General features: G+C 71.2%; 49 protein-coding genes, 2 tRNA genes and 1 pseudogene (2 of these 52 running past the window's edge). 25 read left to right on the forward strand and 27 right to left on the reverse strand.

Features of this window, described 5'->3' with window-relative positions; translation table 11 throughout:
* From mreD to ACFVFH_RS03985, 6 genes are all read right to left on the reverse strand, one after another.
* Positions 1-511, reverse strand: partial view of a rod shape-determining protein MreD gene (mreD, locus tag ACFVFH_RS03960; RefSeq protein ID WP_093542577.1) — the 5' portion only. It extends 152 nt beyond the left edge of the window; only the first 511 of its 663 coding nucleotides appear in the window; its start codon is at positions 509-511; its stop codon lies beyond the left edge, outside the window.
* Positions 512-522: 11 nt separating this feature from the next.
* Complete coding sequence (gene mreC / locus ACFVFH_RS03965; protein WP_383762954.1) at positions 523-1,575, reverse strand: rod shape-determining protein MreC; 1,053 nt, start codon at positions 1,573-1,575, stop codon at positions 523-525.
* A gap of 147 nt (positions 1,576-1,722) precedes the next feature.
* Positions 1,723-2,742, reverse strand: coding sequence for a rod shape-determining protein (locus ACFVFH_RS03970; RefSeq protein WP_383762957.1), 1,020 nt, complete (start codon positions 2,740-2,742; stop codon positions 1,723-1,725).
* A gap of 288 nt (positions 2,743-3,030) precedes the next feature.
* Entirely contained in the window at positions 3,031-3,444 is a 414-nt protein-coding gene (gene ndk, locus ACFVFH_RS03975) for a nucleoside-diphosphate kinase (protein ID WP_342283052.1), read from the reverse strand.
* A gap of 96 nt (positions 3,445-3,540) precedes the next feature.
* Entirely contained in the window at positions 3,541-3,900 is a 360-nt protein-coding gene (locus ACFVFH_RS03980; protein WP_383762960.1) for a DUF4233 domain-containing protein, read from the reverse strand.
* Positions 3,901-3,903: 3 nt separating this feature from the next.
* Positions 3,904-5,436 (reverse strand): bifunctional folylpolyglutamate synthase/dihydrofolate synthase, encoded by a 1,533-nt coding sequence (locus ACFVFH_RS03985; protein ID WP_383762963.1) that lies wholly within the window; start codon positions 5,434-5,436, stop codon positions 3,904-3,906.
* Between the two features lie 118 nt (positions 5,437-5,554).
* Here ACFVFH_RS03985 and ACFVFH_RS03990 point away from each other — a divergent pair, with 118 nt between their 5' ends.
* The 3 genes from ACFVFH_RS03990 (at position 5,555) to ACFVFH_RS04000 (ending at position 9,105) form a co-directional block, all read left to right on the forward strand.
* Complete coding sequence (locus ACFVFH_RS03990; RefSeq protein ID WP_383762966.1) at positions 5,555-6,274, forward strand: response regulator transcription factor; 720 nt, start codon at positions 5,555-5,557, stop codon at positions 6,272-6,274.
* A 200-nt stretch (positions 6,275-6,474) separates the two neighbouring features.
* Complete coding sequence (gene wecB / locus ACFVFH_RS03995) at positions 6,475-7,623, forward strand: non-hydrolyzing UDP-N-acetylglucosamine 2-epimerase (RefSeq protein WP_383762969.1); 1,149 nt, start codon at positions 6,475-6,477, stop codon at positions 7,621-7,623.
* Positions 7,624-7,734: 111 nt separating this feature from the next.
* Complete coding sequence (locus tag ACFVFH_RS04000) at positions 7,735-9,105, forward strand: glycosyltransferase (RefSeq protein WP_383762971.1); 1,371 nt, start codon at positions 7,735-7,737, stop codon at positions 9,103-9,105.
* Between the two features lie 89 nt (positions 9,106-9,194).
* Here ACFVFH_RS04000 and ACFVFH_RS04005 read toward each other — a convergent pair whose 3' ends face one another.
* Positions 9,195-11,816, reverse strand: a complete 2,622-nt coding sequence (locus tag ACFVFH_RS04005) for a valine--tRNA ligase (RefSeq protein ID WP_383762974.1) — start codon at positions 11,814-11,816, stop codon at positions 9,195-9,197.
* 153 nt (positions 11,817-11,969) lie between these two features.
* Between ACFVFH_RS04005 and ACFVFH_RS04010 the strand changes: the two genes are divergently transcribed.
* Positions 11,970-13,016: a hypothetical protein gene (locus ACFVFH_RS04010; RefSeq protein ID WP_383763586.1), complete on the forward strand. Its 1,047-nt coding sequence runs from the start codon at positions 11,970-11,972 to the stop codon at positions 13,014-13,016.
* Positions 13,017-13,090: 74 nt separating this feature from the next.
* Here ACFVFH_RS04010 and clpX read toward each other — a convergent pair whose 3' ends face one another.
* The 5 genes from clpX to ACFVFH_RS04035 all read right to left on the reverse strand — a co-directional run bounded on the left by clpX (position 13,091) and on the right by ACFVFH_RS04035 (position 17,858).
* The gene (gene clpX / locus ACFVFH_RS04015; RefSeq protein ID WP_093542560.1) at positions 13,091-14,389 is read right to left on the reverse strand and encodes an ATP-dependent Clp protease ATP-binding subunit ClpX; all 1,299 of its coding nucleotides are present in this window, start codon (positions 14,387-14,389) and stop codon (positions 13,091-13,093) included.
* A 157-nt stretch (positions 14,390-14,546) separates the two neighbouring features.
* Positions 14,547-15,227, reverse strand: a complete 681-nt coding sequence (locus ACFVFH_RS04020; RefSeq protein WP_329198695.1) for an ATP-dependent Clp protease proteolytic subunit — start codon at positions 15,225-15,227, stop codon at positions 14,547-14,549.
* Between the two features lie 79 nt (positions 15,228-15,306).
* Positions 15,307-15,912, reverse strand: a complete 606-nt coding sequence (locus ACFVFH_RS04025; RefSeq protein ID WP_164495234.1) for an ATP-dependent Clp protease proteolytic subunit — start codon at positions 15,910-15,912, stop codon at positions 15,307-15,309.
* Positions 15,913-16,177: 265 nt separating this feature from the next.
* The gene (gene tig / locus ACFVFH_RS04030) at positions 16,178-17,569 is read right to left on the reverse strand and encodes a trigger factor (RefSeq protein WP_383762977.1); all 1,392 of its coding nucleotides are present in this window, start codon (positions 17,567-17,569) and stop codon (positions 16,178-16,180) included.
* A gap of 212 nt (positions 17,570-17,781) precedes the next feature.
* A tRNA-Pro gene (locus ACFVFH_RS04035) sits at positions 17,782-17,858 on the reverse strand.
* A 165-nt stretch (positions 17,859-18,023) separates the two neighbouring features.
* Here ACFVFH_RS04035 and ACFVFH_RS04040 point away from each other — a divergent pair.
* A tRNA-Gly gene (locus ACFVFH_RS04040) sits at positions 18,024-18,097 on the forward strand.
* A gap of 106 nt (positions 18,098-18,203) precedes the next feature.
* Here ACFVFH_RS04040 and ACFVFH_RS04045 read toward each other — a convergent pair.
* Complete coding sequence (locus ACFVFH_RS04045) at positions 18,204-18,398, reverse strand: hypothetical protein (protein ID WP_383762980.1); 195 nt, start codon at positions 18,396-18,398, stop codon at positions 18,204-18,206.
* A gap of 479 nt (positions 18,399-18,877) precedes the next feature.
* Here ACFVFH_RS04045 and ACFVFH_RS04050 point away from each other — a divergent pair, with 479 nt between their 5' ends.
* Complete coding sequence (locus ACFVFH_RS04050) at positions 18,878-20,032, forward strand: acyltransferase family protein (protein WP_383762983.1); 1,155 nt, start codon at positions 18,878-18,880, stop codon at positions 20,030-20,032.
* 31 nt (positions 20,033-20,063) lie between these two features.
* On the opposite strand, the gene ACFVFH_RS04055 is transcribed toward ACFVFH_RS04050, so the two are convergent.
* Genes ACFVFH_RS04055 through ACFVFH_RS04065 form a run of 3 tightly spaced genes read right to left on the reverse strand, consistent with a single transcriptional unit; the run spans position 20,064 to position 23,899 of the window.
* Positions 20,064-20,573, reverse strand: coding sequence for an HD domain-containing protein (locus ACFVFH_RS04055; RefSeq protein ID WP_383762985.1), 510 nt, complete (start codon positions 20,571-20,573; stop codon positions 20,064-20,066).
* 9 nt (positions 20,574-20,582) lie between these two features.
* Positions 20,583-23,057 (reverse strand): ABC transporter permease, encoded by a 2,475-nt coding sequence (locus ACFVFH_RS04060; RefSeq protein WP_383762988.1) that lies wholly within the window; start codon positions 23,055-23,057, stop codon positions 20,583-20,585.
* Entirely contained in the window at positions 23,057-23,899 is an 843-nt protein-coding gene (locus ACFVFH_RS04065) for an ABC transporter ATP-binding protein (protein ID WP_383763589.1), read from the reverse strand. Before ACFVFH_RS04065 ends, ACFVFH_RS04060 begins: the two co-directional genes overlap by 1 nt.
* 285 nt (positions 23,900-24,184) lie before the next feature.
* On the opposite strand from ACFVFH_RS04065, the gene ACFVFH_RS04070 reads away from it, so the two are divergent.
* Complete coding sequence (locus ACFVFH_RS04070) at positions 24,185-25,381, forward strand: cation:proton antiporter (RefSeq protein ID WP_383762991.1); 1,197 nt, start codon at positions 24,185-24,187, stop codon at positions 25,379-25,381.
* A 205-nt stretch (positions 25,382-25,586) separates the two neighbouring features.
* On the opposite strand, the gene ACFVFH_RS04075 is transcribed toward ACFVFH_RS04070, so the two are convergent.
* The gene (locus ACFVFH_RS04075; RefSeq protein ID WP_383762994.1) at positions 25,587-26,732 is read right to left on the reverse strand and encodes a PP2C family protein-serine/threonine phosphatase; all 1,146 of its coding nucleotides are present in this window, start codon (positions 26,730-26,732) and stop codon (positions 25,587-25,589) included.
* Between the two features lie 104 nt (positions 26,733-26,836).
* On the opposite strand from ACFVFH_RS04075, the gene ACFVFH_RS04080 reads away from it, so the two are divergent.
* Positions 26,837-28,069, forward strand: a complete 1,233-nt coding sequence (locus ACFVFH_RS04080; RefSeq protein ID WP_383762997.1) for a GNAT family N-acetyltransferase — start codon at positions 26,837-26,839, stop codon at positions 28,067-28,069.
* 46 nt (positions 28,070-28,115) lie between these two features.
* Here ACFVFH_RS04080 and ACFVFH_RS04085 read toward each other — a convergent pair whose 3' ends face one another.
* Together ACFVFH_RS04085 and ACFVFH_RS04090 are read right to left on the reverse strand one after the other, a co-directional pair.
* Positions 28,116-28,925, reverse strand: a complete 810-nt coding sequence (locus tag ACFVFH_RS04085; protein ID WP_383763000.1) for an Fpg/Nei family DNA glycosylase — start codon at positions 28,923-28,925, stop codon at positions 28,116-28,118.
* A gap of 79 nt (positions 28,926-29,004) precedes the next feature.
* The gene (locus tag ACFVFH_RS04090) at positions 29,005-29,493 is read right to left on the reverse strand and encodes a ribose-5-phosphate isomerase (protein ID WP_383763003.1); all 489 of its coding nucleotides are present in this window, start codon (positions 29,491-29,493) and stop codon (positions 29,005-29,007) included.
* A 270-nt stretch (positions 29,494-29,763) separates the two neighbouring features.
* Between ACFVFH_RS04090 and ACFVFH_RS04095 the strand changes: the two genes are divergently transcribed.
* Positions 29,764-31,245, forward strand: coding sequence for an amino acid permease (locus ACFVFH_RS04095; RefSeq protein ID WP_383763006.1), 1,482 nt, complete (start codon positions 29,764-29,766; stop codon positions 31,243-31,245).
* Positions 31,246-31,343: 98 nt separating this feature from the next.
* A pseudogene (locus ACFVFH_RS04100) lies at positions 31,344-31,577 on the forward strand (FAD-binding protein); the annotation flags it as partial.
* 85 nt (positions 31,578-31,662) lie between these two features.
* Here ACFVFH_RS04100 and ACFVFH_RS04105 read toward each other — a convergent pair.
* On the reverse strand, positions 31,663-32,259 hold the full coding sequence (locus ACFVFH_RS04105) for a biotin transporter BioY (RefSeq protein WP_383763009.1): 597 nt from the start codon (positions 32,257-32,259) through the stop codon (positions 31,663-31,665).
* Between the two features lie 465 nt (positions 32,260-32,724).
* Here ACFVFH_RS04105 and ACFVFH_RS04110 point away from each other — a divergent pair, with 465 nt between their 5' ends.
* A complete protein-coding gene (locus ACFVFH_RS04110) occupies positions 32,725-34,143 on the forward strand; it encodes an amino acid permease (RefSeq protein ID WP_383763012.1) in 1,419 nt (472 codons plus the stop codon).
* Here the strand turns inward: ACFVFH_RS04110 and ACFVFH_RS04115 are convergent.
* Both ACFVFH_RS04115 and ACFVFH_RS04120 read right to left on the reverse strand, forming a co-directional pair.
* Positions 34,133-34,783, reverse strand: a complete 651-nt coding sequence (locus tag ACFVFH_RS04115) for a histidine phosphatase family protein (protein ID WP_383763014.1) — start codon at positions 34,781-34,783, stop codon at positions 34,133-34,135. The two genes, ACFVFH_RS04110 and ACFVFH_RS04115, sit on opposite strands and share 11 nt — an antisense overlap.
* A gap of 69 nt (positions 34,784-34,852) precedes the next feature.
* Complete coding sequence (locus tag ACFVFH_RS04120; RefSeq protein WP_383763592.1) at positions 34,853-36,280, reverse strand: FGGY-family carbohydrate kinase; 1,428 nt, start codon at positions 36,278-36,280, stop codon at positions 34,853-34,855.
* Positions 36,281-36,435: 155 nt separating this feature from the next.
* On the opposite strand from ACFVFH_RS04120, the gene ACFVFH_RS04125 reads away from it, so the two are divergent.
* The 9 genes from ACFVFH_RS04125 (at position 36,436) to ACFVFH_RS04165 (ending at position 46,111) form a co-directional block, all read left to right on the forward strand.
* Positions 36,436-37,854: an ABC transporter substrate-binding protein gene (locus ACFVFH_RS04125; protein ID WP_383763017.1), complete on the forward strand. Its 1,419-nt coding sequence runs from the start codon at positions 36,436-36,438 to the stop codon at positions 37,852-37,854.
* Between the two features lie 3 nt (positions 37,855-37,857).
* Positions 37,858-38,832: a carbohydrate ABC transporter permease gene (locus ACFVFH_RS04130; RefSeq protein ID WP_383763020.1), complete on the forward strand. Its 975-nt coding sequence runs from the start codon at positions 37,858-37,860 to the stop codon at positions 38,830-38,832.
* A gap of 49 nt (positions 38,833-38,881) precedes the next feature.
* Positions 38,882-39,712, forward strand: a complete 831-nt coding sequence (locus tag ACFVFH_RS04135) for a carbohydrate ABC transporter permease (RefSeq protein WP_383763022.1) — start codon at positions 38,882-38,884, stop codon at positions 39,710-39,712.
* The gene (locus ACFVFH_RS04140) at positions 39,709-40,863 is read left to right on the forward strand and encodes an ABC transporter ATP-binding protein (protein WP_383763025.1); all 1,155 of its coding nucleotides are present in this window, start codon (positions 39,709-39,711) and stop codon (positions 40,861-40,863) included. Before ACFVFH_RS04135 ends, ACFVFH_RS04140 begins: the two co-directional genes overlap by 4 nt.
* A complete protein-coding gene (locus ACFVFH_RS04145; RefSeq protein WP_383763028.1) occupies positions 40,860-41,678 on the forward strand; it encodes a DeoR/GlpR family DNA-binding transcription regulator in 819 nt (272 codons plus the stop codon). The genes ACFVFH_RS04140 and ACFVFH_RS04145 overlap by 4 nt, the downstream gene beginning before the upstream one ends.
* A 73-nt stretch (positions 41,679-41,751) precedes the next feature.
* Entirely contained in the window at positions 41,752-42,828 is a 1,077-nt protein-coding gene (locus ACFVFH_RS04150) for an ABC transporter ATP-binding protein (protein ID WP_383763031.1), read from the forward strand.
* The gene (locus tag ACFVFH_RS04155; protein WP_383763034.1) at positions 42,825-43,898 is read left to right on the forward strand and encodes a 2-hydroxyacid dehydrogenase; all 1,074 of its coding nucleotides are present in this window, start codon (positions 42,825-42,827) and stop codon (positions 43,896-43,898) included. The genes ACFVFH_RS04150 and ACFVFH_RS04155 overlap by 4 nt, the downstream gene beginning before the upstream one ends.
* Positions 43,899-43,900: 2 nt before the next feature.
* Complete coding sequence (locus ACFVFH_RS04160; protein WP_383763036.1) at positions 43,901-45,340, forward strand: FGGY family carbohydrate kinase; 1,440 nt, start codon at positions 43,901-43,903, stop codon at positions 45,338-45,340.
* A gap of 129 nt (positions 45,341-45,469) precedes the next feature.
* Positions 45,470-46,111 (forward strand): superoxide dismutase, encoded by a 642-nt coding sequence (locus tag ACFVFH_RS04165; RefSeq protein WP_093542517.1) that lies wholly within the window; start codon positions 45,470-45,472, stop codon positions 46,109-46,111.
* 121 nt (positions 46,112-46,232) lie between these two features.
* Here the strand turns inward: ACFVFH_RS04165 and ACFVFH_RS04170 are convergent, their stop codons facing one another.
* The 4 genes from ACFVFH_RS04170 to ACFVFH_RS04185 form a co-directional block, all read right to left on the reverse strand.
* On the reverse strand, positions 46,233-47,105 hold the full coding sequence (locus tag ACFVFH_RS04170) for an alpha/beta fold hydrolase (protein WP_383763039.1): 873 nt from the start codon (positions 47,103-47,105) through the stop codon (positions 46,233-46,235).
* Between the two features lie 96 nt (positions 47,106-47,201).
* Positions 47,202-48,413 (reverse strand): enoyl-[acyl-carrier-protein] reductase FabV, encoded by a 1,212-nt coding sequence (gene fabV / locus ACFVFH_RS04175; protein WP_383763042.1) that lies wholly within the window; start codon positions 48,411-48,413, stop codon positions 47,202-47,204.
* Positions 48,414-48,775: 362 nt separating this feature from the next.
* A complete protein-coding gene (locus ACFVFH_RS04180) occupies positions 48,776-49,294 on the reverse strand; it encodes a proline dehydrogenase (RefSeq protein ID WP_383763044.1) in 519 nt (172 codons plus the stop codon).
* A 183-nt stretch (positions 49,295-49,477) separates the two neighbouring features.
* Positions 49,478-50,146, reverse strand: coding sequence for an O-methyltransferase (locus ACFVFH_RS04185; RefSeq protein ID WP_383763046.1), 669 nt, complete (start codon positions 50,144-50,146; stop codon positions 49,478-49,480).
* Between the two features lie 74 nt (positions 50,147-50,220).
* On the opposite strand from ACFVFH_RS04185, the gene ACFVFH_RS04190 reads away from it, so the two are divergent.
* From ACFVFH_RS04190 to ACFVFH_RS04210, 5 genes are all read left to right on the forward strand, one after another.
* On the forward strand, positions 50,221-50,871 hold the full coding sequence (locus ACFVFH_RS04190) for a CatB-related O-acetyltransferase (protein ID WP_383763049.1): 651 nt from the start codon (positions 50,221-50,223) through the stop codon (positions 50,869-50,871).
* Entirely contained in the window at positions 50,868-51,707 is an 840-nt protein-coding gene (locus tag ACFVFH_RS04195) for an MOSC domain-containing protein (protein WP_383763051.1), read from the forward strand. Before ACFVFH_RS04190 ends, ACFVFH_RS04195 begins: the two co-directional genes overlap by 4 nt.
* Before the next feature lie 416 nt (positions 51,708-52,123).
* Positions 52,124-52,549: a DUF6507 family protein gene (locus tag ACFVFH_RS04200; protein ID WP_383763054.1), complete on the forward strand. Its 426-nt coding sequence runs from the start codon at positions 52,124-52,126 to the stop codon at positions 52,547-52,549.
* Positions 52,546-54,873, forward strand: coding sequence for a hypothetical protein (locus ACFVFH_RS04205; RefSeq protein ID WP_383763056.1), 2,328 nt, complete (start codon positions 52,546-52,548; stop codon positions 54,871-54,873). The genes ACFVFH_RS04200 and ACFVFH_RS04205 overlap by 4 nt, the downstream gene beginning before the upstream one ends.
* Positions 54,870-55,850: a hypothetical protein gene (locus tag ACFVFH_RS04210; RefSeq protein ID WP_383763059.1), complete on the forward strand. Its 981-nt coding sequence runs from the start codon at positions 54,870-54,872 to the stop codon at positions 55,848-55,850. The genes ACFVFH_RS04205 and ACFVFH_RS04210 overlap by 4 nt, the downstream gene beginning before the upstream one ends.
* A gap of 98 nt (positions 55,851-55,948) precedes the next feature.
* Here ACFVFH_RS04210 and ACFVFH_RS04215 read toward each other — a convergent pair whose 3' ends face one another.
* Positions 55,949-56,026, reverse strand: the end of a protein-coding gene (locus ACFVFH_RS04215; protein WP_383763062.1) for an ArsR/SmtB family transcription factor. The gene runs 900 nt beyond the window's last position; the window shows 78 of its 978 coding nt (coding positions 901-978); the start codon falls outside the window, past its right edge — the gene reads right to left on this strand; its stop codon occupies positions 55,949-55,951.

Raw genomic sequence — 56,026 nt, forward strand, 5'->3', positions numbered from 1 at the left:
CGAGCGGATCGTTCACGGTGCGTCTGGCGACGGCCATGACCAGGGGAACCACGAAGGGCGCGAGGAGCAGGTCGTAGACGGCGGCGGTGAACAGCAGGCTGCCGAGGCCGACATGACGGGCCGCCGTGTCCCCGACGAGGGCGCCGACCAGCGCGTACAGCAGCGTCGAGCCGATCGCCGCGGCGACCACCCCCAGCATCGGGACCATCGCCGACTTCAGCTGCCCGTTCTCGGGCTTCGCCAGCCCGGCGAGGTAGCCGATGACGCAGAGGACCAGCGCGTAGCGGCCGGCCGCGTGGTCGGCGGGGGGTGCCAGGTCGGCGAGGAGTCCCGCGCCGAAGCCGATGAGGGCGCCGCTGACGTGCCCGTACACGAAGGCGAGGGAGAGGACCACCAGGAGCAGCAGGTCGGGCACGGCGCCGGGGAGCTGGAGGCGGGCGAGCACGGAGACCTGGACGACGAGGGCGACGACGACCAGGACCACGGAGAGCAGAATCCGGTTCAGACGCATGGGAATCAGCTCTACCTCTGCTCGTTGACCGCGGTGCCGGTGTCCGGTGTGGAGTCCGCGGTGCCGTTCGGGTCGGGGCTGTTGCCGGTGTCCGGGCTCTCGTGGACGTTCCCGACGACATTGCCCTCGGTGTCGACGATGTCGCCATTGGGCGAGATCGTGACGGTGACGGTGGGGGTGGGCTTCGGCTTGGCGGGCTTGGCCGGCGGCTTCGGCAGGACCATGTCGCGGGGGTCCTCGCGCGGGGCCTGGACCACGACGCCGACGATGTCGAGCTTGGTGAAGCCGACGTACGGACGGACGTAGACGGTGCGGGTCAGGCCGCCGCCGGACGGGTCGACCCGGACGACCTCGCCGACCGGGACGCCCGGCACGAAGGGCTTGTCCTTGCTGGAGCCGAAGGTGACGAGCCGGTCGCCCTTCTTCACCTTGGCCTTGCCGTTGAGGAACTGGACGGACAGCGGCCGGGAGCCCTGGCCGGTGGCGAAGCCGAGTTCGTCGGTCTTCTCCATCCGGGTCCCGACGGTGAAGTCGGGGTCGTTGGCCAGGAGCACCGTGGAGGTGTCCGGGCCGACGGTGGTGACCCGGCCGACCAGTCCGTCGCCGTTGATGACGGTCATGTCGCGCTTGATTCCGTCGTGGGAACCCGCGTCGATGGTGACCGTCCAGGAGAAGCCCTGGGCCGCTCCTATGGCGATGACCTCGGCGCCCTTGATGCCGTACTGTCCGGCGGCCGACTTCTTCAGCATCCGGTCGAGGTCACGGACCCGGTTGCGGTTGCGGTCGTCGCTGCCGAGCTTCGTCTTGAGCGCGGCGTTCTGCTGTTCCAGCTCGGCGATCCGGTCGTGCCGTGACCCGGAGTCGCGGACCGCCCCTATGGCGTTGCCCACCGGGTCGACGGCTGCCGCGACGCCGTTCTCCACCGGCCCGAAGGCCGCTGCGGCGGCCTGCCGGGCGCCGTCCACCGGTGACTCCTCGCCTCCGCGGATGTCCACCGTGATCAAAGCGAACGCGATGGCGATCAGCAGCACCAGGAGCAGCCGGCTCTCTCGTGTGTCCCTCACGTGCGGCGGCCGTGCCTTCCTCGTCGGAATGTTCGTGCCTGTATATCAACGATCGGCGGTACGGAGCGGCAGCGTTCCGTACAGCAGACCGCCGGGTTGTCCACCCGCGGGAACACTCACCCGCGGGGCCGTCCACCCGCGGGTGGGTCACCTGCGGGGCTGGGCGTCCAGCACCTGCTGGAGTGCCTCGAACTCCTCGACGCACTTGCCGGATCCGAGGGCCACCGAGTCCAGCGGGTCCTCCGCGATGTGGATCGGCATGCCGGTCTCGCGGCGCAGCCGCTCGTCCAGCCCGCGCAGCAGCGCGCCGCCGCCGGTGAGGACGATGCCGCGGTCCATGACGTCGCCGGAGAGCTCCGGCGGGCACTTGTCGAGCGTGGTCTTCACCGCGTCGACGATCGCGTTGACCGGTTCCTCGATGGCCTTGCGGACCTCGGCGGCCGAGATGACCACGGTCTTGGGCAGTCCGGAGACCAGGTCGCGGCCACGGATCTCGGTGTGCTCGTCCTTGTCCATGTCGTACGCCGAACCGATCGTGATCTTGATCTGTTCGGCGGTGCGCTCGCCGAGGAGGAGCGAGTACTCCTTCTTGACGTGCTGGATGATCGCGTTGTCCAGCTCGTCCCCGGCGGTCCGGATCGACTGGGCAGTGACGATTCCGCCCAGCGAGATGACCGCGACCTCGGTGGTGCCGCCACCGATGTCGACGACCATGTTGCCGGTGGCCTCGTGGACCGGCAGCCCGGAACCGATGGCCGCCGCCATGGGCTCCTCGATGATGTGCACCTGGCGTGCGCCGGCCTGCGTCGACGCCTCGATGACGGCGCGTCGCTCGACCCCGGTGATACCGGAGGGCACGCAGACGACGACCCGCGGGCGGGCCAGGTAGCGGCGCTTGTGGATCTTCAGGATGAAATAGCGGAGCATTCGCTCGGTGATCTCGAAGTCGGCGATCACGCCGTCCTTCAGGGGCCGTACGGCAACGATGTTGCCCGGTGTACGCCCGATCATCTTCTTGGCTTCCGAGCCGACCGCCAGGATGCCGCCGGTGTTGGTGTTGATGGCCACGACGGACGGCTCGTTCAGAACGATGCCGCGCCCCCTGACGTACACCAGCGTGTTGGCAGTCCCGAGGTCGATAGCCATGTCACGGCCGATGAACGACATTGAGTTCCCCTTGTTCCCCATGAGGATGTGTCGGGCCTTCCGAGAAAGCGATATGGCTTGTTCTGGTCGGCGAGGTGAGCGCGGCGGGCGTGGAAGATTCCATCGTAGTGCTGCAATGACGGACACCGCGCGAGGGTCCTTCGCCATTGTGGGCGGAACGGGTGGCCGTTCCACTCATGGTGACGTTGCGTCGGAGGGATGCGTTCCCGCGTTCCCGGACCCTATACCGAAGGGCGACCGAATTAATTCGGTCGCCCCAGGGCTGAGCGCTGTTCGGCCGATCGCGAATCAGACGATTCCGGGGAAGAAGAGCTTCAGTTCCCGCTCCGCGGACTCCTCGGAGTCCGAGGCGTGGATGAGGTTCTCCCGGGTGATCGTGCCGAAGTCACCTCGGATGGAGCCCGGCGCGGCGGCGATCGGGTCGGTGGGGCCGGCCAGCGTACGGATGCCCTCGATGACCCGCTCGCCCTCGGCGACCAGCGCCACGATCGGGCCGGACTGCATGAACTCGACGAGCGGCTCGTAGAACGGGCGGCCGACGTGTTCGGCGTAGTGCTGCTCCAGCGTGGCGCGGTCGAGGGTACGCAGCTCCAGTGCGGTGATCCGCCAGCCGGCCTTCCGCTCGATCCGCCCGACGATCTCGCCGACCAGTCCGCGCCGGACAGCGTCGGGCTTGAGGAGAACGAGGGTGCGCTGGGTCATGGTGTGCGGCTCCTTGCAGGCATGCGGGTGCGGTGAACCGAGGCTACAGGGGCACGGACCCGGCGCGGCGCCCGGGTTTGGCCACCGGGCGCCGGGTCAGCTCGCGGCCGGTGCCTCGGCCGCCTCCTGCGCCGCCGCCCAGCGGGCCTTCGCCTCGTCGATCTTGCGGCCGTAGTGCACCGAGGCCCACCACAGACCGGCGAAGACCACGCCGAGGATGAACATCATCGGGACCACGAAGCCGCTCAGCACCAGGGCGATCTGGAGCACCCAGCCGAGCTGTATCCCGCCGGGCCGGGTGATCATCCCGCAGAGCAGCACGGAGAGCAGCATGCCGATGCCGCAGACCGTCCAGACCGTGGCATGGGTCAGGTCGTCGGACTTCATCGCGACGAGTCCGGCGAAGCCGATCACGAAGAACTCGCCGATCAGCGTGGATGCACAGAGCGTACGCATGGGTCAGCGCCTTCCCAGAAGCAGCCGGGCCTCGCCGACCGTGATCACGGAACCGGTCACCAGGACCCCGGCGCCCGCGTACTCGTCCTCCTCCTCGGCGAGGGTGATCGCCGCCTCCAGGGCGTCGTCCAGCCGCGGCTCCACCTGGACGCGGTCCTCGCCGAAGACCTCGACCGCGAGGGCGGCCAGCTCGTCGACGTCCATCGCGCGGGGGGTGGAGTTCTGGGTGACGACGATCTCGGCGAAGATCGGCTCGAAGGCTTCGAGGAGTCCCTTGACGTCCTTGTCGGCGCTGGTGCCGACCACTCCGATCAGCCGGGAGAAGCCGAAAGCCTCGGAGATCCCGTCGGCGGTGGCGCGGGCGCCCGCCGGATTGTGCGCCGCGTCCAGGACGACGGTGGGGCTGGAGCGGACGACTTCGAGGCGGCCCGGGGAGATCACCGAGGCGAAGGCCCGGCGGACCGTGTCGGCGTCGAGCGAGCCGGGCTGCTCGGCGCCGATCCCGAAGAACGCCTCGACCGCGGCGAGCGCCACCGCCGCGTTGTGCGCCTGATGGGCGCCGTACAGCGGGAGGAAGACCTCGGTGTACTCGGTGGCAGCGCCGCCGAGGCCGCGCAGCGTCAGCAGCTGGCCGCCGACCGCGATCTCGCGCGAGACGACGCCGAACTCCATGCCCTCCCGGGCCACCGTGGCGTCGACCTCGACGGCCTTCTTCAGCATGACCTGGGCCGCGTCCACCGGCTGCTGGGCCAGGACGACCGTGGCGCCCTGCTTGATGATCCCGGCCTTCTCCCCGGCGATCTCGGCGGGCGTGGTGCCGAGGCGGTCGGTGTGGTCCAGCGAGATGGGGGTGACGACGGCGACCGAGCCGTCGATGACGTTGGTCGCGTCCCAGCTGCCGCCCATGCCGACCTCGACGACCGCGACGTCGACCGGCGTGTCGGCGAAGGCCGCGTAGGCCATGCCCGTCAGCACCTCGAAGAAGGAGAGCCGGTACGGCTGCTGGGCGTCGACCATCTCCACGTACGGCTTGATGTCCTCGTACGCCTCGATGAAGCGCTCGGGGGCGATCGGGGAGCCGTCCAGGCTGATCCGCTCGGTGATCGACTGGACGTGCGGCGAGGTGTACCGGCCGGTGCGCAGGTCGAAGGCGCCGAGCAGCGCCTCGATCATGCGGGCCGTGCTCGTCTTGCCGTTGGTCCCGGTGATGTGGATCGAGGGGTAGGCGCGCTGCGGATCACCGAGCACGTCCATCAGCGCGGCGATCCGCGCGACGGAGGGCTCCAGCTTGGTCTCGCCCCAGCGGCCGGCGAGCTCCTGCTCCACCGCGCGCAGCGCCTTGTCCACCTCGGGATCGGCGGGGCGGGCCGGGACCTCTTCGCCCTGCGGCGGCCCGGAGCGGGTGCGCAGCGTGCGGCTCCCGGCCTCGATCACCGCCAGGTCGGGGTCGCGCTGGGTCTCTTCGTCGACGATCTCCGCGAAGGCGTCGTCGGAATCGGAGTTGTCGTGCCGGTCGGAAGGGCGGGGCTCACTCACGGGGCCAGTCTACGGATGGGCACCGACATCGCACGCAGCGCCCGGTGACGGGGGCGCATCGCCCCGGCTCCGGGGCCGCCGTCGGCGGGCCGCGCCAATCGGGCGCATGGTGGGAGGTGTGCCCTCCCGTCCGCTGCTCCTGATCGCCGCGCCCGACGGCCTGCACCCGGCACTCGCCCGGCTGGCCGCCGGCCCGCAGTACCGGACGGTGGTCGTCCACTCGGGCGAGAAGGTGCTGCGCGCCCTGTACGAGTACCGTCCGGACGGCCTGGTCCTCAGCCTCCGGCTGCCCGGACTCGATCCGTGGGAGGTGCTGAGCCGGGTGCGTGACATGAGCGATCTGCCGATCGCGGTGGTGGACCTGACGTACCGGGTGGCGGACGCCGCCCGCGCCCTGGAGGCCGGGGCCGACGACTATCTGACGGCCGAGCTGCCGGACCGGCTGCACCTGCCGCTGCTGCGGGCCCGGCTGCGGCGCGCCGCCGGGACCCCGCCCGGACCCGCGCCCCTCGTCGAGGACGGGCTGCTGACCCTGGACCTGGGCACCCATGAGGCCGTCCTCGCGGGACATCCGCTCGACCTCACCCCGATCGAGTTCGACCTGCTGCTGGCGTTCGCCCGCCACCCCGGGCAGGTGCTCTCCGCTGACCGGCTGCTCCGGACGGTGTGGGACGTACCGGCGGGCAGCGACGCCTCCCGGGTGAAGTACGCCGTGCTGCGGCTGCGCCGGAAGATCGCCCGCGCGACCGGTGCGCCGGCGCCCATCGAGACCGTACGGGGCGTGGGGTACCGCTACCCGCCGGCCGGCGGCTCCGCGCGGCGGCCCGGTCAGGACTGAGGTCCGGCCCGGACCCGGGCAGGAGGACCCTGTGTGCGGCGCCCCTGCGGGTACAAGGTCCCGGACGCAGGTCCCCTCCGGCGCCGGGCGGGCGCGCCGCACCCCGGCTGCAACCGGCGTACACCCGTTCCGCCACCGCCGTCGTCCAGTCTGAGCCTCCCCACCAGTCCGGGAACGGCGAGAAGGAACAGAGAACACCCATGCACAGCGCACTGCCCGCCCGTTCCGTCGCCGTGGTCCTGGGCACCCGGCCCGAGCTGGTGAAGCTGGCGCCCGTCGTCCACCGGCTCGGCGACGCCACCCGGCTGATCCACACCGGCCAGCACTGGGACGACGCCATGTCGGGCCGGTTCCTCCAGGAGCTGGGGCTCCCCCGCCCCGAGGTGCTCGCCGAGGTCGGCGGCGCCTCGCGGGCCGTCCAGATCGGCCGTTCGCTGGAGCAGCTGGACGCGCTGTTCGCCCGGGACCGGCCCGCCGCCGTCGTCGTCCAGGGCGACACCAACGCCACCCTGGCGGGCGCCCTCGCCGCCAACGCGCGGGCCGTCCCGCTCGTCCACGTCGAGGCCGGACTGCGCAGCCACGACCCGGCGATGCCGGAGGAACACAACCGCGTCCTGGTCGACGCGGTCTCCGACGTGCTCTGCGCGGCGACCCCCGAGAACCGGGCGAACCTGCTCGCCGAGGGCGTCGCCGCCGACCGGATCTCCGTCACCGGCAACACCGTCGTCGAGGCCGTCCGGGCCCATCTGCCCGGCGACGGGCGGCGCTCCGCGCTGCTGGCCCGCCACGGGCTCGTCCCCGACCGCTACGTACTGGCCACCGTGCACCGCCCGGAGAACACCGACGGCCCGCAGACGCTGCGCGCCGTCCTCACCGAGCTGGCCGCCCTCGCCGCCGACGGGACCCCCGTCCTGTTCCCCCTCCACCCGCGCACCCGCGCCCGGGTCGAGGCGGAGCGGCTGGGCGGGCTGCTGGCCGGGATCCGGGTGCTGGAGCCGCTCGGCTACGGGGACTTCCTGGCCCTGGCCCGCCACGCCGCCCTGCTGGTCTCCGACTCGGGCGGCATCCAGGAGGAGTGCACGGTGCTGGGCCGCCCGCTGATCGTGGTCCGCCGCTCCACCGAGCGCCCCGAGGCGATGGCCCGCTTCGCCGCCCTCGTGTCCCCCGGCCCGGAGCTCGGCAGGCTGGCGCGGCTGCGGCTCGCGGAGGGCGACCGCGGGCTGCGCCGGCTGGCCGGGCTGCCCAGCCCGTACGGCGACGGCCGGGCCGCCGAACGGATCGCGCGGCTCGTCGCCGCGGCCGCCGGGGAGGCCGGGGCCGCCGGGTCCCCCACGGCGCTCGCCGCCTGAACCCGCCCTCCCGCCGCCGTGCCCGTCGCACTCCCTGCCGTCGTACTCCCCGCCGCCGTACTTTCCGTCGTCGTGCCGTCGTACTTTCCGCCGTCGTAAGGACGCAGCCCCATGCCCGTCCCGTCCCTCTCCGTGGCCGTCTATCCCTTCGTCCTCCTCGCGGGCTTCCTGCTCTACTGGGCCGGGGCCCGCTGGGCGTACCTGCGGCGCCCCCCGGTCGTGCCGGGCGACGCCGCCCTGTTCGACTGGCACTTCTTCGTGCCCTGCCGGGACGAGGAGGCGGTCGTCGGCACCACCGTGGCCCGGCTCCGGGCCGACTTCCCGGCGGCGGCCGTCTGGGTGATCGACGACGACAGCGAGGACCGCACGGGCGCCGTGGTCGCGGCGCTCGCCGCCGACGACCCCCGGGTGCATCTGGTCCGGCGCCGCCGCCCGGACGCCAGGACCGGGAAGGGTGCCGCGCTCAACGCCGCGTACGACCGCCTCGGGGCGTTGCTGCCGGAGGGCACCGACCGTTCGAGGGTCGTCGTCTGTGTCGTGGACGCGGACGGGCAGCTCGACCCGCGCGCCCTGGAGCTGGTGTCGGGCCCGGCCGCCTTCGGTGATCCGGACGTCGGCGGGGTGCAGATCGGGGTGCGGATGCGCAATGCGGCGGACCGGCGCCCCTTCCCGGAGCGCGGGCGCCTGGTGAACGCCGCGGCCCGGGTCCTGGTGCGGGTGCAGGACATGGAGTTCGCGGTCTCCAACGCCGGGATGCAGCTGCTGCGCAACCGCACGGGCTCCACCGGCCTCGGCGGCAACGGCCAGTTCACCCGGCTCGGCGCGCTGGACCGGATCGGCGAGGCCGAACGCCGCCCGTGGCGGCAGGGGGCCCTCCTGGAGGACTACGAGCTGGGCCTCCACATGCTGCTGGCCGGCTACCGCACCACGCACGTCGCCGACACCTGGGTCTCCCAGGAGGCGCTGCCCAGCGCCCGTCGGCTGCTGACCCAGCGCACCCGCTGGGCGCAGGGCAACCTCCAGTGCGTGCGCTACACGCCCCGGATCGTCTCGTCCCGGCACATCCCGGGCCGCGGGGTGCTGGAGACCCTGTACACCTTCGTCCAGCCGCTGGCCCATCTGGTGACGCTGGCGCTGACCGTGGTGCTCCTCGGCGCGCTCGCCGTCGGCGCGGTCCGGGGACAGGGCGCCGACGGGGCGGCGGCCGCGCTGCTGGACCACTGGCCGCTGATACTCGCGCTGGCCGTGGTGTCGATCGCGCCGTTCGTGCTGTGGGGTCCGGTCTACCGCCGGGACCACGCCCCCGACGCCTCGTTCGGGCGCTCGCTGCTGTGGGGGCTGGCGCTCTGGCTGTACGCGTACCACCTGTTCATCGTCTCGGCGCGGGCCTTCGCGCGCATGCTGCGCGGGCGCAACGGCTGGGCGAAGACCCGGCGCAACGCGGAGCCGGTGACCGCGGGCCCGGTGGCGCTGGAGTCCTGACCGTGGGCGGGTCCTGCCCTTGCGTGGAAACGGGCGGAGCCCCCGCGCCCCTGGTCGGTCAGGGGTGCGGGGGCTCCGTGCTCAGGTGATCAGCTCTGCGGCAGGTTCGCCAGCTGACCGGAGATCCGCTCGATGTCGGCCTCGGCCTTGGCGAGGCGGCCGCGGATCTTGTCGACCACGTTGTCCGGGGCCTTGCCGAGGAACGCCTCGTTGGAGAGCTTGCCGAGGGCCTGGGCCTTCTCCTTCTCGGCGGCGCCCAGGTCCTTCGTCAGGCGCTTGCGCTCGGCCTCGACGTCGATGGTGCCGGAGAGGTCGAGGGCGACCGTGGCCCCCGCGACGGGCAGCGACGCGGTGGCGTGGAAGCCCTCCTCGGCGGGCTGGAGCCGCAGCAGCTGGCGGATGGCCGCCTCGTGCGGGGCCAGCGGCGTGCCGGTCAGGGTGAGCTCGGCCGGAACCTTCTGGCCGGGCTGGAGACCCTGGTCGGAGCGGAACCGGCGGACCTCGGTGACGACCTGCTGGACGAGCTCGATCTCCCGCTCGGCCGCGTCGTCGCGGAAGCCCGAGTCGGTGGGCCAGTCGGCGATGACGACGGACTCCCGGCCGGTGAGGGCCGTCCAGAGCGTCTCCGTGACGAACGGGACGACCGGGTGGAGCAGCCGCAGCATCACGTCGAGGACCTCGCCCAGGACCCGGCCCGAGACCTCGGCCGGACGGCCACCGCCGAAGAACGTGGTCTTGGACAGCTCGACGTACCAGTCGAAGACCTCGTCCCAGGCGAAGTGCCGCAGCGCCTCGCTGAGCTTGGAGAACTGGAAGTCGTCGTAGTACGCGTCGACTTCGGCGACGGTCTTGTTGAGGCGGGACAGGATCCAGCGGTCCGTCACCGACATCTCGTCGGCGGACGGCAGCTCGCCCTCGATCGTGGCGCCGTTCATCAGGGCGAAGCGGGTGGCGTTCCAGATCTTGTTCGAGAACTTGGCGGAACCCTGGACCCACTCCTCGCCGATCGGGACGTCGACGCCGGGGTTGGCACCGCGCGCCAGGGTGAAGCGGAGCGCGTCGGAGCCGTACTTGTCCATCCAGTCCAGCGGGTTGACCACGTTGCCGAAGGACTTCGACATCTTCTTGCCGTGCTCGTCGCGGACCATGCCGTGCAGGACGATCGTCTCGAACGGCGGGACGCCGTCGTTGACGTACAGGCCGAACATCATCATCCGGGCGACCCAGAAGAAGAGGATGTCGTAGCCGGTGACCAGGACGGAGTTCGGGTAGAACTTCGCGAGGCTGTCGGTCCGTTCGGGCCAGCCGAGCGTGGAGAACGGCCACAGGCCGGAGGAGAACCAGGTGTCCAGGACATCGCTGTCCTGGGTCCAGCCCTCGCCCGTGGGCGGCTCCTCGTCCGGTCCGACGCAGACCATCTCGCCGTCGGGGCCGTGCCAGACGGGGATGCGGTGGCCCCACCAGAGCTGGCGCGAGATGCACCAGTCGTGGAGGTTGTCGACCCAGTCGAAGTACCGCTTCTCCATCTCCTGCGGGTGGATCTTGACCTTGCCGTCGCGGACGGCGTCACCGGCCGCCTCGGCGAGCGGGGCGACCTTGACCCACCACTGCATGGACAGCCGGGGCTCGACGGTGGTCTTGCAGCGCGAGCAGTGCCCGACGGAGTGGACGTACGGCCGCTTCTCGGCGACGATCCGGCCCTCGGCGCGCAGGGCCGCGACGATCGCGGAGCGGGCCTCCAGCCGGTCCAGGCCCTGGAACGGGCCGGGGACGGTGATGACCGCGCGCTCGTCGAGGACGGTGAGGAACGGCAGGTCGTGGCGCAGCCCGATCTCGAAGTCGTTCGGGTCGTGGGCGGGCGTGACCTTGACGGCACCGGTGCCGAACGAGGGGTCGACGTGGTGGTCCGCGACGACCGGGATCGTACGGTCGGTCAGCGGCAGCTTGATCTGCTTGCCGACCAGGTGCCGGTAGCGCTCGTCGTCGGGGTGGACGGCGACGGCGGTGTCACCGAGCATCGTCTCGGCACGGGTCGTCGCGACGACGATCGTCTCGTCGCCCTCGCCGTACGTCATGGAGACGAGCTCGCCGTCGTCCTCCTGGTACTCGACCTCGATGTCCGAGATCGCGGTGAGACAGCGCGGGCACCAGTTGACGATGCGCTCACGGCGGTAGATGAGCTCCTCGTCGTACATCCGCTTGAAGATCGTCTGGACGGCCTTGGACAGGCCCTCGTCCATGGTGAAGCGCTCACGGGACCAGGCGACGCCCTCGCCGAGGCGGCGCATCTGGCCGGAGATCTGGCCGCCGGACTCGTTCTTCCACTTCCAGACGCGCTCGACGAAGGCCTCCCGGCCCAGGTCGTGGCGGGACTTGCCCTCCTTGCCGAGCTCGCGCTCGACGACGTTCTGGGTGGCGATGCCGGCGTGGTCCATGCCCGGCTGGTAGAGCGCCTCGAAGCCCTGCATGCGCTTGCGGCGGACCAGGGCGTCGATCAGCGTGTGCTCGAAGGCGTGCCCGAGGTGCAGGCTGCCCGTGACGTTCGGCGGCGGGATGACGATGGAGTACGGCGGCTTCTCGCTGTGCTCGTCGGCTTCGAAGTAACCCCGCTCTACCCAGCGCTCATACAGCTTCCCCTCTACCTCGGCCGGTGTGTACTGGGTCGGCAGTTCGGGGTTGCTGGCTGGCGTCTGCTGAGTGTTCTCGGTCACGGGGGACAGTTTAGGGCCGTCACAGTCGTGCACTGAAACGGGATTGTTCAGTAACGGTGTGCCTCCCGGTGCTCCACACGGGTGGAGCTTCCGTCAGGATGTTCGGAACGCATAAGCATTCCGATGAGCATTTCCGAACAGGGGACACCGCAGATGAGCTACAACCAGCCGGGCCCGTACGGCGGCCAGCCGCCCCAGGGCCAGGGTCCGTACGGCGGCCAGCCCCCGCAGGGCCAGCCCGGCCCGTACGGCCAGCAGCCGCAGGGCCAGCCGGGTCCCTACGGCCAGCAGCCGGGTCCGTACGGCGGCCAGCCGCCCCAGGGCCAGCCCGGCTACGGCTACCCCCAGCAGGCGCCCCAGGGCGTCCCGCCGCAGCAGCAGCCCCAGCCGGGTTACGGCTACCCCCAGGCCCAGCAGCCCGGCCCGTACGGCCAGCAGCCCCCCACTCCCCCGTACGGCGGCCAGCAGCCCTACGGCGCGATGCCGCCGGCGGAGCCGAAGAAGAAGACCGGCCTGATCATCGGCGGCGTCATCGTGGCGCTGGCGGTCATCGGGGGCGGGGTGTACTTCCTGACCTCGGGCGGTGCCAGCAACAGCGACGTGGCGGACTCCACCAAGGGGTACAAGCTGACGCCGGCGGCGTCGTTGGACGGCTACAAGAAGAGCAGCACCGCGGCGCAGGAGCCGTCCGGTCCGGCGACCGGCTCGCAGAAGACGCAGTTCGAAGCGCTCGGCTTCAAGAACCCCCAGCAGACGGGGGCTTCTTACACGTCGGGTTCCCAGGAGAACCAGCTCAGCATGAAGACCGTGACGCTCCGGGGCTTCTGGGGCGAGGTCACCGATCCCGCGAAGATCATCGACAACTCCTTCTCGGACACCGAGAAGAGCATGAAGAAGTCCAACGAGGGCGTGGAGTACTCCCTCGTCGGGAGCCCCAAGGCGGTGAAGCCGGCCGGGTTCGACGGAGCACTGATGAAGTGCCAGGACCTGAAGGCCGTGAACAGCAAGGGCGACGGAAACGTGCAGGGGGCGGGGCCCAAGGAGTTCACCGCGCCCATCTGCGTGTGGGCCGACTACAGCACGGTCGGTGTGGTCATCGGTATCGACCTCGGGCAGGCCATGGCCGGCAAGGGCATGGCCCAGGACGATGCGGCCGCCCTGGCCGCCAAGCTCTACAACACGTCGCGCACCAAGATCTGACCGCACCGCAGCACGGAAGGGGCGCCCGCCAGTTCACCTGGCCGGGCGCCCCTTCCGTCTGTCTGCGGCTGCCGCTACGCGGACTTCTCGTGCCGTCCGCCGTCGCCCTTGCCGATCGTCCGCGGCTCGCGCGGGACCAGCGTGGGGTTGACGTTGTTGCGGACGACGTCCGCCGTGATGACGACGCGGGCGACGTCCTTGCGGGACGGCACCTCGTACATCACGGACTGGAGGACCTCTTCCATGATGGCCCGCAGGCCACGCGCGCCGGTGCCGCGCAGGATCGCCTGGTCGGCGATGGCCTCCAGGGCCGGGCGGTCGAAGTCCAGCTCGACACCGTCGAGTTCGAACAGGCGCTGGTACTGCTTCACCAGCGCGTTGCGCGGCTCGATGAGGATCTGGAGCAGAGCCTCGCGGTCCAGGTTGTGGACCGAGGTCAGGACGGGGAGGCGGCCGATGAACTCCGGGATCATCCCGAACTTCACCAGGTCCTCCGGCATGACCTCCTGGAACTGGTCGCTCGCCTCGATCTCCCGCTTGGAACGGATCGTGGCGCCGAAGCCGATGCCCTTGGCACCCGCCCGGGACTCGATGATCCGCTCCAGACCGGAGAAGGCACCGCCCACGATGAACAGCACGTTCGTCGTGTCGATCTGGATGAACTCCTGGTGCGGGTGCTTCCGGCCGCCCTGCGGCGGTACGGAGGCGGTGGTGCCCTCCAGGATCTTCAGCAGGGCCTGCTGGACGCCCTCGCCGGAGACATCGCGGGTGATCGACGGGTTCTCGCTCTTGCGGGCGACCTTGTCGATCTCGTCGATGTAGATGATCCCGGTCTCGGCCTTCTTGACGTCGTAGTCCGCGGCCTGGATCAGCTTCAGCAGGATGTTCTCGACGTCCTCGCCGACATAGCCGGCCTCCGTCAGCGCCGTCGCGTCGGCGATGGCGAACGGGACGTTGAGCATGCGGGCCAGTGTCTGCGCGAGCAGGGTCTTGCCGGAGCCCGTGGGGCCCAGCAGCAGGATGTTGGACTTGGCCAGCTCGATGGCGTCGTCCCGGCCCTGGGCGCCGCCGTTCTCACCCGCCTGGACCCGCTTGTAGTGGTTGTACACAGCGACCGAGAGGGCCTTCTTCGCGGGCTCCTGCCCGACGACGTACCCCTCGAGGAACTCGTAGATCTCGCGCGGCTTGGGGAGTTCCTCCCACCGCACCTCGGAGGTCTCCGCGAGCTCTTCCTCGATGATCTCGTTGCAGAGATCGATGCACTCGTCGCAGATGTACACACCGGGACCCGCGATGAGCTTCTTCACCTGCTTCTGGCTCTTTCCGCAGAACGAGCACTTGAGCAGGTCGCCGCCATCACCGATGCGTGCCACGAGGTGCTTCCCCTTCGCCTGGGAGCAGCTTGGTTCAGCGGCTCCTGGTGCCTCTATCCGACGGTACCTTGCCTTGGCCCCCGTTCGGGCCCCCCTTGGCACGGTTCACACCGCGGATGCGGTGCGAACCCGCCGTGCCAAGGGGCGAAGGCCGACGTCAGACGGCCGTGGCCGCCTGCTTGCGGGTCGACACGATCTGGTCGACAAGACCGTAGGCGAGGGCGTCCTCGGCGGTCAGGATCTTGTCGCGCTCGATGTCGTCGCGGATCTTCTCGATCGGCGTGGTGGAGTGCTTGGCCAGCATCTCCTCCAGCTGGGTGCGCATCCGCAGGATCTCGTTGGCCGCGATCTCCAGGTCGGAGAGCTGCTCGCGGCCGGTCTGCGAGGACGGCTGGTGGATGAGCACCCGGGCGTTGGGCAGCGCCATCCGCTTGCCGGGGGTGCCCGCGGCGAGCAGCACGGCCGCGGCGGAGGCCGCCTGGCCCATGCAGACCGTCTGGATGTCCGGCTTCACGAACTGCATCGTGTCGTAGATCGCGGTGAGCGCGGTGAACGAGCCGCCGGGGCTGTTGATGTAGATCGAGATGTCCCGGTCCGGGTCCATCGACTCCAGGCACAGCAGCTGCGCCATGACGTCGTTGGCGGAGGCGTCGTCGATCTGCACGCCGAGGAAGATCACGCGCTCCTCGAAGAGCTTCGCGTACGGGTCGTACTCACGCACGCCCTGCGAGGTGCGCTCCACGAAGCGCGGCACGATGTAGCGGTTGTCCACCTGCGGGCCGGTGTAGAGGCCGCTCGCGGAGGCGCCGGAGAAGTTGTTCATGTGGGTGTTCACCATCCTGGTGGCGTTCTGTGGCTGGGTGTCTCGGCGTACGAGAGGTGCGCGGGGCGGTGGGCCCGGTCCGGTCGGTGCCGGATCAGGCGCCGGTGCCGCCGCCGCCCGGAACGCCCGATGCGATCGTGATGATCTCGTCGATGAGGCCGTACTCCTTGGCCTCCTCCGCGGTGTACCAGCGGTCGCGGTCGCCGTCGCGGATGATCGTCTCGACGGTCTGGCCGGAGTGGCGGGCGGTGATCTCCGCCATCCGCTGCTTGGTGCGCAGCAGGTACTGGGCCTGGATCTTGATGTCCGAGGCCGTACCGCCGATGCCGGCCGAGCCCTGGTGCATGAGGATGTCGGTGTTCGGGAGCGCGAAGCGCTTGCCCGCGGTGCCGCCGGTGAGCAGGAACTGGCCCATCGAGGCCGCCATGCCCATACCGATGGTGACCACGTCGTTCGGGATGTACTGCATGGTGTCGTAGACCGCCATGCCGGCCGTCACCGAGCCGCCGGGGCTGTTGATGTAGAGGTAGATGTCCTTCTCGGGCTCCGCGGCGAGAAGAAGCAGCTGCGCGGTGATCTTGTTGGCGATGTCATCGTCGACCTGCTGGCCGAGGAAGATGATGCGCTCGCCGAGCAGCCGGCTGTAGACCTGGTCACCGAGGCCTCCACCGAGGGACGGCTCTCCGGCGGCGTAGGGCATCAGATTCGTCACGTATCCACCTGCTCGTCTCTGACGGCTCCGGCCGTCTCAGCGTCTTCGTACCGGGTGGGCGGGGGCTCCCCTGCCCTTCCTCTTCATGGACCCTAACGCGCAGGTAGGACAACGCCATCCCGCTTCCGCAACTGTTCGCTGGGAGCGCAAGCTCCGCAGTCCGCACAAGGGTTGTGGGGCACCGTACGCCATACGACGACGGGCTCCGGACGCAGCGGCGTCCGGAGCCCGTCGTTCGGGTTCAGCGCGAGGCTCAGGCCTCGTTCTCCTCGGTGGCCTCGGCGGCGTCGGCGGTGCCCTCGGCAGCCTCGACGGCCTCCTCGGCCGCTTCCTCCTCGTCCTCCAGCTCGACGACCTCACCCTTGGTGTCGACGACCTTGGCGGCCTCGACGACCACGGCCAGCGCCTTGCCCCGGGCGACCTCGCCGACGAGCATCGGCACCTGGCCGCCCTCGACGACGGCCTGGGCGAACTGGTCGGGGCTCATGCCGGAGGAAGCGGCACGCCTCATGAGGTGCTCGGTGAGCTCCTCCTGGTTGACGTTCAGCTTCTCCTTGTTGACGATCTCGTCCAGGATGAACTGGGTCTTGATGCCCTTGATCGCCTGCTCGGACGTCTCGGCGTCGAACTCCTCGGCCGTCTTGCCCTGGATCTCCAGGTACTTGTCGAGGGTCAGGCCCATCTGGCCGAGCTGGTGGTGCTCCAGGTTGTGCTTGCGGGTCTGGACCTCGTCCGCCAGCAGCTTCTCCGGGATCGGGACCTCGGCGAGCTTGAGCAGCTCGTCCAGGACACGCTCCTGGGCCTGGGTGGCCTGGTCGTACTGCTTGGTGTTCTCCAGGCGCTTGCGGCTGTCCGCCTTCAGCTCGTCGAGGGTGTCGAACTCGCTCGCCATCTGGGCGAACTCGTCGTCCAGCTCGGGGAGCTCGCGGGCGGCGACGGTGGCGACCTTGACGGTGACCTCCGCGTCCTTGCCCTCGGCGGAGCCGCCCTTCAGCTGGGAGGTGAAGGTGGCCTCGCCACCCGCCTCCAGGCCGGTGACGGCGGCGTCGATGCCGTCGAGGAGCTCACCGGAACCGATGGTGTACGAGACACCCTCGGCCACGCCGTCCTCCAGGACCTCGCCGTCGACCTTGGCCTCCAGGTCGATCGTCACGACGTCGCCCTCGGCGGCGGCGCGCTCGACCGGGTTGGTGGAGGCGAAGCGCTCGCGGAGCTGCTCCACGGCCTTCTCGACGTCCTCGTCGCTGACCTCGAGGGCGTCGACGGTGACCTCGATGCCGGAGTAGTCCGGAATCTCGATCTCGGGGCGTACGTCAACCTCGGCGGTGAAGGCCAGCAGTTCGCCGTCCTTCAGCTCGGTGATGTCGACCTCGGGCTGACCGAGGACATTGAGCTCACCCTCGTTGACGGCCTCGGTGTAGAACTTCGGGAGGGCGTCGTTGACGGCCTCCTCCAGCACCGCACCGCGGCCGAAGCGCTGGTCGATGACCCGGGCAGGGATCTTGCCCTTGCGGAAGCCCTTCACCGTGACCTGCTGGTTGATCTTCTTGTACGCCGCGTCGAGGCTGTCCTTGAGCTCCTCGAAGGGCACCTCGACAGTGAGCCGAACCCGGGTCGGGTTCAGGGTCTCCACGGCGCTCTTCACGGTTCGGTCTCCTTGTGGCTGACTTCTTGGGGTTCTGCTCCGCCGCACGGGAGGCGGCTTCGCGGACCGAGCCCGGTACATCAGACACACGGGCACGCATTTTGCATAGTAACGGCAAGGAGTCGGACTCCCACAATGCGATCTTGCCCGTGGTCTGCGATCTTGCGGGTGGTCCCGGGATCCTGCCTTGCGATGATCCCTGATCTTGCCGGTGGTCGGGGTGGCCGGATTCGAACCGACGACCTTCCGCTCCCAAAGCGGACGCGCTACCAAGCTGCGCCACACCCCGTCGGTGCGACACGTAGGGTACATGCCGTCAGGCGGTGCATCGGCCGCTTTGCGCGGGCGGCACCGAACGCGACACCGGTGGCCGCGATCGGGTGTGCGGGCAGCGCCCGCGACCCGCTACGATGCTTCACGTGCCGCCGGTCCCCCGGACCTGCGGTGCAGCTGTGCGGGCGTAGCTCAATGGTAGAGCCCTAGTCTTCCAAACTAGCTACGCGGGTTCGATTCCCGTCGCCCGCTCCATGCGTGGGCCCGGTCCGGCGAATTGCTCGCCGGACCGGGCCTTTTGCGTGCCGCCCAGGTGGTGCCGGGCCACCCGCGCCATGGCGGGCGGCCGGACCCGACCGGGTCAGAAAGAGATCTGGTTGATGGTCTCGGCTATCGAGTTCATGAATCTGTTGATCGCCGGCGCCATGCCGGTCGATGCCAGGAAGAAGCCGAAGAGCGCCGCGACGATCGCCGGTCCGGGCTTGATGGAACCACCCCGGATCAGGACCACCAGGATGATCGCCAACATCAGCACCACAGACAGTGAAATGGCCACGACTGATTCACACCCTTGGTCGGTCCGCCTTGCCGGCCCGGAGAGGTGCGGCCGAGCACGTCTCCGTCCCATCCATGGTGCCACCAACTCCCCTGTGGTCGCTGCCAGGTGACGGATCGAACTGACGGGATCGCGCCATCCTTGCGCCCCGCGCGCGCCAGGGGCGCACAGCCGCACAGGGGGTCGCACACTGCCCCACCGGCACCCCGCGCATCTGTGAGCCGCCTGTGAATCATGAGTCCGCAATGAATGTGCCAATGTGATGGTTTCCATATCCCCACACTTCATTCACATGCAATTCCAAGGTTAAGTGCGATGAAATTCACGTCGCATGACACCCTTCCGATATGCCCTATTTAAGGGGGATGAATCGGTGCATAGTGGGCGGTTGACGGTGGTTTCACTTTCGATTGGGCGGGAACACGCGATATCCCCGAGCCGTTTTACGAATTCCAATCGAGGCGTCTAAGGTGCATAAGATGTTCCACGCTCCGAACGTATTTCAGAGGGCCCCGATCCCCGCGGCGACCCGGGAGTCGGAGCCCAGACCCCGAGGGACCACGACCACCACCGCGGCACCCCCCACGACGGTGGTGAACCAGCCTCCGGCGGCCGCACCGGCGAAGCGGCGGGACGCCTACTTCGACAACGTCAAATACCTGGCCATCGTGCTGGTCGCGGTGGCGCACTCGTGGGAACCGGTGATGGACGGCAGCCGGACCGCCCGCGCGCTGTACATGGTGGCGTACACCTTCCACATGCCGGCGTTCATCATCGTCTCCGGCTACTTCTCCCGCTCGTTCGACATGTCCGCCGCCAAGGTGAAGCGCCTGATCACCGGCGTCGCCGTGCCCTACATCGTGTTCGAAACGGCGTATTCGCTGTTCAATCGGTTCGCGGGCGACTCGGCCGACACCTCGATCAGCCTGCTCGACCCCTGGTACCTCACCTGGTTCCTGGTCGCGCTGTTCATCTGGCGGATCACCACGCCGGTGTGGCAGTCGCTGCGCCACCCCCTGCCGGTCGCGCTCGTCATCGCCGTGCTCGCCTCCCTCTCCCCGTCGATCGGCGACGATCTCGATCTCCAGCGTGTTCTGCAGTTCCTGCCGTTCTTCGTGCTGGGCCTCCGGCTGAAGCCCGAACACTTCCAGCTGGTGCGCCGGCGCGAGGTGCGGATGCTCGCGCTCCCGCTGTTCGCCGGGGCCCTGGCCTTCGCCTACTGGGTGGCGCCCCGGATGCAGCTGGGCTGGTTCTACCGCAGCAACAGCGCGCAGGAGATGGGCGCCCCGTGGTGGTCCGGGGCCGTGATGACCCTGGCGATGTTCGGCTGCGCGCTGCTGCTCACCATCGGGTTCCTGTCCTGGGTGCCGCGTCGCCCCATGTGGTTCACGGTCCTCGGCGCCGGGACGATCTGCGGCTATCTGCTGCACGGCTTCCTGATCAAGGGGGCCGGATACGCCGGGGTGTTCGACGCCTACGACTGGCTCGCGGCGCCCGCCGGGCTGGTCCTCGTCTCCGTGGTCGCGGCCGCCGCGGTGACGCTGCTGTGCACGCCGCCGGTGCGCCGGGTGCTGCGCCCGGTGACGGAGCCGGACATGGCCTGGGCGTTCCGGCGGGACTCGGCCCGGCTCTGAGGCCGGGCGCGTGGCCGGGTGCGCGGCCCGGTCAGTCCTCCGCCGTGTTGGCTTGAACCGATTGCTCGACGGGCGATTCGCCCGGGGCGAGCCCCAGCAACGTCCGTACCAGCGCATACTTCTCGGTCAGCCGGGTACGGGTGGCCGGTTCCAGCACGGCGAGGCGGGCCGGGTCCGCGTTGTGCGCCAGGTCGGACTCCTTGATCAGCAGGGCGCCCGGGGTGTCCAGGATGCGCCGGGTGTACGCCCGCAGGTCCTCGCCCTCACGTTTCGTGACGGCGAGGACCATGTCCTTCACCTGCTGCGGCAGCGCGGCGCCGGCCAGCCACCGGGCCGACAGCGCGTCGTCCTCGATCGCGTCGTGCAGCCAGGCCGCGGCGATCTGTTCGTCGCTGCCGCCCCTGGCCCGTACGCCCTCGGCGACGGCGGCGAGGTGCTCGGTGTAGGGGCGCCCGGCCTTGTCGCGCTGCTCCGCGTGGGCGGCGCGGGCCGTCGCCTCCACCTCGGCCAGGGTCAGATGTGCGTGCTGGGGTGCGGTCATGGACCGACTCTACGGACGGGCGGCCGCCGTGCGCAGGGCCGCGCGGGCGGGGAGCGCCGCGGCGAGGAGGCCGAGCCCGATGGTCCCGGCGACGAAGGTGCCGTACAGGAGCGGCGGGATGTACGGCGACTCGCCCGTCAGCCCCCGCATCATCGGGAAGAGCGTGGCCAGGGCGATGCCGCTGCCGAGCGCGGCGCCGGCCACCGTGACCAGCAGCGCCTCCCAGCGGATCATGCCCATGACCTGGCGGCGGGTGGAGCCGACCAGGCGGAGCATGGTCAGTTCGCGGCGGCGGTCGAGGACGCTCATCACCAGGGTGTTGACGGCGGCGATCGCGGCGAATCCGCCGAGTACCGCGGCCATGACGGTGTTGGCCCAGGCGCTGAGTTCGCGGTCCTCGTCCTGCGCCGCGGCGTAGGACGAGGCGTCGGTGACGGTGCCCAGCGCGGTGAGCTTCCGGGCGGCGGCGGGGGTGGCCCGTACCAGCAGCTCGGTGGCGTACGGCGAGGTCATCCGGGTCTTCAGGTCGGCCGCGGGGAGGGTGACCAGGCTGGTGCCGAGGCCCCGCCCGTAGACCGCGACGACCTTCGGGGCGGCCCGGGTGCCGTCCGGCAGCCGCAGGGGGAGCCGGTCGCCCGTGCGCAGGTCCGCCGTGGCGGCGAGCGTGGTGTCGACGGCGACGGTCCCGGGCCGCAGGCCGTCGAGGGAGCCGGTCCTGACGTCGAGGTCCTGGACCCTGGCGAGTTCCGCGCCGGAGCCGATGACGCCCTGCGCGGAGGCGTTCCGCGGCACCGGGCCGTCGCCGCCGGGCACCAGGACGGAGGTGCGGAGGAGCCCGACCGCGGTGGAGACGCCGGGGGTGGCCGCGGCCCGTTCGGTCGCGTCGGAGCCGAGTCCCGCCGGGGCGGTGACGATGTGGTCGGCGGTGATCGCGTCGCGCTGCTGGTGTGCGGTCACCCGTTCCTCGCTGGTCTGCATGAAGACCAGCGTCGAGGCGAAGGCCATGGCGAGCACGATCGGGGTGATCGCGGAGGCCAGCCGCCGTGAGTTGGTGAGGGAGTTGGCGGCGGCCAGCGAGCCGGACGCGCCGGCGGCGCGCAGCGGGAGTCCGAGGACGGCGGCGCAGATCCGGGCGATCACCGGGCCGAGCAGCCCGACCGCGAACATGAAGAGCATGACGACGCCCAGGGCCGCGTTCGCGGAGTCCTCGCCGGAGGTGGATGCGGCGACGCCCGCGAGGGCCCCGCCGCCGACGAGTGCGGCGATGCCGAGCGGGGTGCGGATCACGCCGAACGGGGGCCGTTCCACGGCCGTCTGGGCGAGGGCGAGCCCCGGCTTCAGCTTGGCGGGGCGGCGCGCGGCGAGGTAGCCCGCGCCCAGCGCGGTGAGCATGGTGGTGGCGACCGCGATGGCCGGCGGCAGCCAGGAGAAGTGCAGGGCGACGGAGTCGAGGACGGCTCCCCGGTCCCGGAGCTGACCGGACCACCACAGGGCCAGCGCCGCGCCGGGCAGGCAGCCGAGGACTCCGGCGAGCGGGGCGACGAGCAGCGACTCCGTGGCGATGGTGCGGCGCAGCTGGCGCGGGGTGGCGCCGATGGCGCGCAGCAGGGCGAACTCGCGGCTGCGCTGCCCCACGGAGAGGGCGACCGTACCGGCGGCGGTGAAGACGGCGACCATGGTGGCGACGCCGCCGAAGGAGACGCCGAGGCCGAAGAAGATCTCCTTGGTGCTCGCGAGGGCGGGGGTCTCGACGGCGCCCCGGTCATCGCCGGTGTGGACCTGGGCGGTGGCGGTGTGGCCGACGGCCTCGCGGACCTGGCGGGCGAGGGTGTCGGTGGCGGTGCCGTCCGCGGCGAGCACCGCGATGGCGTCGATCCGGCCGGGGTGGCCCGAGAGCTGTACGGCCTGCCGGTCGGTGAACCAGACGGTGGCGGCGGTGGCGGTGGTGCCGGACACCCGGAACTCCCGGACGCCCGCGGGTGTGTCGAGGGCGACCCGGTCGCCGGTCCGGTTTCCGTCGCCCTCGGGGACGACGACTTCGCCGGTCCCGGGTGCGTGGCCGGTGACCAGCCGGGTGCCGGTGAGGGCGGTGGAGCCCCAGCCGTGTGCGGTGAGGGGGTCGCCGTCGCGCCGTACGGAGTAGGTGACGTCCCCGATCGCGGTGGCCACGCCGGGGGCGGAGGCGGCCCTGGCCACCAGGGACGCGGGCAGCCGCACGGTGTCCGGGAGGAGTACGGCGGTCTCCTCGGTGCTGTCGCCGCTGCCGGTCCTCAGATGGATCTGCTGGTCCGCGGCGACCACCACGGGGGCCTTCGCGTAGCGGTCCGGGGCCACCGAGGCGCGCAGGCTGGTCTCCGTCAGGATGCCGCAGGCGGAGACGATGGCCGCGGCCATGAGGAGCGCGACGAAGGTCCCGATGAACGAGGAGGGTTTGAAGCGGACGGCCGCGCGGGCGAGGCCGTTGGGGGCGTGCGGGACGAACATCAGGCTGCCGCTCCCGCGTGGGCGGGGGTGGTCCGCGCGGTCAGTGCGGTCATCCGGGCGGCGATCCGCGCGGCGCCGGCGTGCGGCAGGCGGTCCGCGATCGCGCCGTCGGCGAGGAAGAGCACCTGGTCGGCATAGGCGGCGGCCGCCGGGTCGTGGGTGACCATGACGACGGTGGCGCCGAGGCCGTCCACGGCGTTGCGAAGCAGGGCGAGGATCTCGGCCGCGGTGGTGGTGTCGAGGGCGCCGGTCGGCTCGTCGGCGAAGATCACGTCGGGGCGGGTGACCAGGGCGCGGGCGACGGCGACGCGCTGCTGCTGGCCGCCGGAGAGCTGGCCGGGGCGGCGGTCGCCCTTGTCGCCGAGGCCGACCCGGGTGAGCATCTCGGTGGCCTCGCGGCGGCTGCGGGCGGAGCCGGTGCGCTGTCCGGCCAGGCGCAGGGGCAGGACGACGTTCTGTTCGACCGTCAGGGACGGCAGCAGGTTGAAGGCCTGGAAGACGAAGCCGAGGCGGGTGCGGCGCAGTTCGGTGAGCCGGTTCTCGCTCATGCCGGTGATCTCGGTGCCGCCGAGGCGTACGGAGCCCTCGGTGGGGCGGTCGAGTCCGGCGGCGCACTGGAGGAAGGTCGACTTGCCGGAGCCGGAGGGTCCCATGACGGCGGTGAAGCCGGCGCGCGGGAGGGCGAGGTCGATGCCCCGCAGCGCGTGGACGGCGGAGCCGCCCCGGCCGTACTGCCTGCGGACGCCGCGCAGTTCGACGGCGAGGTTCGAGGGCCCGGACCCCTGACGGGTGTCCGTGTACCGCTCGTCCCGCGCGCGCTGCCTGGTGCGTCGCAGCCCCATGATGTCCGCCTTCCGTCGCTCATCGGCCGCTTCTTCGACCACGGCTCGAACCTACGGATCGGTGGCCGGGCCGAACATGGCGGCTGCTGGCGGATCGGGGGTGGGGAAAACCCCAGGTCGCGCCGGGGGAAGACGGGCGGGGCGCCGACGTTCTCCCGGGCGTTTTCCCCCGAGGGAACAGTTGCAACGTCAATCGTTCGGTAAACTAATTACTGACGATTTTTTGACGCTCTCTTGACCTAGTGAAGGACCGGGCTCATCGGACACGCAGACACGCTCATCGCCATGGGCGGCGCCTTCCTGGCCGCCGCCGTTCTCGCCCGCGTCGGCAGCCGCATCGGACTGCCGACCATCCCCCTGTTCATCCTGGCCGGAATTCTGCTCGGCCCGCACACGCCCGGCATCGTGCTCGTCGCGGACCCGCACGAGTTGGAGATGCTCTCCGCGCTCGGCCTGGTGCTGCTGCTCTTCTACCTCGGCCTGGAATTCCACCTCGACGACCTCAAGACCGGCGGCCGCAAGATGGCGATCGCCGGCGGCACCTACCTCGCCCTGAACGTCGGCGCCGGGCTCGGCTTCGGCTTCGCGCTCGGCTGGGGCACCTCCGAGGCGCTGGTACTCGCCGGTGTGCTCGGCATCTCCTCGTCGGCCATCGTCACCAAGGTCCTGGTCGACCTGGGCCGGATCGGCAACCCGGAGACCAAGCCGATCCTCGGCATCATCGTGGTCGAGGACGTCTTCCTCGCGCTCTACCTGGCCGCGCTCCAGCCCATCCTCTCGGGCGCCGACAGCCTCTCCGCCGCGGCGGTCGACGGCGGCAAGGCCTTCGGGTTCCTGCTGCTGCTCGCGCTGGCCGCCCGGTTCGGCACCAGGGTCATCGGCAGGCTGATCAACACCCGTGACGACGAACTCCTCGTCATCTCCTTCCTCGGCGCCGCGGTGTTCGTCGCGGGCGTCTCGGAGTGGTTCGGGGTCGCGGACGCGATCGGCGCGTTCATGGTCGGCCTGATGCTCGGCAGCACGACCTCCGGCGAACGCATCCTCAAGCTGGTCCACCCGCTGCGGGACGCCTTCGGCGCGATCTTCTTCTTCGCCTTCGGGCTCTCCATCGACCCGGGCGACCTGCCGACCGTGCTGTGGCCGGTGCTGGCCGCCGTCGCCGTGACGCTGGCCATGAACGTCCTCGCCGGGATCGCCGCCGCGAAGGTGTACGCGTTCGGCCCGCAGGCCACGGCGAACATCTCCACCACGCTGGTGGCGCGCGGCGAATTCGCCCTGATCCTCGCCACGATGGCGGCGGCCGCGGGGCTGGACGAGCGGCTCTCCCCGTTCATCGCGGGCTATGTGCTGCTCCTCGCGGTCCTCGCACCGCTGGCGGCCGGGCGCTCGCACTGGCTGGCCCGCGTCCTGCCCGGCGGACGGGGCCGGGGCGGGAGCAGCGGCAGCGAGGACGGCGCCGGGAAGCTCTCGCTCCCGGTCTGAGCCGGCCCCGCGGTGCTCCGGGTACGGGGGAACGGGCCGCACCGGCCCCCGTACCCGGCAAGTCCGGTACACGCTGTCCACGTTCCGGTGAGGAACCGGCCGCTGTTGACCCACGCCCGGTTCGGCCCGTTCGCGTACGGCTCGGGCCGTGCGTGGCAGCAGCGGCGTACGGCCCGGACTCCGGCCGTCACCGGCCGCGTACGGCTCAGGCCGTGCGCGACAGGAGCAGCAGCGCCCGGTCGTCGTTGACGTCCTTGGCGCATGCCTCGATCAGGTGCCAGGCCGCGCCCTCGAAACCGGTGGCGACATAGCGGTCGGCCTCACCGGTCAGCCGGTCGATGCCGTCCGCGATGTCGCGGTCCGACGCCTCGACCAGGCCGTCCGTGAACAGCATCAGTACGTCGCCGGGGGCCAGCGAGCCCTTCACGGCGTCGAACTGCGCCCCGTCGTAGACCCCCAGCAGCGGCCCCTCGGCCGCCTTCTCCTCCCACTGGCCGCTGCCCGAGTGGAGCTGGAGGGCGGGCGGGTGCCCGGCCGACAGGAGTTCGTAGTCGCCCGATTCGAGGTCCAGGACCAGATGGATCGAGGTGGCGAACCCCTCGTCCCAGTCCTGGCGCAGCAGATAGCCGTTGGCCGCCGGGAGGAAGCCGTGCGGGGGCAGCGAGCCGAGCAGGCCGCCGAAGGCCCCGGACAGCAGGAGGGCGCGGGAGCCCGCGTCCATGCCCTTGCCGGAGACGTCGGTGAGCACGGCCTCCAGGGTCCGTCCGCCGTTGGTGCGGGCGGCGACGACGAAGTCCCCGGAGAAGGACTGCCCGCCCGCCGGGCGCAGCGCCATCTCGCGGTGCCAGCCCTGCGGCAGCCGGGGCAGGGCGCTCTGTACCCGGATGCGTTCGCGCAGGTCGAAGAGCATGGTGCCGCCACGCCGCCACGGCACGCCGACCCTGGCCCGGAACTGCGCGAGGACCAGCCCGAAGAAGCCGCAGGCCGCGACGGTCAGGACGATGCCGGGGGTCACCCGGGCCGGGCCGTCGACGTACGGGCCCAGTCCGACCGACTCCACGATCAGGGCCGTGGCGGCGGTCGCGTACAGGCCCAGCAGGCTGGCCGGGCGCAGCAGCAGGCCGCCCGCGACGATCGGCAGGACGAGCGCGGCCGGTGAGCACCAGGTCGGATCGAAGAGTGTGGCGGCGGTGATGGCGGGAATGGTCAGCAGCAGGCCGACCAGCGCGATCCAGTCCGAGCCGTCGCCGCGGAAGTAGTCGACCCCGGACTTGCGCAGCGCGATGCGTGCCCGGTGCGCCGATTTCCGCAATCGGGCCGGGTACGTGTCTGCTCCTGCGCGACGGGCCATTGCCGGGACCCTACCTACCCGGCCGCCCGAGGTGGAGGGGGACCCCGTGACAATGCGTTCGAAATCGGTTCGCTCCGGCGCCGCGCCCCTGGTAGGCATGGCCCATGACTACTGAGCTTCGTGTACTGCGTCCGTCCGAATGGAACCAATGGTTCGGCTGTCTTGAACTGGCATTCGGCGGCGACCCGGAGACCCCCGAGGAACGCGAGCTCTTCGAGCAACTGACCGAGCACGAGCGGTCGCTCGGGGTCTGGGACGGCGACGACGTGGTCGGTACGGCGGGGGCGTTCAGCTTCCGGGTCGCCGTGCCGGGCGGCGCCCTGGTGCCCGCCGCCGGGATCACGATGGTGAGCGTCGCCTCCACGCACCGCAGGCGCGGGCTCCTGACCTCGATGATGCGCCGCCAGCTGGACGACATCCGGGCGCTGGGCGAGCCGTTCGCCGTGCTGACGGCCTCCGAGCCGGTGATCTACGGCCGGTACGGCTACGGCGCCGCCTCGAAGCAGATGTCCCTGACGATCGAGAAGGACCGCGTCCGGCTGGACGTGCCGCCGGGCACCGACGAGGTGCGGCTGCGCCGTGCCCGGCCGGACGAGGCGGTGGCGGCGTGCGAGAGCGTGTACGAGCGGCTGGTCCCCGGCCGGCCCGGTGTCCCGGCGCACGGGCCCGGCTGGGAGCGCAAGCCGATGGTCGACCCCGTCTCCGCCCGGCAGGGCTCCTCGGCCCAGCAGTGCGTGCTGGCGGAGCGTGACGGGGAGCTCCTCGGTTATGTGACCTATCGCATGAAGCCGGAGTGGGAGCCGTCCGGTCCCAAGGGCACCGTCGTGGTCAACGACCTGGCGGCGCTGGACCCGGCGGCGTACGCGGCGCTGTGGCGGTTCGTCTTCGAGATCGACCTGATGACGACGGTCGTGGCCCTCAACCGGCCGGTCGACGACGCGGTGCTGCACCTGGTGTCGGACGTGCGGCGGTGCAACATCCGGGTCCGTGACTGCCTCCATGTGCGTCTGGTGGATCTGGGGGCGGCGCTGGAGGCACGGACGTACCGGGGCCCGCTGGACGTGGTGTTCGACGTCGAGGACGCGTTCTGCCCCTGGAACGAGGGGCGCTGGCGGCTCACCGCGGACGACAAGGGCGTCGCGGCGTGCCGGCGCACCGACGGCCCGGCCGATCTCGCGCTCACGGTGCGGGAGCTGGGTTCGGCCTATCTGGGCGGCGAGTCGCTGAGCTCGCTCGGCCTGGCCGGGCGGGTGCGGGAGCTGCGGGCGGGCGCGCTGGCCCAGGCGTCGGCGGCGTTCCTGTCGGACACCGCCCCGTGGCTGCCCCGGGGGTTCTAGGGCGTCGGTCGACGGCCGTCCCGCGGCTTCCCCCGCGGGACGGCCGTCAGGTCTGCTGGCACCCCGGGCACCAGAAGAGGTTGCGGGCGGCGAGGTCGGCGGTGCGGATCTCGCCGCCGCAGATGTGGCAGGCCTGGCGGGCCCGGCGGTAGACGTACACCTCGCCGCCGTGGTCGTCGACGCGCGGCGGGCGTCCCATCGCCTCGGGCAGGTGCTCGGGGCGGACGGTGTCGATCCGGTTGTTCCGTACGCCCTCGCGCATCAGCGCCGCGAGGTCCGCCCAGATCGCGTCCCATTCGCCGCGCGTGAGGTCCCTGCCGAGGCGGTACGGGTCGATCCCGTGCCGGAACAGCACCTCCGCGCGGTAGACGTTGCCGACCCCGGAGACGACCTTCTGGTCCATCAGCAGGGCCGCGACGGTGATCCGGCTGCGCGAGATCCGCAGCCAGGCCCGCTCGCCGTCCTCGTCGGTGCGCAGCGGGTCCGGTCCGAGGCGGTCGTGTATCGCGCGCTTCTCCGGATCGGTGATCAGCGCGCAGGCCGTCGGGCCGCGCAGATCCGCGTGGTGCGCGTCGTTGAGCAGGCGCAGCCGGACCGTGTCGGTGGGCGGCGGGGCCGGGACCGTACCGAATCCGAGCTTGCCGAACAGGCCCAGGTGGATGTGGACCCAGCCGGCGCCCCCGAAGCCGAGGAAGAGGTGCTTGCCGTGGGCGTCCACCTCGTCGAGCACCCGGCCGTCCAGCAGGGCGGCGCTGTCGGAGAACTTCCCCTGCGGGCTGCTCACGCGCACGGGGTGTCCGGCGAACCGGTCCCGGTGATCGGCCGCGAGGCGGTGGATGGTGTGTCCCTCGGGCACGGCGGCGGCTCTCCTCGGGGCGTACGGGGCGGGCATGGCTGTGCCGCCGGGGGTACCGGCGGCACGGGAGCGGGAGCGGTCAGCCCTGCTGCGGGTGGTGGGCCGGGATCGGGGGGAGTTCGCCGGTCGTCTCGTAGGCCGTCAGCATCTCGATGCGACGGGTGTGACGCTCCTCGTTGGAGTACGGGGTGGCGAGGAAGATCTCGACGAACTTGGTGGACTGCTCCACCGAGTGCATCCGGCCGCCGATGGCGACCACGTTGGCGTTGTTGTGCTCGCGGCCCAGGGCGGCGGTCTGCTCGCTCCAGGCCAGCGCGGCGCGGACGCCCTTGACCTTGTTGGCGGCGATCTGCTCGCCGTTGCCCGAGCCGCCGATCACGATGCCGAGGCTGTCCGGGTCCGCGGCCGTCCGCTCGGCGGCACGCAGGCAGAACGGCGGGTAGTCGTCCTGGGCGTCGTAGATGTGGGGGCCGCAGTCGACGGCCTCGTGGCCCTGGGCCGTGAGCCACTCGACGAGGTGGTTCTTGAGTTCATAGCCGGCATGGTCCGAGCCGAGGTACACGCGCATGCCTCCGAGTGTGGCACGTGCGACGCGGGGTAGCCGCCATCGGGGTCGGAACGGTCCGGCCGGTCCGCCGGAAGCCGCGGCGGACCTCGTGTGATCACGATGTGCGGGTCGTGTGTGAGCAGGGCCACTCCGGCAACGATCCGGTCAACGATCCGGAGGAAAGGGTTCCGTTTTTGCGGTCCGGCGGGCTTCAATGCATCACTCGCTGCCGCACCCCACTGCCGCGGCCGGGCACGCATCGCGTGATCCGAGAACGTAAGGATTCGATCCATGACGTCGCAGACGACTACGGCCGGTCCGGGCCACCGGCCCGGTGAGCCGGACCGGTCGAACGGGCCGGACACTCCGGATTCCCCCCACTCCTCCGACGGCCTCCAGGCGGGACTCAAGAACCGTCACCTCTCGATGATCGCCATCGGCGGGGTGATCGGCGCGGGCCTCTTCGTGGGCTCCGGCGCCGGTATCGCCGCCGCGGGACCGGCCATCCTGCTGTCCTACGCCCTGGTCGGCCTGATGGTCGTCTTCGTGATGCGGATGCTCGGCGAGATGGCCGCGGCCCGCCCCAGCTCGGGCTCCTTCTCCGCCTACGCCGATCAGGCGCTGGGCCGCTGGGCCGGTTTCTCGATCGGCTGGCTGTACTGGTTCTTCTGGGTCGTGGTGCTCGCCGTCGAGGCCACGGCGGGCGCCAAGATCCTGGAGGGCTGGGTGCCGGGCGTCCCGCAGTGGGCGTGGGCGCTGATCGTGATGGTGGTGCTGACCGCCACGAACCTGGTCTCGGTCGGTTCGTACGGCGAGTTCGAGTTCTGGTTCGCCGGGATCAAGGTCGTGGCGATCGGCGCCTTCGTGGTCGTCGGACTGCTCGCCGTCTTCGGGGTGCTGCCCGGCTCGGACAACCCCGGCGCGGGGTTCGCGCACCTCACCGACACCGGCGGGTTCTTCCCCGAGGGGCCGGGCGCGATCCTCACCGGTGTGCTGATGGTCGTCTTCTCCTTCATGGGCAGCGAGATCGTCACCCTCGCCGCCGGTGAGTCCGAGAACCCGCAGCGCGCCGTCCAGAAGGCCACCAACAGCGTGATCTGGCGGATAGCGGTGTTCTACCTGGGCTCGATCTTCGTCGTGCTCACCCTGCTGCCGTGGAACGACGCGTCGATCGTGAAGGACGGCAGCTATGTCGCCGCCCTGAACTCCATCGGCATCCCGCACGCCGGCCAGGTCATGAACGTCATCGTCCTCACCGCCGTGCTGTCGTGCCTGAACTCCGGCCTCTACACCGCCTCGCGGATGGCCTTCTCGCTCGGCGGCCGCGGGGACGCGCCGAAGGCGTTCGCCCGGACGAACAAGCGGGGCGTGCCGCAGGCCGCCATCCTGTCCTCGGTGGTCTTCGGCTTCGTCGCGGTGTTCTTCAACTACCAGTGGCCCGACACCGTCTTCCAGTTCCTGCTGAACTCCTCCGGCGCGGTCGCGCTGTTCGTCTGGCTGGTCATCTGCTTCACCCAGCTGCGGATGCGCGGGATGATCCTGCGCGAGTCGCCGGAGAAGCTGGTCGTACGGATGTGGCTCTTCCCGTATCTGACCTGGGCGACCATCGCAATGATCTCGTTCGTCCTGGTCTACATGCTCACCGACGACAGCGGGCGCGAGCAGGTGCTCCTCTCGCTGCTGGTCGCAGCGGTGGTGGTGGCGGTCTCGCTGGTCCGCGAGGCCAGGAACCGCAGGAACGGCACGGCAGCGAAGACGCCCACCCGTACCTGACGGCCGCTGTCGGGCTCACCGGAGAGGCCCTCCCCGCCACGCCACCGAGCGAGCGGCCGGAGGGCCTCTCCCATGACCACCGCCCCCGCCCCTGCCCGGTGATCGGGGCCGCCGCACCGCACGGGCTCGCCCCGCTCAACGGCTCGTCCCCTTCGGCCGGCGCGGTCCCTCCCACCCTCGGCGGCGGGCCGGGGGTGCCGGCCAGGACATTCGGCCACACGGCCGACCAGGTGCGCGCGCTCGACGCGGTGACCGCCGACGGGGTGCTGCGCCGGGCGGCCCCCGGCCGCTCGCCGCGCTTCTCTCTCGGCGGCGGGGGCCGCGCCGCGGGCTTCCATGACACGCGGACACGACGGAGGCCCGCCGGTCTGGTGTCGTGTCACGACCCGGCGAGCCTCTTCGGGGAGAGCTACGGCGTCAGCCCCGGCGGCCGACGAGCTTCCAGGCCGCGGGCAGCGCGCCCATGGCCAGCGCCGCCTTCAGCGCGTCACCGAACAGGAACGGCACCAGGCCGGCCGCGATCGCGGCGCTCGCCGACATGCCGGTGGCCAGCGCCAGGTACGGGACGCCGACCGCGTAGATGATCGCGGAGCCCAGCACCATGGTGCCCGCGGTGCGGAGCATGGAACGGTCGCCGCCGCGCCGGGCGAGGCCGCCGACCACGGAGGCGGCGAGCAGCATGCCGAGGACGTAGCCGAACGAGGGGAAGCCCATTCCCGAGGCGCCCTCGGAGAACCACGGCATGCCCGCCATGCCCACCAGCGCGTACACCGCGAGGGAGAGGAAGCCGCGGCGCGCGCCGAGCGCGGTGCCGACGAGGAGCGCGGCGAAGGTCTGGCCGGTGACCGGGACCGGGGAGCCGGGGACCGGCACGGCGATCTGGGCGGCGAGGCCGGTGAGCGCGGCGCCACCGAGGACCAGGGCCGTGTCCACGGCGTAACGGTGCCTGGCGGCGGGCAGCAGGTCGGCGAGGACCGCTCCGGTGCGGGCAGGGGCGGCGGCAGCAGTGCTCATCGGGACTCCGCGGGGTGAGGGCAGGTGGGGGTCGGACTGGGCCCGACGTTAGCCCACGGGTCAACGCCCGATCACCATCCGTGGCCCACAAAGCGATGACCGGGCCCTTGGTGGGGTTCGCACAAAGGGCGGTACGCAATCATATGACGGCGTGAGACTCGTCACTGAGGTGGGGGCGGAACGGCCCGGATGCGGCGGTGAGCCGATACCCGGAGGGAACTGTAGGGTCCCACCAATTCCACCCGGCCCGTCGTGGGCCCGGGGCCGTCACCGTCCCGGATCGGCCGGCGGCGGGGCCCGGGTGTCCGGGTGCACACCGTGTGTGAGCATCGTGCTCGTATAGCGGACAACGGTTCCCCGTCGCCGGGGCGCGTGCCCAGACTGTCCGCACACGTCCCCCGCGTGCCCCACGTCCCCCACTCCCCCGCGTCCCCCCACGTCTCGTCTACCGAACAGAGCTTGTTCATGTCTCGGAACTCCGTGTCTCCCCCCACCGGCTCCCCGGCCACCGTCTCCGCGGCCGGGGCCGATTCGGCTCTCACCCACGGGCTCAAACAGCGCCATCTGTCGATGATCGCCCTCGGCGGTGTCATCGGGGCCGGGCTCTTCGTCGGCTCGGGCGCGGGAATCGCCGCCGCCGGACCGTCGATCATCGTCGCGTACGCCGTCTCCGGACTGCTGGTCATGCTCGTGATGCGCATGCTCGGCGAGATGTCGGCGGCGAACCCGGCCTCCGGTTCCTTCTCCGTGCACGCGGAGCGGGCGATCGGGCCATGGGCGGGATTCACCGCGGGCTGGGCGTTCTGGGTGCTGCTCTGCGTCGCCGTCGGGCTGGAGGGCATCGGCGCCGCGAAGATCGTCACCGGCTGGCTGCCCGGCACCCCGGAGTGGGCCTGGGTCGCGCTGTTCATGGTGGTCTTCCTGGGCACCAACCTGGCCTCGGTGACGAAGTTCGGTGAATTCGAGTTCTGGTTCGCCACCCTCAAGGTCGTGGCGATCACGCTCTTCCTCGTCCTCGGCGTACTGGCGATCCTGGGCGTGCTGCCCGGTACGGACGCCCCCGGCACCGCCAACCTCAGCGGCGAGGGCGGCTTCCTGCCGAACGGCTCCGAGGGCCTGGTGATCGGACTGCTCGCCTCCGTCTTCGCGTACGGCGGTCTGGAGACCGTCACCATCGCCGCGGCCGAGTCCGAGAACCCGGTGCGGGGTGTCGCCAGGGCCGTGCGGACGGCGATGTGGCGGATCGCGCTCTTCTACGTGGGCTCGATGGCGGTCGTCGTCACCCTCGTCCCGTGGGACGACCCGAAGGTCGTGGAGGTCGGCCCGTTCTACGCGGCCCTGGACCACCTCGGCATCGGCGGCGCGGCCGAGATCATGAACGTGGTCATCCTGGTGGCCCTGCTCTCCGCGATGAACGCCAACATCTACGGCGCCTCGCGCATGGCCTGTTCGCTGGTCGGCCGCGGCCAGGGGCCGAAGCGGCTCGGCCGGATCTCCTCGGGCGTCCCGCGCACCGCGGTCCTGGTCTCGTCCGTGTTCGGCTTCCTGTGCGTGCTGCTCAGCTACTGGCGTCCCGACGACGTGTTCCCGTGGCTGCTCAACATGATCGGCGCGGTGATCCTGGTCGTCTGGATCTTCATCGCCGTCTCCCATCTGATCCTGCGCACCCGGCTGGAGCGCGAGGCGCCCGAGCTGCTGGTGGTGCGGATGTGGTTCTTCCCGTTCCTGACCGTGGTGGCGCTCCTCGCCATGGCCGGCATCTTCTTCCTGATGCTCCGCCAGCCGGACACCCGTGACCAGCTGCTGGCGACCGGTGCGATGACCCTGGTGCTCTGCGTCATCGGTGCCGTACGGCAGCGGCGGGCGGCTGCCGTCAGGGGCTGACACCGGGCGCGCCGGGGGCCTTCGGCGCGCAGGGCACGTTGAGGGAGAGCAGCGCACCGCCCTGCTCCCCGATCCTCAGCTCGCTCACCGCCGCGTTCAGCAGCCGGGGGAGGACCCGGCGGTAGGAACCCAGCGGGATCGACAGCAGTTCGCACAGGACCAGCCGCAGCAGGGTGTTGTGCGCGACGACCAGCACCCGCTGCCCCGGGTGCCCCGCCGCGATCCGGCGCAGCGCCGTCGCGCCCCGGGCCGCCGCCGCCCGGGGGTCCTCGGCCCCGGGAAAGGGGTGGGCCACCGGGTCGGCGCGGTACTCCCGGGCCTGCTCGGGCCGCTCGGCCGCGAACTCCGCCAGGGTGCGCCCCTCCACCTCGCCGAAATCGCATTCGCGCAGCTCGTGCGCGCGCCGGGGGGTGAGGTCGAGCGCCTCGCACGCGGGGCGTGCGGTCTCGATCGCGCGGCTGAGCGTGGACGTCCAGATCGCGTCGACCCCGTTACGGGCGGCCCAGTCGCCCAGCTGCCGGGCCTGGCGGCGGCCCTCGTCGGTGAGGGCGATGTCACTGACCCCGGCGTAGCGGTTCTCCGCGTGCCAGACGGTCTGCCCGTGGCGGGCGAGCAGCAGGGTGGCCGGGCTCCCGGTCATGGCGTCTCCGTTCGGGTTCTGGTCGGGGAGGTCATGGCTGCTCCGTCCGGGTCCGGTGGTCGCGCGAGGTCATGACCGCTCCGTCCGGGTCCGGGCGTGGGCGGCGACCCGGCCGGGGAGCCAGCCGCGCCGCTCCAGTTCGTCCACCAGGGTGAGGTAGGGCTCGGTGTACCACGCCGTACGCACCGGGTGCGGGTGCAGCACATGGCGCAGCCGGACCATCGCGCCCGCCGTCCTGATCAGGCTGGTTCCGTTCCCCGCACCGTAGGCGGCGAGGATCGCCATGCCCAGGGCGGGCTCGCTGTACTGCGGGATGTACACGGGCCGGCCCAGGATGTCGGCGCGCAGCCTGCTCCAGTAGCCGCTGCGGGCCGCGCCGCCGGTGAGGGTGAGCGAGCCGTAGTTCTGGGCGCCGAGCAGGTCGAGGTAGTCGAAGCAGAGCCGTTCGACCAGACCGACCCCCGTCAGCAGGGCCAGCCAGTGCTCGGCCTCGGAGGCGGGCTCGCCGAGCAGGAACCCGGTGGCCTCCGGCGCCGCGAAGGGGAACCGCTCCCCCGTCGCCACCAGCGGATACGCCACCACCCGTGCCGGTTCGTGGGGGCGGGCCAGCGCGTCCATGCGGATCGGGTCCACCGCCGGGAAGGCGGCCTTCAGGACCCCGCCGCCGACCCCGGAGGCCCCGCCCGGCAGCCAGCTCCCGTCCGGCGCGCGGTGGTTGTAGACGACCCCGGCCCGGTCCTGGACCGGGGACGAGGTGACCCCCTTGAGGACCAGCGTCGTACCGAGCACCGCGTTCCAGGAGCCGATGGTGAGCGAGCCGGAGGCGAGCTGTGCCGCACAGCCGTCCGTCATCCCGGCCACGAGGGGTGTGCCCGCCGGGATGCCTGTCTCCTCGGCCGCCGCCCGCCCCACCTCACCGATCCTCGTGCCCGGCCGCACCACCTCCGGGAACAGCCCGTCGGGCAGGCCCAGCTTGCCGAACCTGCGGCGCGGCCAGTCGTCCCGCGCCAGGTCGTAGCCGGTCTTCAGGGCGTGGCTGGAATCGGTGGGCAGCGGTGTGCCGGCGAGCCGGGCCAGGACCAGATCGGCCTGGTGCATCACCCGTACGGCGTCGCCCGCCCCGCCCCCGTACTCCTTCAGCAGCCACATCACTTTGGGCAGCGCCCAGCTCGGCGGGGACTTGGCCCTGGCCGCCTCGGCGACGGCCCGTCCGTCGTCGTACATCACCCCGGGGGTGAGCGGTCTGCCCTCCCGGTCGCCGAGCAGCACGGTGCCGGAGGTGGCGCAGACGGCGAGCGCGCGCGGGGCGGGGCCGTCCCGCAGCGCCTGCCGGGCGGCCGCGCACACGGCCGTCCACCAGTCGGCGGGCCGCTGTTCGTGTCGTACGCCCTCACGCCTGCCCGTGAGCGGGGCCGAGCCGCTGCCGAGGATCTCGCCACGGTCTCCTGCCACCACCGCCCGGACGCTCTGCGTGCCGAGATCGATGCCCATCCACATATCGGTCTCCTCTGTGAAGTTCTCACTCTGCACCGAGAATTTCCGTTGCGCGAGGGATTGACGGCCAACTTCCGTTGTTCCAAGCTCTGTTAACCAGTCGATTCGACGTGTGAACAGCCCCCCACATCTCTCCGCCCGGACCGTGGAGGTCATGGATGGACATGCACGCGCACGACCGGCGACGGTTCCTCGCCCTCGGTGCGGCCGCCTCCGCCGCCCCGCTGCTCACCGCCTGCGGTACGGGCTTCGGCGGCGGGGCGAGGAGCGACGGCTCCGCCGCCGACGACGTGACCGGCGCCTTCGACTGGAAACGGGCCAAGGGCCGGAAGGTCAAGGCGCTGCTCAACAAGCACCCGTACACCGACGCGCTGATCGCCGACCTGAAGGCGTTCACCACGAAGACCGGGATCGAGGTCGAGTACGACGTCTTCCCCGAGGACAACTACTTCGACAAGCTCACCGTCGACCTCTCCAGCGGACGCGCCTCCTACGACGTGTTCATGCTCGGCGCGTACATGGTGTGGCAGTACGGGCCGCCGGGCTGGCTGGAGGATCTCGGCCCGTGGATGCGCAATTCCTCGGCCACCGGGCCCGACTGGGACCAGGAGGACTTCTTCCCCAGTCTCCTCGCGGCCGACCAGTGGTCGCTGAAGGCGGGCGCGCCGCTCGGGCGGGGCGGGCAGTACGCGCTGCCGTGGGGGTGGGAGACCAATGTCGTCGCGTACAACACCGAGGTGTTCCGGAAGCTGGGCCTGAAGCCCGCCGAGACCTTCGACGAGCTGCGCGAGATCGCCGGGGCGATCACCCGCCGGGCGCCGGGGGCGGGCTTCGACGGGATGTACGGGGTCGCGGTGCGCGGCTCGCGCAGCTGGGCGACGATCCACCCCGGCTTCATGACGATGTACGCCCGCAACGGCCTGAAGGACTTCACGGTCGAGGGCGGGAAGGTGAAGCCCGCGATGAACTCCCCGGAGGCGATCGCGTTCACCCGGGACTGGGCGGAGATGGTACGCAAGGGCGGGCCGCCGTCCTGGACCTCGTACACCTGGTACCAGTGCTCCAGCGATCTCGGGGCGAAGAAGGCGGGGATGCTCTTCGACGCGGACACGGCCGCCTACTTCCAGGCGGTGAAGGGGGCCTCCCCGGCCTCCGGGAAGATCGCCTTCCACCCCGGCCCGAAGGGTCCCGGCGGCTCGCTCGACACCAATATGTGGATCTGGTCGCTCGGCATGAACGCCCGCAGCCGCGACAAGTCCGCCGCCTGGCTGTTCCTCCAGTGGGCGACCGGCAAGGAGCATCTGCGCAAGGGGGCGGTCGAGTACGGCCACATCGACCCGGTGCGGAAATCGATCGGCCAGGACGCCGCGTACAAGGACAAGATGCGGGGCATCCCGGGGTTCATCGAGACCTTCGAGGCGGTCGTCGACCGGACGCGGATCCAGTTCACCCCGCAGGAGCAGTTCTTCGACGCGACGACCAGCTGGGCCGCCGCGCTCCAGGAGATCTACGGCGGGAAGAACGCCTCGTCGGTGCTGAACGCCCTGGCCGGCGATCTGGCGTCGAAGGTCGGCTGACCGGTGCCGGGACGCACGGCCCCCGCGCCGGTCGCCGACGACCCCGGGGCGGCCCCGGGAAAGGCCGCCGGGAGGCAGAGGGTACGGGCGGTGCCGGGGTGGCGCCGCTCGCTGCGGCCGTATCTGCTGATCGTGCCCGCGCTGCTGCTGACCGGCGGCATCCTCTACCCGTTCGGGCTCGGCCTCTACTACACGCTGTTCGACTTCGCGGCGAGCAAGCCGCAGCCGGACCTGGTGGGCCTCGGGAACTACCGGCACATCCTCACCCAGCCCGCGTTCTGGGACTCGGCGCGGGTGACGGTGGCCTACGCGGTCGGCGCGGCGGCGGTCGAGACGGTGCTCGGGGTGGCCGTGGCGCTGCTGCTGCACCGGTCGAGCCGGGTCGGGCGGGTGCTGGAGAAGATCCTGATCCTGCCGCTGATGATCGCGCCGGTGATCGCCGCGATCATGTGGAAGCTGATGCTCCAGCCGTCGGTCGGGGTCGTCAACCACCTGCTGGAGCCGTTCGGCCTCGGCGGGGTGCAGTGGACGGACACCCCGACCGGCGCGCTGCTCTCGTCGATCACCGTGGACATGTGGGTCTACACCCCGTTCGTCGCGATCCTGGCGCTGGCCGGTCTGCGCTCGCTGCCCGCCTCGCCGTTCGAGGCGGCGGCGGTCGACGGGGCGGGCTGGTGGTTCACCTTCCGGCGCCTGACCCTGCCGATGCTCTGGCCGTACGTGCTGGTGGCCGTGATCTTCCGGTTCATGGACTCGCTGAAGGTCTTCGACATCATCTACGCGCTGACCGAGGGCGGCCCCGGCGACTCGACGATGGTGCTCCAGATCCGGGCCTATCTGGAGGCGATCCGCTTCCAGCGCTACTCGTTCGGGATCAGCTACATGATCGTGCTGTGGGCCGTGGTCTACCTGGTCACGATGGTGCTGGTGCGCTATCTGGGCCGCGTCCAGAACCGGGCGGCGGAGGTGCCCCGATGAACCGCGAACCGCTCCGCGCCGGCGCGGCGGACCACGAGGAGGCGGCCCGATGAGGCGCAAGCTGCTCTCCGCCGCCGCCGACCTGGCGCTGATCGCCTATTTCGTCTTCGCGCTGTTCCCGGTCGTCTGGATGGTGATCCTTTCGCTGAAGCCGACGAACGAGCTGTTCAGCACGTACTTCTCGTTCACCCCGACCCTCGACTCGTACCGCACGGTCCTGGGCGCCGGGGGCGACCAGGGGGTGCCGTTCGTCCGGTTCTTCGTGAACAGCCTCGTGGTGTCGCTGGGGGCCGTCGCGCTGTCGCTGGTGATCGGGCTGCCCGCCGCGTACGCCGCCGCGCGGTGGCGGTTCCGCGGCTCGGAGAACCTGATGTTCACCCTGCTCTCGTTCCGCTTCGCCCCCGAACTGACCGTGATCATCCCGCTGTTCGTGCTCTACCAGAAGCTCGGGCTCTTCGACACGTACGTCGGCGTGGTGTGGGTGCTGCAACTGGTGACGCTCCCGCTGATCGTCTGGATCATGCGGTCGTACTTCTCCGACCTCTCCCCGGAGCTGGAGCAGGCGGCGCTGCTGGACGGCTACACCCGCAAGCAGGCCTTCTTCCGGGTCGCGCTGCCGCTGGTGAAACCGGGGATCGCGGCCGTCTCGCTGCTGGCGTTCATCTTCGCCTGGAACAACTTCGTCTTCCCGCTGATCCTCACCTCGTCGCACGCGCAGACGGTGACGGTCGGCGCGCTGTCCTTCCTCGGCGGCGACCGGCCCAAGTACAACCTGACGGCCGCGGCGGCCCTGGTCTCGGTGGTCCCGCCGCTGCTGCTGGCGCTCACCATCCAGCGGTATCTGGTGCGCGGCCTGTCGTTCGGGGCGGTGAAGTCATGACCGGCCCGGCGGCCATCGCGCTGCGCGGGGTGCGGAAGCGGTTCGGGAGGAACACCGCGCTGGACGGCCTGGACCTGGAGGTGGCCGAGGGCGAGTTCTTCTGTCTGCTCGGACCCTCCGGCGCCGGGAAGACGACCACGCTCAAGACGATCGCGGGCCTGGAACAGCCGCAGTCCGGGACGGTCGAGCTGGGCGGCGCGGACATGGCGGGCGTGGAGCCCTACGACCGGGGCGTGGCCATGTGTTTCGAGTCGTACGCGCTCTACCCGCACCGCACCGCGTACGACAACCTCGCCTCCCCGCTCCGCTCGCCGCGCCACCGCCTCCCCGCGCACGAGGCGCGCGAGCGGATCGGGGAGGTCGCCGAGCTGCTGGGCATCGGCGCCCTGCTGGACCGTCAGGTGGGCCGGCTCTCCAACGGGCAGCGCCAGCGGGTGGCGCTCGGCCGGGTGCTGGTGCGGCCGGCCAGGGCGTTCCTGCTGGACGAGCCGCTGTCGCACCTGGACGCCAAGCTGCGCCAGGCGATGCGCGCGGAGCTGCGGGCGATCGGCGCGGTCCGGCGCACGACCACGCTGTACGTCACCCACGACTCGGTGGAGGCGCTGGCGCTCGGCGACCGGATCGGGGTGATCCGGGAGGGCCGGATGGTGCAGACCGGGACCCGGGAGGAGCTGTGGCACCGCCCGTACGACACCTTCGTCGCCCGGTCCTTCGGGCGGCCGCGGATCAATCTGCTGCCGGGCACGGTGACGCCCGAGGGGCGCTTCCGGTCGCCGGACGGGGCGTACGAGCTGCCGCTGGCGGTGCCCGCGCCGCCCGGCACCTCCGTCCAACTGGGCGTACGCCCGCGGGACATCGGGATCGCGGGGCCGGGGCGTACCGGCGGCGGGCCTCCCGGGCGGGAACGTACCGGTGGCGGCGGGGCCCGCGCCCTGGAGCTGACCGGCACCGTCCATGTCACCGAGCTGCTGGGCCGGGCCACCGAGGTCACCGTCCGGATCGGCGGGCAGCAGCTGTCCCTGGTCGCCCCGCGTGCCGAGGCGGCCGGGCTCAGGCCCGACCATCCGGTACGGCTCTCGTTGCGGCCTGAGAGTCTGCTGCTGTTCGAGGCCGACCGGCCGGCACGTCCAGGACGAAGGATCAGCACGTGAGCAACGTTCCGCAGCGGGGCCCCGCCCCGCGCCAGGCATCCATAGCCGAGTACGTCCTCGCCCAGGGCGAGGTGAGCGCCGCAGAGCTGGCGGAGCGCTTCGACGTCAGCCTGATGACCATCCACCGCGATCTGGACGAGCTGGAACGGCAGGGCATCGTCCGCAAGTTCCGCGGCGGCGTCACCGCCCAGCCGTCCGGTGTCTTCGAGTCGAACGTCTCCTACCGGCTGAAGACGATGCGGGCCGAGAAGGCGGCCGTCGCCGAACGGGCCCTGCGGCTCATAGAGCCGGGGATGGCGGTGATGCTCGACGACTCGACGTCCACGCTGGAGATAGCGCGCCGGCTGCGCTCCATCACCCCGCTGACCGTCGTCACCAACTTCCTGGAGGCGATCAATCTGCTGTCGCAGGAACGCGGCATCCATCTGATGGGTCTGGGCGGGGACTTCGACCCGCTGCACTCCTCCTTCCTCGGCGTCTCGTGCGTGGAGGCGGTGCAGTCGCTCCAGGTCGACATCTGCTTCACCTCGACCTCCGCCGTGTCCGGCGGCTTCGCCTACCACCAGGAGCAGCACATCGTCTCCGTGAAGCGGGCGATGCTCGACTCGGCGAGCCGCAACGTGCTGCTCCTGGACCACTCCAAGCTGGGCCGGGTCGCTCTGCACCGGCTCGCCCCGCTCTCCCGCTTCGATCTGCTGCTGGTCGACGACGGGGCGTCCCCGCGGGCACTGCGCGAGCTCGACGAACACAAGGTGCCGTACGAGGTGTGCGGCACGGGCCGGGAGTCCGGAGCGGAGGACCGCGATGACGGGTGAACACGATGACGGGTGAGCGCGGGGCGGCGACGGGTGAGTCCCGGGGCGGACGGGCGCGAGGCGGCGGTCGCGGATGACCGAACTGGCCCTGCGCGCCCTGCGCAAGACCTACACCGGGCGGGGCCGGGCCGCCGTCGAGGCCGTCCGGTCCATCGATGTCGAGCTGCGCTCCGGCGAGCTGCTGGGGCTGCTCGGCCCGTCCGGCTGCGGGAAGTCCACGACCCTGCGGATGATCGCCGGGCTGGAGACGGTGACCGGCGGCGACATCCTGATCGGCGGTTCGTCGGTGGTGGCGCTCCCGGCCCGGCGGCGCAACATCGGAGTGGCGTTCGAGAACTACGCGCTGTACCCGCCGCTGACGGTCGCGGAGAACCTCGGCTTCGGACTCGCCGCCCGGGGCGGGTGCGGCCGGGCCGAGATCCGCCGCCGGGTCGCCCGGATGGCCGAACGCATGGGGATCGCCGATCTCCTGGACGCCCGCCCGGCCGGGCTCTCCAGCGGCCAGAAGCAGCGGGTCGCCCTGGCCCGCGCCCTGATCCGCTCCCCCGACGTCCTCCTCCTCGACGAGCCGCTCTCCCATCTGGACGCCGCCCAGCGGGACACCACCCGGCGCGAGCTGAAACGCATCCAGCGCGACAGCGGGCACACCGCGATCCTCGTCACCCACGACCAGGAGGAGGCGCTGTCGCTCGCCGACCGGATCGCGGTGATGCGGGACGGCGAGATCCAGCAGCTCGGCACGCCCGAGGAGATCTACGACGCCCCGGCCAACCTGTTCGTCGCCGACTTCGTCGGGGAACCGGCCATCAACCTGCTGCCCGGCACGGCCGACGCGGCGGGCGCGGTGCGCCTCTCGGACTCCGTACGCATCCCCGTACCGCACCGGATCGCGGCGGGACGCGCGGCGGTGCTCGGGGTCCGCCCGGAGGACCTCCGCCTGGACGACACTGGTGCACGGGCCCGGGTCGCCGCCCATGAACCCCTGCTGGAATCCGGCATCGCCACGCTGTCGCTCGACGGGGTGGCGGAGCCGCTGGTCGTCGTGACCGGTCCGGAGGTACGGCTCGACCGGGACGACACCGTACGCATCACCGCCGATCCCCGGCACATCCATGTCTTCGACGCCCAGACAGGAGACGCTCTGCGATGACCCGCCCCGAGACGGTCCGGCCCGAGAGCAACCGCCCCGCGCCGAGGATTCTGCTCGCCGGTGACCACTTCGTCCGCAACTCGCTGCTCGCCGACGCCCTGCACCGGGCCCTGGGGCCGCTCGGCACGGAGCCCCGGCTCGGCGAACTCACCCTGCCCTGGCCCCTGGAACCCTTCGGCAAGGTCGCCGAGGTCGACGAGGCGAGCGATGTCGAGGACGCGCTGATCGCCGCGCTGGACGGGGTGGAGGTGTGCGTGACGCAGATGGGCCCGTTCACGGAGCGGGTGCTGGCGGCCGCCCCGGACCTGCGGCTGATCGTGGTCTGCCGGGGCGGCCCGGTCAATGTGAACGCCGCGGCGGCACACGCCCGGGGCGTACGGGTGTGCTTCGCGCCGGGGCGGAACGCGGCGGCCACCGCGGAGTTCACCGTCGGGCTGATCCTCTCCGCGCTGCGCCGCATCCCCGAGGCGCACCACTCCCTCGCCGTCGACGGCCGCTGGGACGCCTCCCACTACACCTACGAGAACTGCGGCCTGGAGCTGGAGGACACCCCGGTCGGGCTGATCGGCTACGGAGCGGTGGGCAGCCGGGTGGCCCGGGTGCTCTCCGCGTTCGGCGCCGAGGTCGAGGTGTACGACCCGTATGTGCGCGGCGACGTCCACGGCATGCGGGCCGGTTCGCTGGAGGCGCTGCTGGCCCGCTCGCGCGTCCTCACCCTGCACGCCCGACTCACCCCGGAGTCCCGGCATCTCATCGGCGCCCGCGAACTGGCGCTGCTGCCGCGCGGTGCGGTGCTGGTGAACGCGGCCCGGGGCGGGCTGCTGGACACGGAGGCGCTCTGCGACGCGCTGGACTCGGGGCAGCTGCGGGCCGCGGCGCTCGACACCTACGAGCAGGAGCCGCCCCCGCCCGGCTCGCGGCTCCTGCGTACCCCGCACCTGCTGATGACCCCGCATGTGGCGGGGGCGAGCAGGGCCGTCGCGCAGAAGGCGGCCCGGATCGCGGCCGCCGAGGTGGCGCGCTACGTACGGGGCGAACCACTCGCCCACGCCCTCCGGGAGGAGCCGTGACGATGACCGGAAGCGGATGCGGAAGCGGAACCGGAACCGAGCCGCGCTACATCGGCGTCGACGTCGGCACGTCCGTGGTGAAGGCGGCGGCCTTCGACCCGCTGGGCCGCACACTGGCCGTCGAGTCCCGCCCGGTGGGGCTGGCGATCCACGACGGCCGCGTGGAACAGGACATGGACGAGGTGTACGGCGCGGTCGGCGAGGTGCTGGCCGCGCTCGGCTCCGACGGGGTGGCGTTCGTCGGCCTCACCGGCCAGGGCGACGGCGTCTGGCTGGTGGACGCGGCGGGCCGGCCGGTCCGCAAGGCGATCTCCTGGATGGACGGCCGGGCCCATGAGCTGGTCGACGCCTGGCTGGCGTCCGGGGTCTTCGAGACCGTCTACCGGCGCACCGGCAGCGCGATGTTCCCGGGCTGTCCGGGCCCGGTGCTGGCCTGGCTCGACCGGCACGAACCTGCCGCGCTCGACGCCGCGACGACCGCCCTGTACTGCAAGGACATGGTGTTCCAGCGGCTGACGGGGGTCCGGGCCACGGACGTCTCGGACGCGTCGATGCCGTTCCTGGACCCGGTGACCCGCGCGTACGCCCCGGACGTCGTGGCCGCGCTCGGCCTCACCCACCGGTCCTCGCTCCTCGCCCCGGTCAGCGACCCGGTCGCCACCGCCGAACTCCCCTCGGGTTCACCGGTCTCCAACGGCCCGTACGACCTGCCGGCCAGCGCACTCGGCGCGGGCGTCACCCGCCCCGGCGACGGGCTCCTGATCGTCGGCACCTGCCTGGCCGCGCTGGTGGCCACCGAACGGCTCGCCCTGGACGGCGAACCGGCGGGGCTGCACATCTCCACCGACCGCCCCGGCCACTGGCTGCGCGCCATGCCCGCGATGGTCGGCACCGCCGCCCTGGACTGGGTCCTGACCACCACCGGCGTACGCCACACGGAGGTCGACGCGCTGCTCGCCACCACCGCGCCCGGCGCGAACGGGGTCCGGGTGCTCCCCTACTTCGCCCCGTCCGGCGAACGCGCCCCGTTCGTCGAACCGAGGCTGCGCGCCGAGTTCACCGGCGTGTCCCTGGAGACGACCCCCGCCGATCTGATCCGCGCCGTCTGCGAGGGCATCGGCTTCGCCGCCCGGCACTGCCTGGAGGCCGCGGGCCTCACCGGCACCCTCGCCCTGTGCGGCGGCGGCACCCGCTCCCCCGCCTGGACGCGCCTGTTCGCCGACGTACTGGGCCGCCCGGTCCGGATCGTGGAGGGCGAGGTCGGCGCACGCGGCGCGGTGCTGGCGGCGGCCCGGCGCTTCGGCACGGAGCTGGACACGGCGGCGTGGACGGCCCCGACCGCGATCGTCGACCCGGACCCGGCGCGCGCGGCGCACTACACGAAGGAGTACGAGGACCACCTGAACCGACTCGCCGACGCCCGCACACGCGCCCGCGCCTGACCTCCCGTTCCCCGGGAGGGCTCCGGTCCTACGTCGAAGGGCTGATCACCATCGACCCTTCCTGCTGTTAGCCTGCTCTTGCATAGAGGTTGCAATAACAACATGGCAGCAGCTGAAGGGTTCGATCACATGGCCACGTACACGCTTCCGGAACTCCCGTACGACTACGCGGCGCTCGAACCGGTCATCAATCCGCAGATCATCGAGCTCCACCACGACAAGCACCACGCCGCCTACGTGAAGGGTGCGAACGACACCCTGGAGCAGCTGGCGGAGGCGCGCGACAAGGAGGCCTGGGGAGCGATCAACGGGCTTCAGAAGAGCCTCGCGTTCCACCTCTCCGGCCACATCCTGCACTCGATCTACTGGCACAACATGACCGGTGACGGCGGCGGCGAGCCCCTCGCGGCGGACGGTGTCGGCGATCTGGCGGACGCGATCACCGAGTCGTTCGGCTCCTTCGCGGGGTTCAAGGCCCAGCTGACGAAGGCCGCGGCCACCACGCAGGGCTCCGGCTGGGGCGTCCTGGCGTACGAGCCGGTCAGCGGCAAGCTGATCGTCGAGCAGGTCTACGACCACCAGGGCAACGTCGGCCAGGGCTCCGTCCCGGTCCTGGTGTTCGACGCCTGGGAGCACGCCTTCTACCTCCAGTACAAGAACCAGAAGGTCGACTTCATCGAGGCGATGTGGGCCGTCGTCAACTGGCAGGACGTGGCGAAGCGTTACGCGGCCGCCAAGGAGCGCGCCGACGTGCTGCTGCTCGCCCCCTGACCGGGAGACCCGGATACGTCCTGCCTCGTGATCGTCTTCTCAACCTTCACCGGGCAGGCGGATGAAGGAAGGGCCCCCGCCTGGACGTGCAGGCGGGGGCCCTTCTGTGACACCGGACGGCTCAACGGCCCGCGACACGCCCCAGCAGCGTGCTCAGCGCCTGCTCGGAGTGGGTCCAGAGCACCGCTCCTCCGGCCCCCGGCACCAGGTGCCGCGCCGCGCCCGGGATGCGCGAGGCCAGCCGGATCCCCTGGTCGGGCGAGTGGCTCATGTCCTTCTCCCCGTACCAGAGGTCGACGGGCACGGAGATGTCGGACAGCCCGATCTCCCAGCGCCCCATGGCCAGCGCGGTGTCCCGGGCGTATCCGGCCGCCCCCTGCGCGAAGGCCTCGTCGAGGGCCCGGCGGTAGGCGGCGGCGAACGCGGGCTGCTGGTACACGGCGAGGTCGCACTCCGGGCTGTTGGACATGACCATGTCCCACATTCCCTGCGGGGTGAACCCGGCGAAGACCTGCTCGGCGGCGGCCGGGTCGGCCACGGCCAGGTCGACGAGGCGCCGCAGCTCCTCCGGCAGCGCGTCGGTGAAGCCCGGCTCGGCGATCTCGTCCGCGCCGGAGACCACCGCGAGCGCCCGGACCGCCCCGGCGGCGGCGCACGCCAGCGCGAACGGCGCCCCCTGCGAGTTGCCGACCATCAGGGGCCGCCCCAGCCCGCGCTGCCCGGCGAACGCGCGGACATCGTCGACGAAGTCACCGAACGTACGCCCCGGCAGCGGCGAGGAGGCCCCCAGCCCCGGGCGGTCGAGGGAGATCAGCCGCACCCCGAGCCCGTCCAGCGCATCGGCGCCGAACCCGAGGTGCCTGCTGGTGGCCGCGCCGGGCGAAAACAGCACCGGCGTCCCGTCTTCCGGCCCCCACTCGGCCCAGCCCAGCAGCCGGCCTCCCGGGAGCTGCTCCGTACCGATACGAACCGGGTCGATCACATGCAAATCCATGCATCCGATCATGGCCGGATCACTCGCATCCGTCCAAGGCTTTTCCGCCGGTCCCGCCGGTCCCGCCGGTCCCGCCGGCGCAATCGCCAGTGCGGCTCAGGGGGTGGCGGCGTCCGGCCAGGCGATGTCGGTCTCGACCGGCGCGTCGTAGTCGATGCCGGGCACCGCGAACCCGTACAGGCGCCGCACCTCCGCGTGGAACCAGCCGAGGTCGGCGAGTTCGGTGATGTTCTCGGTGGTGGCGGTGTTCCACCGCTCGGTGACGGCCGCCTGGACGGCGGGGGCGAGTTCCCAGGTGTCCAGGCGCACCCGCCCCTCCTCGTCGAGTTCGAGCGGGCGGACACCGGTGAGCTGGTCCCACAGGTCGGTGAGCTGACCGATCGGCGGAACCATGGACGCGCCGAGGACGCCGCGGAGCAGCCCGACGTACAGGGCGATGCCGGGGATCGCGGTCGAGGACTGGGTGACGGCGGCCGCGTTGACCGAGGTGACCGCGCGCCCGCCGACGAGCTTGCCGAGCCGCTCGTCGAGGGTGCGGGCGGTCTGTTCGAGGTGGGACTTGGCGGCGCCGATGGTGCCCTGCCGGTAGATCGCGGCCGTCAGCGCGGAGCCGATGTAGGAGAGGGCGGCGGTGGTGAATCCCTCGGCGAGCAGTCCGCGGTCCGCGAGATGGTCGATCCACCGCTCCCAGTCGGTACCGCCCATGACTGCGATGGTCTGCTCGATGTCGTCGCCGTCCGCGGGCTGCGTACCGACCTCCCGCACCTCGCCGGTGCCCGCGTCGTCGAAGACGAGGGTCTTGGTGCTGTAGGGCTCACCGATGGGCTTGAGGACGGACGCGTAGGTGGCCCCGGTGTCGGGGTCGGTACGGCGCGGGGCGGCCACCGAGTAGACCAGGTAGTCCAGACGGCCGCCGAACCGCTCCTCCAGCACCCGCGCGACCTGGTTCTTCATCTCGTCGGAGAACGCGTCCCCATTGAGGAACACCATGTCGTGACCGTGCCGCCGGGCGAGTTCGGCGGTCGCGGCCGTGCGGTACCAGCCGGCCGTACCCGTGCGCCGCCCCGGGGCCTTCTCGAAGCAGACCCCGATGCCACGGATCCCGGCGCGGGCGAGACCGGCGATCGTCGCGGCCAGCCCGTACCCGGCGGAGGAGCCGATGACCAGCGCCACGGGGGCCCGGTCGGGGATGCGGGACGGGGCGGGGACGGCCCGCCACATGTCCTCGACCAGGCGTTCGCAGCCCGCCGGGTGGGAGTCGAGGAAGAGGAAACCACGGTTCTTGGGGGCGATGACGCGTTCGCTCACGTGCTCGGGTCCTTACGGTTCGTCACGGACGGGGAAGCGGCGACCGCGAGGGCATGCACCGCGCCCTGCAAGTCTGCGACCGTACGGAGACGGGTGGTCACCTCGTCGGCGACAGTATTGCCCGGCAGCGCTTGGAGGCTTCCCACTGATGGCACGACGGCCGGAACCGGGGGCCGACGCGGCCCATGACCCGTCGTCGAAGTGCCGCCTGCCTGCGGTTCCCGGCAGGCACGCTCGCCGCGTCGTCGACGGAGTCGTCCCCGTACACCCGGTACGGGGACGGTCCCGCGCCTTGCGCTCGCACGCACCGGACACCGCACGGCCCGGCCTCCGGCCGGACGACGGCGCTTCGACGACAGGCCCTAGTCCTGAGCGTCGAGAACGTCCCTGGCCGCCGAGCGGAAGCTCTTCACCGCCTGGTAGAGGGCGTGCTCCCGCTCGACGGCAAGGGCGGTGTCCGCCGCCTTGCGGGAGGTGTCTCCCGCGTGGGCGTCCTTCACCATCCGCCGCATCACGTCGGAAAGGTCACCGGATGCCCCGGCCACGCGGTCCGCCGCCGCCACCATGGCGAGGGGCCCTTCGATGGTGACGACTTCGGCCACGCGGTGCACCTCGCGCGCCAGGGCCACGAAGCGTCGTACCTCCTCGTCGGCCTTCCGCAGGTCGGGATCGTCCGGCCGGAGTACGTCGAAGACGGCGCCCATGGCCACATCGCGGTCGTGCAGCGCGCCGAGGTAGTCGGCGTAGGCATCCCTGCGGTGCTGTCTGCGCCACTGGGCGTACTGCGAGCGCGCCGCGGCACGCCCGCTCACCATCGCCGCGCCAAGGGTGGCGAGCGAGCCAACGGCGGCACCGAGCAGCGCGGCGAGTCCAGCGTCCATGCACGCATTCTGCCTTCGCTTCACCGCCGCCCGACCACCGCAGTCCGACCACGGCAGTCCGACGCCCCGCCCGTCGACCCGCCCGTCGACCCGGTGTACAGGCCGCGCCGCTCGGCCCACACGCCGCACGCCGCGTACCGCGTACCGCCCCCGCGAGCGCCCCGGCCGGTACCGGCGGGCGCGTCAGCCGGTGACGAGTGCCATCATCAGCCCGTCGTACCCCTTGCTCCCCACCGTCTGGAGCGCGGTCGCGGTCAACCTCGGCTCGGCCGCGACGAGTTCGGTGAACCGGCGTACGCCCTGCACCTTCGGGTCCTCGCTGGCGCCGTCGACCACCTCGCCGTCGCGTACGACGTTGTCGGCGATGATCAGGCTGCCGGGCCGGGTCAGCTTCAGGGACCAGGCCAGGTAGTCCGGGTTGCTCGGCTTGTCCGCGTCGATGAACACGACGTCGAACGGACCGTGCCCCTGCGCCGCGAGCTCCGGCAGTGTGTCCAGGGCGCGGCCGACCCGGATCTCGACGACGTCCGCGAGCCCGGCCCCCTCGATGTTGGCCCGTGCGACCTCCGCGTACGCCGGATCGGCCTCCAGCGTGACGACCCTGCCGCCTTCGGGCAGCGCACGCGCCAGCCAGATGGTGCTGTAGCCGCCCAGGGTGCCGATCTCCAGCACGGTGCGCGCGCCCTGGAGCCTGGCGAGCAGGTTCAGCAGCTTGCCCTGGTTGGCGGCGACCTGGATCGCCGGGAGCCCCGCCGCGTCACTGTTCTCCACGGCCGCCTCCAGGGCCGCGTCCGGGCCCACCAGCAGCCCGTTGAAGTAGTCGTCGACCTCGGTCCATCGCGCCGGCGTCACGGTATGTTCCTCTCGCTCGGATTGAGTTCCCAAAAGGAACTTACCTCATGCCGACGAATGCGATGATGAACAGCATGACTCCAGCCCCCGCCGACCCCACCGTTCTGCACCCGATGCCGGGCCAGCCCCGGGTCGTCCTGCTGAAGCCCCTGGTGAAGTCCGAACTGATCGAGGTCGGGGACTTCTCGTACTACGACGACCCGGACGACGCCACCGCGTTCGAGACCCGCAACGTGCTCTACCACTACGGGCCGGAGAAGCTCGTCATCGGGAAGTTCTGCGCGCTCGGGACCGGGGTGCGGTTCCTCATGAACGGCGCCAACCACCGGATGGACGGGCCGTCCACGTTCCCGTTCCCCTCCATGGGCGGTTCCTGGGCCGAACACTTCGACCTGCTGACCGGCCTGCCGGGCCGGGGCGACACGGTCGTCGGCAACGACGTCTGGTTCGGCTACGGCTCGATGGTGATGCCGGGCGTACGGATCGGGCACGGCGCGATCATCGGCGCCGGCTCCGTGGTCACCTCCGACGTACCCGACTACGGCATCGTCGGCGGCAACCCGGCCCGGCTGATCCGCACCCGGTACGACGAGGAGACCGTCGCCCGGCTCCTCGCCGTCGCCTGGTGGGACTGGCCCGTCGAGCACCTCACCCGGCACATCCGCACCATCATGTCCGGCAGCGTCGACGCCCTCGAAGCGGCCGCCCCGGAAGGAACGCCATGACGATCACCGTCCGCGAGCTGGCCTACTACCCGGTCAAGGGCTGCGCCGGGACCACGGTCGACTCGGCACAGGTCCTCGGCACCGGCCTGGCCCACGACCGTACGTTCATGGTCGTGGACGCGGCGGACGGCGCCTTCCGCAGCCAGCGCACGCACCCCGCCATGGCCGCGATCCGGGTCGGGGTCCTGGACGGCGGCGCAGCGCTGGCCCTGGCCGCCCCGGGGGTCGAGCCGCTGCGCCTCGACGTCGACCGGGACGGCCCGCGCCTGGACGTCAGCATGTTCGACCGCCCGCTCGGCGCGGCCGTCGACCAGGGGGACGCAGTCGCGGAGTGGTTCTCCGACGCGCTCGGCGTGAAGTCCCGCCTGGTGCGCGTGGCCCCCGGCTTCGACCGGGACGGCTGGGGCGACACCCCCGGCAAGGTCAACTTCGCCGACGCGCACGCGGTGCTGGTCGCCTCGACGGCCTCCCTGGACGACCTCAACGCCCGCATCACCGCCCGGGGCGACGCGAAGCCCGTCCCCATGGACCGCTTCCGCCCCAACATCGTCCTGACCGGCCACGACGAGCCCCACTTCGAGGACCGGGTACGCCGGATGCTCATCTGCTCCGTCGAACTCGCCCACTCGGTACGGGCGACGCGCTGCGCCGTCCCCATGGTCGACCAGACGACCGGCCACCGCATGGGCCCGGAACCGATCCGCACCCTGTCGACGTACCGGCGCGAGCCGGAGTACGGGAACAGGGTCAGCTTCGGCGCGAAGAACGCGGTGGTCTGCGAGGGCGTGCTGAACGTCGGGGACACGGTCGAGGTCACGGAGTGGCTCGACGCATGACGGTCGGGCACGGGGCGGCGCAACCCGTGACGGTCGGGCGCGGGGCGGCCCGGCGCGTGCGGGCCTTGCCCGTGTCGGCCCCTCCCGGGGCCGCCGTCACCGCGAATCAGTGGGGAGGGAATCCCCGATGTGGGCCAGGACGGGGCGGATGCCCGTACGTGGACAGCCGTGGCCCTATGCCTGCGTCAGCAAATCCGCCACGTCGGCACAGAGCAGGCGGAGTTGACATCGGCACTCACCCGAAACCCATGTGAACGCACGATCCCGGCTTTCCCTCACACACTGGCCACAGTTGGCCGATTGTTGCTTTGCTGATTGCATCAGCGATGCCCGAGTTGATAGAGAAGGGTGCGCGAACAGCTATTCGGGTTGCTGGACGTCCCTGACGTCGAGGACGGCCGGGAGGGGGGCTTCTCATGGTGGCGTGGGACATCAGACCGCAGGGTGTGCAGGGGCAGTTGAAGGTCGTCGGTACGCATGCCGGTGATCTGGAGAAGGCTCTGACGGCATTGATGAAGACGGTGTCGGAGGCGGCGCAGGCGGCGGGTACGGCGGTGCCGGGTCCGCAGGCGGTGACGCCTCTTCAGGGGCCGGTGGCTCCGGGGCAGGCGCCGTTGTCCCGTGCGGCGATGGGGCCGGTGGCTGCTGCGCTGGGTGAGTATCTGGGTGAGCGCAAGAAGGACCTGGAGGCTGCGGCCGAGCGGATCGAGGCGTGCGTGCTGGGCGCGGTGGAGGCCACCGACGCGTACTGCGAGGGTGATCTGGAGACGGCCAGGAATGCGCAGAACGCGGCGAAGGCCGTGCGTCTGGATGTCCTCCGGGGCATGCAGGGGCACCGGTGAGTGGTGCCGAGCCGGTCGACCCGTCGGGGATTCCGGTGTTCACCGGTGATCTGGCGCTGCTCGATACGAAGGTGACGGCGCTGTCGGGTCATGGGGCGGCGATCGCGGCGGCTGCCGGTGATGTGCACAGCAGTTTCGGTGGGCTGAGTGCCTTCTACAAGGCGCCCGAGGCGGAGCGGTTGTTCGCGACGACCGCTCCGGTGGCGGCGACGGGGCTGTCGCTGAGTGCGGAGTTGTGTGTCATCGCCGGTGCGTTGAGTACGTACTCGGACGATGCGTTCCCGCTGGTGGAGAGGCTCAAGGAGCTGAAGCGGGACGCGGTCGCCTTTCGGGTGCGGGCCGAGGGTGATGACAAGTGGCGTGAGGACGGTGATCTGGTCGAGGAGAACAATCGGCGCCGTGGCGAGATAGCCGAGGTCTGGGCGGCTTTCCAGGAGGTGGAACGGGCCTGTCACGCCAAGATCGTGGCCCTGGTCGGCGGCAAGGCGCTGAAGACCGATGACGGTTCCGGCAGGAAGGGCACCTACGGCTATGACGCCGAGGCCCTCAAGCAGGCGGAGAGCCTGCCGTGGGGGGAGGCGGTCGAGGAGTCGACGCCGTGGTGGCAGGTGTGGGAGCACGCCTACGACTTCGGCAAGGGGTTCCTCGTCGACGGGGTCTGGGGCACGCTCAAGGGGCTGGGCACCCTGGCCGGGTTCGAGGGCGGGGACGCCGCCGGAGAGGCATGGACCGGCCTGGCGAAACTGGCCACCGGCCTCTCGCCCGCCGCGATGCTCGCCCTGCATGCCCTGCCCGGCGACCACTCCGCCTGGATACGCGACTCGCAGACCGCGGTGAGGGAGACCGGCAAGGCACTGATCGCCTGGGACCAGTGGGGCAGCAATCCCTCCCGCGCCGCCGGAGCGGTCACCTTCAACGTCCTGACCACCGTCTTCACCGGCGGCACCGGCAGCGCCGCGGCAGGCGCGGGCAAAGCGGGCCTGGCCGCCAAGGCCCTCTCCCTCACCAGCAGGACCGCCCGCGCGGTCGACCCCATGACCTACGTCTTCAAGGGCGCGGGGGCCGGGCTGAGGAAGGTCGGCGACGTGATGGCGGGCCTCAAGGGCCTGGGCCGCGTCGAGTTCCCGCCCCTGCCCGACCACGTGATCACCCTCCCCGAAGGCACTGTCCGTCTCCCCGACGGCACCGTCCGCCTCCCCGAAGGCGCCACCGTTCCGGAAGGCGCTACCGCCCTCCCCGACGGCACCGTCAAACTCCCCGACAAAGCCGTGGCACTGCCCGAAGGCACCGTCAGGCTGCCCACCGACCCCGGCGAACCGGCCCGCTACATCGACAGCAAGTACAACCTCCTCGACGAGAACGGCGACGTCCTCCAGAACGTCAAGGACGCCCATGTCGAAGGCTCCCCGGACACCCCCTCGAACACCCCGCACACCGGCTCCCCCGAACGGCAACCCGCTCTCGTCGGCGCGGGCACACATCCCCCTGGCACCTCTGGCCACGTCGGCAGCGGCCTGGACAACGACCTCCGGGGCACCGGCCATTCCGGAAGCGACTTCCCCGGCGACGCCGCCGATGGCAGGAAAACGTCGGCGGGAGGCGACCACGGAGCCCCCGGTGACGACGGCTCACCTCAGGCCGGCAGCCACTCCGACGACGGTCTTCCTCCCGAAGAACCCCGCCCTTTCGAACGCGGAGGTGAGACGGAGCACCAGATCCGGGACCAGCTGCGTGACTCCAAGGTGAAGCCGAAGGACCTGGAAACAACCTTGGCCAACTTGGCAAAGCACCCTTCGGGCCAGGAAGTAGCGGATCTGATCGTCTCCGGGCGATTCAATGGCCTGACGAACTACGATCAGGTTGTTTCAAGCCTCAGCCAGAAGAGCGGGATGTCAGGTGGCATCGAGCAGCTCCGGCTGGCTGAGCGCCTACAGCGCCATGGCGTCGCGGACATCAGCTTTGAAATCAAAAGGGATACGGAGATCAAGCCTGGGGTCGTCACCGGCTTCCATACAGACATGGACGTCATGGCCCGCGATGCCAACGGAAAGGTCTACGGGTACCAATTCAAGGAGATCGCGAAGCCGTCGACAGTATTCGATAAAATATGGAAAAGCAGCAAGCAACTGGATAATTCCGGTGCTGATGTGAAAATTTTCGTCGTCGACACGAAGGGGAGCATGGCGGACATGCTGGCTACCGACGTCCAAAGCGAACTCGCCAGGCTTCACACGCGGAAGGACCTACTCGTCGTGCTGCGCGTCGAAGACGGCACGCTCATGTACCCACCCGGTGCCGACTTCCTGCCTGGAGGACGTCCTTGATCGCCACCACGCCCGTCGCACAATGGTCCTGGGGCGAGCGCGGGCGGGATACGGATCTGGTCCAGGAGGCTGTCCGAAGGTTCTCGTCGGCGCTGCACATCCTTGAGCGGCACCGCCTCGGAACTCCGCATGACGGTCTCGTGTCCGTCAAGGTCCCCACGCGAGGACACCGGAACTTCCTGTTCAACGCCGAACTCCGATTCACTCGCACCCTCGCGAAGGAAATCAAGGCGAACCTCACTGCCGGAGAAATACAGGGCGTGGAGCTGCTCGCACTGTGCGACGGGTTCGTGGAATTCGGTTCCGGCCTGGTGGCTTCGGAAAGCATGTTCGCTCTCTCGGTCGAAGTCTCCGAGGACTACTTCAACACAGGGCTCACGACCTTCTCGGATGCCTGGATGCCGTTCGACCTGCGCGGTCGGGAACAGGAGGAGCCCTTCTCGCAAAATCGCTCCCGCCTGTCAGGGGCTCTGGCGGACCTTTCCGAAGCGCTCGGCCTGGAGACGGACCCGGATGATCCCACTTGGTTCGGCATCCCGACCGAAACCGGCGTCGAGAACCATTTCGAGGACGACGGCTCCCCGTCCGATGTGTGGGGCCGGTTCGAGATCCCCTACCGGAACGGGATCTTCAGCCAGACCCCGAGGTTCGAGCCGGGCTACCGGCGCGTGGCATCCGGCCCCGTGCTGTACTTCCCCGTCCGCAGCCAGGACGGAGTCCTGGGCTATCTCTGGGCCTCGGACGCCGAGGGCGCGGCAAGCTTCGAGGCTCGGGACGATGCCGACCTCGACGGATACCGGGCCGGTCTCGTCTGGCTGGACCGGCTGAAGGACGCTTACGGGCGCGGCCTCGGCCCCGGCGCCGCGCTGCTCGAACTCATGAACGCACCGAGCAACCCGGTGGCAGGGACGCCGGCAGGGGCGGCCCCCCTGGAGGTGAACGAGTTCCGGGCACTGAGGGAGTTGGCCGGTCGGTGAGCAAACGTCGGTACGACCTGGCTGCGCGCAGGGCGCTCCCGCTCCGCGCGCAGGGCGCTCCCGCTCCGCGCGCAGGCGCGTCGTCGCGGAGGTCTCCCTCACCCGTCCCCCTGCGCCCCCACCAACACGTCTCCCGCCTCCGTGCGGAAGTACAGGACCGAGCGGCCCGACCTCCG

Origin of the sequence: Streptomyces sp. NPDC057697, assembly GCF_042799335.1 — a bacterium.
GTDB lineage: Bacteria > Actinomycetota > Actinomycetes > Streptomycetales > Streptomycetaceae > Streptomyces.

What these genes read in the sequence shown, in the direction of transcription:
- ACFVFH_RS03970 (WP_383762957.1), bottom strand. Translation starts at nt 2,742, where the DNA reads ATGTCGTTCATCGGCCGTGACATGGCTATCGACCTCGGGACTGCCAAC.
- ndk (WP_342283052.1), bottom strand. Translation starts at nt 3,444, where the DNA reads ATGACCCAGCGCACCCTCGTTCTCCTCAAGCCCGACGCTGTCCGGCGC.
- ACFVFH_RS03980 (WP_383762960.1), bottom strand. Translation starts at nt 3,900, where the DNA reads ATGCGTACGCTCTGTGCATCCACGCTGATCGGCGAGTTCTTCGTGATC.
- wecB (WP_383762969.1), top strand. Translation starts at nt 6,475, where the DNA reads ATGCACAGCGCACTGCCCGCCCGTTCCGTCGCCGTGGTCCTGGGCACC.
- ACFVFH_RS04000 (WP_383762971.1), top strand. Translation starts at nt 7,735, where the DNA reads ATGCCCGTCCCGTCCCTCTCCGTGGCCGTCTATCCCTTCGTCCTCCTC.
- ACFVFH_RS04010 (WP_383763586.1), top strand. Translation starts at nt 11,970, where the DNA reads ATGAGCTACAACCAGCCGGGCCCGTACGGCGGCCAGCCGCCCCAGGGC.
- ACFVFH_RS04020 (WP_329198695.1), bottom strand. Translation starts at nt 15,227, where the DNA reads ATGGTGAACACCCACATGAACAACTTCTCCGGCGCCTCCGCGAGCGGC.
- ACFVFH_RS04025 (WP_164495234.1), bottom strand. Translation starts at nt 15,912, where the DNA reads ATGCCCTACGCCGCCGGAGAGCCGTCCCTCGGTGGAGGCCTCGGTGAC.
- ACFVFH_RS04050 (WP_383762983.1), top strand. Translation starts at nt 18,878, where the DNA reads ATGTTCCACGCTCCGAACGTATTTCAGAGGGCCCCGATCCCCGCGGCG.
- ACFVFH_RS04055 (WP_383762985.1), bottom strand. Translation starts at nt 20,573, where the DNA reads ATGACCGCACCCCAGCACGCACATCTGACCCTGGCCGAGGTGGAGGCG.
- ACFVFH_RS04060 (WP_383762988.1), bottom strand. Translation starts at nt 23,057, where the DNA reads ATGTTCGTCCCGCACGCCCCCAACGGCCTCGCCCGCGCGGCCGTCCGC.
- ACFVFH_RS04065 (WP_383763589.1), bottom strand. Translation starts at nt 23,899, where the DNA reads ATGGGGCTGCGACGCACCAGGCAGCGCGCGCGGGACGAGCGGTACACG.
- ACFVFH_RS04070 (WP_383762991.1), top strand. Translation starts at nt 24,185, where the DNA reads ATGGGCGGCGCCTTCCTGGCCGCCGCCGTTCTCGCCCGCGTCGGCAGC.
- ACFVFH_RS04075 (WP_383762994.1), bottom strand. Translation starts at nt 26,732, where the DNA reads ATGGCCCGTCGCGCAGGAGCAGACACGTACCCGGCCCGATTGCGGAAA.
- ACFVFH_RS04080 (WP_383762997.1), top strand. Translation starts at nt 26,837, where the DNA reads ATGACTACTGAGCTTCGTGTACTGCGTCCGTCCGAATGGAACCAATGG.
- ACFVFH_RS04090 (WP_383763003.1), bottom strand. Translation starts at nt 29,493, where the DNA reads ATGCGCGTGTACCTCGGCTCGGACCATGCCGGCTATGAACTCAAGAAC.
- ACFVFH_RS04095 (WP_383763006.1), top strand. Translation starts at nt 29,764, where the DNA reads ATGACGTCGCAGACGACTACGGCCGGTCCGGGCCACCGGCCCGGTGAG.
- ACFVFH_RS04105 (WP_383763009.1), bottom strand. Translation starts at nt 32,259, where the DNA reads ATGAGCACTGCTGCCGCCGCCCCTGCCCGCACCGGAGCGGTCCTCGCC.
- ACFVFH_RS04110 (WP_383763012.1), top strand. Translation starts at nt 32,725, where the DNA reads ATGTCTCGGAACTCCGTGTCTCCCCCCACCGGCTCCCCGGCCACCGTC.
- ACFVFH_RS04115 (WP_383763014.1), bottom strand. Translation starts at nt 34,783, where the DNA reads ATGACCGGGAGCCCGGCCACCCTGCTGCTCGCCCGCCACGGGCAGACC.
- ACFVFH_RS04120 (WP_383763592.1), bottom strand. Translation starts at nt 36,280, where the DNA reads ATGTGGATGGGCATCGATCTCGGCACGCAGAGCGTCCGGGCGGTGGTG.
- ACFVFH_RS04125 (WP_383763017.1), top strand. Translation starts at nt 36,436, where the DNA reads ATGGACATGCACGCGCACGACCGGCGACGGTTCCTCGCCCTCGGTGCG.
- ACFVFH_RS04135 (WP_383763022.1), top strand. Translation starts at nt 38,882, where the DNA reads ATGAGGCGCAAGCTGCTCTCCGCCGCCGCCGACCTGGCGCTGATCGCC.
- ACFVFH_RS04140 (WP_383763025.1), top strand. Translation starts at nt 39,709, where the DNA reads ATGACCGGCCCGGCGGCCATCGCGCTGCGCGGGGTGCGGAAGCGGTTC.
- ACFVFH_RS04150 (WP_383763031.1), top strand. Translation starts at nt 41,752, where the DNA reads ATGACCGAACTGGCCCTGCGCGCCCTGCGCAAGACCTACACCGGGCGG.
- ACFVFH_RS04155 (WP_383763034.1), top strand. Translation starts at nt 42,825, where the DNA reads ATGACCCGCCCCGAGACGGTCCGGCCCGAGAGCAACCGCCCCGCGCCG.
- ACFVFH_RS04160 (WP_383763036.1), top strand. Translation starts at nt 43,901, where the DNA reads ATGACCGGAAGCGGATGCGGAAGCGGAACCGGAACCGAGCCGCGCTAC.
- ACFVFH_RS04165 (WP_093542517.1), top strand. Translation starts at nt 45,470, where the DNA reads ATGGCCACGTACACGCTTCCGGAACTCCCGTACGACTACGCGGCGCTC.
- ACFVFH_RS04170 (WP_383763039.1), bottom strand. Translation starts at nt 47,105, where the DNA reads ATGGATTTGCATGTGATCGACCCGGTTCGTATCGGTACGGAGCAGCTC.
- ACFVFH_RS04180 (WP_383763044.1), bottom strand. Translation starts at nt 49,294, where the DNA reads ATGGACGCTGGACTCGCCGCGCTGCTCGGTGCCGCCGTTGGCTCGCTC.
- ACFVFH_RS04190 (WP_383763049.1), top strand. Translation starts at nt 50,221, where the DNA reads ATGACTCCAGCCCCCGCCGACCCCACCGTTCTGCACCCGATGCCGGGC.
- ACFVFH_RS04195 (WP_383763051.1), top strand. Translation starts at nt 50,868, where the DNA reads ATGACGATCACCGTCCGCGAGCTGGCCTACTACCCGGTCAAGGGCTGC.
- ACFVFH_RS04200 (WP_383763054.1), top strand. Translation starts at nt 52,124, where the DNA reads ATGGTGGCGTGGGACATCAGACCGCAGGGTGTGCAGGGGCAGTTGAAG.